34 protein-coding genes and 5 pseudogenes are annotated in these 41,196 nt (G+C 61.8%); 13 read left to right on the top strand and 26 right to left on the bottom strand.

The features are described 5' to 3' along the window. The 8 genes and pseudogenes from OCW50_RS27400 to OCW50_RS27365 all read right to left on the bottom strand — a co-directional run. Window positions 1-152: pseudogene (locus tag OCW50_RS27400) on the bottom strand (aquaporin Z); the annotation flags it as partial. Between the two features lie 755 nt (window positions 153-907). After that, window positions 908-1,963, bottom strand: coding sequence for an IS110 family RNA-guided transposase (locus OCW50_RS27395; RefSeq protein WP_262299771.1), 1,056 nt, complete (start codon window positions 1,961-1,963; stop codon window positions 908-910). A gap of 192 nt (window positions 1,964-2,155) precedes the next feature. Continuing rightward, a pseudogene (locus tag OCW50_RS27390) lies at window positions 2,156-2,913 on the bottom strand (IS6 family transposase). A gap of 176 nt (window positions 2,914-3,089) precedes the next feature. Continuing rightward, window positions 3,090-4,547 (bottom strand): YncE family protein, encoded by a 1,458-nt coding sequence (locus OCW50_RS27385; protein ID WP_262299770.1) that lies wholly within the window; start codon window positions 4,545-4,547, stop codon window positions 3,090-3,092. Window positions 4,548-4,594: 47 nt separating this feature from the next. Beyond that, complete coding sequence (locus OCW50_RS27380; protein WP_262299769.1) at window positions 4,595-5,053, bottom strand: DUF305 domain-containing protein; 459 nt, start codon at window positions 5,051-5,053, stop codon at window positions 4,595-4,597. A gap of 254 nt (window positions 5,054-5,307) precedes the next feature. Beyond that, window positions 5,308-6,201, bottom strand: a complete 894-nt coding sequence (locus OCW50_RS27375) for a helix-turn-helix domain-containing protein (protein WP_262299768.1) — start codon at window positions 6,199-6,201, stop codon at window positions 5,308-5,310. A gap of 305 nt (window positions 6,202-6,506) precedes the next feature. Further along, the gene (locus OCW50_RS27370; RefSeq protein WP_262299767.1) at window positions 6,507-7,142 is read right to left on the bottom strand and encodes a response regulator; all 636 of its coding nucleotides are present in this window, start codon (window positions 7,140-7,142) and stop codon (window positions 6,507-6,509) included. Window positions 7,143-7,177: 35 nt separating this feature from the next. Then, window positions 7,178-9,106, bottom strand: coding sequence for a PAS domain-containing protein (locus tag OCW50_RS27365; RefSeq protein WP_262299766.1), 1,929 nt, complete (start codon window positions 9,104-9,106; stop codon window positions 7,178-7,180). 632 nt (window positions 9,107-9,738) lie between these two features. Between OCW50_RS27365 and OCW50_RS27360 the strand changes: the two genes are divergently transcribed. From OCW50_RS27360 to OCW50_RS27320, 9 genes are all read left to right on the top strand, one after another. Further along, the gene (locus OCW50_RS27360; RefSeq protein WP_262299765.1) at window positions 9,739-12,609 is read left to right on the top strand and encodes an ATP-binding protein; all 2,871 of its coding nucleotides are present in this window, start codon (window positions 9,739-9,741) and stop codon (window positions 12,607-12,609) included. Between the two features lie 198 nt (window positions 12,610-12,807). Next, the gene (locus OCW50_RS27355; RefSeq protein WP_262299764.1) at window positions 12,808-13,938 is read left to right on the top strand and encodes a helix-turn-helix domain-containing protein; all 1,131 of its coding nucleotides are present in this window, start codon (window positions 12,808-12,810) and stop codon (window positions 13,936-13,938) included. Continuing rightward, entirely contained in the window at window positions 13,938-14,927 is a 990-nt protein-coding gene (locus OCW50_RS27350; RefSeq protein WP_262299763.1) for an alpha/beta fold hydrolase, read from the top strand. Before OCW50_RS27355 ends, OCW50_RS27350 begins: the two co-directional genes overlap by 1 nt. Before the next feature lie 49 nt (window positions 14,928-14,976). Continuing rightward, window positions 14,977-15,948, top strand: a complete 972-nt coding sequence (locus tag OCW50_RS27345) for an MBL fold metallo-hydrolase (protein WP_262299762.1) — start codon at window positions 14,977-14,979, stop codon at window positions 15,946-15,948. Between the two features lie 45 nt (window positions 15,949-15,993). Beyond that, the gene (locus OCW50_RS27340) at window positions 15,994-16,440 is read left to right on the top strand and encodes a DUF6130 family protein (protein ID WP_373371525.1); all 447 of its coding nucleotides are present in this window, start codon (window positions 15,994-15,996) and stop codon (window positions 16,438-16,440) included. 26 nt (window positions 16,441-16,466) lie between these two features. Next, the gene (locus OCW50_RS27335) at window positions 16,467-16,934 is read left to right on the top strand and encodes a nuclear transport factor 2 family protein (RefSeq protein ID WP_262299760.1); all 468 of its coding nucleotides are present in this window, start codon (window positions 16,467-16,469) and stop codon (window positions 16,932-16,934) included. Window positions 16,935-17,141: 207 nt separating this feature from the next. Next, window positions 17,142-18,035, top strand: a complete 894-nt coding sequence (locus OCW50_RS27330) for an MBL fold metallo-hydrolase (RefSeq protein ID WP_262299759.1) — start codon at window positions 17,142-17,144, stop codon at window positions 18,033-18,035. Window positions 18,036-18,086: 51 nt separating this feature from the next. After that, window positions 18,087-18,314 carry a hypothetical protein gene (locus OCW50_RS27325; protein WP_262299775.1) on the top strand — a complete coding sequence of 76 codons (228 nt, stop codon included), beginning with the start codon at window positions 18,087-18,089 and terminating at the stop codon, window positions 18,312-18,314. Window positions 18,315-18,366: 52 nt separating this feature from the next. After that, the gene (locus tag OCW50_RS27320; protein WP_262299758.1) at window positions 18,367-18,630 is read left to right on the top strand and encodes a DUF2171 domain-containing protein; all 264 of its coding nucleotides are present in this window, start codon (window positions 18,367-18,369) and stop codon (window positions 18,628-18,630) included. A gap of 16 nt (window positions 18,631-18,646) precedes the next feature. On the opposite strand, the gene OCW50_RS27315 is transcribed toward OCW50_RS27320, so the two are convergent. The 8 genes and pseudogenes from OCW50_RS27315 to OCW50_RS27280 all read right to left on the bottom strand — a co-directional run bounded on the left by OCW50_RS27315 (window position 18,647) and on the right by OCW50_RS27280 (window position 23,922). Continuing rightward, entirely contained in the window at window positions 18,647-18,898 is a 252-nt protein-coding gene (locus OCW50_RS27315; RefSeq protein ID WP_373371524.1) for a DUF983 domain-containing protein, read from the bottom strand. A gap of 134 nt (window positions 18,899-19,032) precedes the next feature. Continuing rightward, window positions 19,033-19,206 (bottom strand): annotated as a pseudogene (locus tag OCW50_RS33515) (DUF983 domain-containing protein); the annotation flags it as partial. Window positions 19,207-19,342: 136 nt separating this feature from the next. Then, window positions 19,343-19,849, bottom strand: coding sequence for a c-type cytochrome (locus OCW50_RS27305; RefSeq protein WP_262299773.1), 507 nt, complete (start codon window positions 19,847-19,849; stop codon window positions 19,343-19,345). 19 nt (window positions 19,850-19,868) lie between these two features. After that, entirely contained in the window at window positions 19,869-21,140 is a 1,272-nt protein-coding gene (gene soxC, locus OCW50_RS27300) for a sulfite dehydrogenase (protein ID WP_262299757.1), read from the bottom strand. Window positions 21,141-21,551: 411 nt separating this feature from the next. Further along, window positions 21,552-21,878 carry an SDR family oxidoreductase gene (locus OCW50_RS27295; RefSeq protein WP_262299756.1) on the bottom strand — a complete coding sequence of 109 codons (327 nt, stop codon included), beginning with the start codon at window positions 21,876-21,878 and terminating at the stop codon, window positions 21,552-21,554. Between the two features lie 78 nt (window positions 21,879-21,956). Beyond that, entirely contained in the window at window positions 21,957-22,655 is a 699-nt protein-coding gene (locus OCW50_RS27290) for a pirin family protein (RefSeq protein WP_262299755.1), read from the bottom strand. Between the two features lie 69 nt (window positions 22,656-22,724). After that, a complete protein-coding gene (locus tag OCW50_RS27285; protein ID WP_262299754.1) occupies window positions 22,725-23,474 on the bottom strand; it encodes an SDR family NAD(P)-dependent oxidoreductase in 750 nt (249 codons plus the stop codon). 61 nt (window positions 23,475-23,535) lie between these two features. Beyond that, window positions 23,536-23,922 carry a DUF302 domain-containing protein gene (locus OCW50_RS27280; protein ID WP_262270432.1) on the bottom strand — a complete coding sequence of 129 codons (387 nt, stop codon included), beginning with the start codon at window positions 23,920-23,922 and terminating at the stop codon, window positions 23,536-23,538. Window positions 23,923-25,001: 1,079 nt separating this feature from the next. Here OCW50_RS27280 and OCW50_RS27275 point away from each other — a divergent pair. From OCW50_RS27275 to OCW50_RS27265, 3 genes and pseudogenes are all read left to right on the top strand, one after another. Continuing rightward, on the top strand, window positions 25,002-25,793 hold the full coding sequence (locus OCW50_RS27275; RefSeq protein ID WP_262299753.1) for an alpha/beta fold hydrolase: 792 nt from the start codon (window positions 25,002-25,004) through the stop codon (window positions 25,791-25,793). Between the two features lie 241 nt (window positions 25,794-26,034). Beyond that, a pseudogene (locus OCW50_RS27270) lies at window positions 26,035-26,664 on the top strand (MIP/aquaporin family protein). Between the two features lie 902 nt (window positions 26,665-27,566). Next, window positions 27,567-28,733: pseudogene (locus OCW50_RS27265) on the top strand (alpha/beta hydrolase); the annotation flags it as partial. A 475-nt stretch (window positions 28,734-29,208) separates the two neighbouring features. Here the strand turns inward: OCW50_RS27265 and OCW50_RS27260 are convergent. The 9 genes from OCW50_RS27260 to OCW50_RS27220 form a co-directional block, all read right to left on the bottom strand. Next, window positions 29,209-29,625, bottom strand: coding sequence for a hypothetical protein (locus OCW50_RS27260; protein WP_262299752.1), 417 nt, complete (start codon window positions 29,623-29,625; stop codon window positions 29,209-29,211). Between the two features lie 137 nt (window positions 29,626-29,762). Next, window positions 29,763-30,263, bottom strand: a complete 501-nt coding sequence (locus tag OCW50_RS27255) for a hypothetical protein (protein WP_262299751.1) — start codon at window positions 30,261-30,263, stop codon at window positions 29,763-29,765. 266 nt (window positions 30,264-30,529) lie between these two features. Continuing rightward, window positions 30,530-31,486, bottom strand: coding sequence for an adenylate/guanylate cyclase domain-containing protein (locus OCW50_RS27250; protein ID WP_262299750.1), 957 nt, complete (start codon window positions 31,484-31,486; stop codon window positions 30,530-30,532). Continuing rightward, window positions 31,458-31,985 carry a hypothetical protein gene (locus tag OCW50_RS27245; RefSeq protein ID WP_262299749.1) on the bottom strand — a complete coding sequence of 176 codons (528 nt, stop codon included), beginning with the start codon at window positions 31,983-31,985 and terminating at the stop codon, window positions 31,458-31,460. Before OCW50_RS27245 ends, OCW50_RS27250 begins: the two co-directional genes overlap by 29 nt. A gap of 111 nt (window positions 31,986-32,096) precedes the next feature. Then, window positions 32,097-32,768 (bottom strand): TetR/AcrR family transcriptional regulator, encoded by a 672-nt coding sequence (locus OCW50_RS27240; protein WP_262299748.1) that lies wholly within the window; start codon window positions 32,766-32,768, stop codon window positions 32,097-32,099. 137 nt (window positions 32,769-32,905) lie between these two features. Then, window positions 32,906-36,013, bottom strand: coding sequence for an efflux RND transporter permease subunit (locus OCW50_RS27235; protein ID WP_262299747.1), 3,108 nt, complete (start codon window positions 36,011-36,013; stop codon window positions 32,906-32,908). Next, on the bottom strand, window positions 36,010-37,089 hold the full coding sequence (locus OCW50_RS27230; protein ID WP_262299746.1) for an efflux RND transporter periplasmic adaptor subunit: 1,080 nt from the start codon (window positions 37,087-37,089) through the stop codon (window positions 36,010-36,012). Before OCW50_RS27230 ends, OCW50_RS27235 begins: the two co-directional genes overlap by 4 nt. Continuing rightward, entirely contained in the window at window positions 37,086-38,183 is a 1,098-nt protein-coding gene (locus tag OCW50_RS27225; RefSeq protein WP_262299745.1) for an efflux RND transporter periplasmic adaptor subunit, read from the bottom strand. Before OCW50_RS27225 ends, OCW50_RS27230 begins: the two co-directional genes overlap by 4 nt. Window positions 38,184-38,393: 210 nt before the next feature. After that, window positions 38,394-39,929 (bottom strand): sensor histidine kinase, encoded by a 1,536-nt coding sequence (locus OCW50_RS27220; RefSeq protein ID WP_262299744.1) that lies wholly within the window; start codon window positions 39,927-39,929, stop codon window positions 38,394-38,396. Window positions 39,930-40,026: 97 nt separating this feature from the next. Here OCW50_RS27220 and OCW50_RS27215 point away from each other — a divergent pair, with 97 nt between their 5' ends. Then, on the top strand, window positions 40,027-40,953 hold the full coding sequence (locus OCW50_RS27215; protein ID WP_262299743.1) for a LysR substrate-binding domain-containing protein: 927 nt from the start codon (window positions 40,027-40,029) through the stop codon (window positions 40,951-40,953). Window positions 40,954-41,024: 71 nt separating this feature from the next. Here the strand turns inward: OCW50_RS27215 and OCW50_RS27210 are convergent. Then, window positions 41,025-41,196, bottom strand: a 172-nt coding sequence (locus tag OCW50_RS27210) for an SDR family oxidoreductase (protein ID WP_262299772.1), incomplete at its 5' end; no start/stop codon positions are given.

The raw sequence follows: 41,196 nt of genomic DNA, 5'->3' as shown, positions 1-41,196 counted from the left end.
CCGAACGCGAGCGAGACGCCGAGCAGCCCGATGCCGACGTCGGGAAAGGCGGCGGCGATCACCGCGCTGCCGCAGCCGGCGAAGGTGAGCCAGAAGGTGCCGATGCCCTCGGCCACGCAGCGGTGGATGTTCTGAGTGTTGTGCAGATCCATGGGCTCCTCCCTGGGCTGACGCAAACCACGTGGGTGCTGGAGCGACGTCGACAAAGCTGTTGATCAAAAGCGGGCCGTCGCAGGCCCAAGTCCAACGCAGGACAGTGACTGATGTGAGCAGCATACGCCTTCACGGTTGGGCAGGGAAGCGGTGCCAGTACCATTTGAAACGTCCGTTCAGCGTGAACCTGAGCCATTGAGCTGTTGCCCATGAAGGTCAGCTCACGCCGCCGATGCGGAATTTCGGCTAACGGCGGCACCGCGCCAGAAGCTGCCTTTCCGCTGTGGCCGGCTTCTATGCCGGCAGCTCCCATCCTGTGGCCGCTGATCGCCTGTGGTACATGGGCTCTCACTTGAATCGATGATCTGCTGCGATTCCCTAAAGGTCTGCTTACCGTCCGAATGCCGAACCTCGGCGAAGGTCCGAGAAGTGCCATTTGTATGGTCCGGCCGTGCGTTGCAAGATGATGTTGGCAGACGGATGAACGTGAGAGCTGCATCAATGTATTCGGCCTCGATGTGGAGCCTCAGCCCCGGGCCATCATGGGTATCCGCGCGCATCCAGGACTCGCTAAGAGAAAGACCTCTATGGGCCATCATGGCACCCAGTCTTGTGGTTGCGTCGGGCAGACCGTTCGTCCATCTCCTTCTTCATCTCGCAGACCTCGGCGGGACAGCCGCTGATTAGATCACTGATCTCATCATCGTCTCCTCAGGGCTGATCGGTTGCAGAAGGAGCTGGCAGCTTCCTCATCTCACATCGCATGAGAGGCACTCCTCGGCTGATAAGCATGTCCACGGGCCAGCACCGCCCAGGCGATGCGGGCGAGCTTGTTGGCGAGCGCAATCACCAGCATGTTGCGATGCAGCCGCCGCCCGGCGGTCTCGATCCAGGGCCACAGGCCGAGTCTGGCTCTATGCGGTCGGCTCACCAGAACGATGTGAGCCGCTTGGACGAACAGCGTCCGCAGGTACTTGTTGCCGCGTTTGGAAATCTTGCCCAGGATCGTACGGTCGCCGGTCGACTCCTGTTTCGGCACCAGCCCGAGCCAGGCGCCAAAATCCCGCCCCTGTTTGAACCCGGCACCCGTGCCGATCGCCGCCACCATGGCCGACGAGATGATCGGTCCCACGCCTGGTACGCTCATCAGGCGCTGGCAGTGCTCGTCCTGGGCAGCGAGCGCTTCGATCTCAGTGGAGACCGCCGCGATGCGCTCATCCAGTCTGTGCCAGTCCTCCACCAGATCGACAATGAGGCGAACGATGCGCGGTGAAAGGGCGTCTGAGGACGAAGCCAAGATGCCTGACAAAGCCTGCCGCAAGGGCGTGAGCCCCTGGCGCACGGTGATGCCGCGCTCGAGCAGGAAGCCGCGGATCTGGTTGGTGACGCCCGTGCGCTGACTGACTAAGCGGGAACGCACCCGGTGCAAGGCGAGGAGATCCATCTGGTCGGGCGTCTTGATCGCCACGAACGACATGGTGGGCCGCTGCACCGCCTCGGCAATGGCTTCCGCGTCGCGATAATCATTCTTGTGCCCCTTGAGGAAAGGTTTGACGTACTGGGCCGGAATGAGGCGCACGTCATGGCCGAGGCCCTGGAGCTGGCGCCCGATGTGGTGAGCGCCCGCACAGGCCTCCATGCCGATCAGGCACGGCGGAATGTTGGCCAGGCGCTGCGTGAGCTGGGGCCGGGAGAGCTTGAGGCGCAGCACGATAGCGCCGCGCTGATCCTGACCGACAAGATGGAAGCTGTTCTTGCCCAGATCGATGCCCAGCGTGGCAATGGCAGCAGAGAAAGAAGACCGTGACATGGGACGTGCTCCTTGCGTGGCTTGAACCCCCACAGCTTACAAACAAGCGGGGCAGGAGCACGGCCGGACCATCCCATTAAGAGACGTTCCCTGTTCAGCAGTAACTTGCGGAAGATTGCGCGGGGTTGCTGTCAAGTTGATGCTTAATAGGCATAGCTGGTGCGGTCAGAGCCGACAGGTCGGTCCAAGCTGTTATACGAGGGCAGCACCGGTCGCATCGCGACAAGGGGCGAAGGCGTGATCACGCGCAGTCCGGTAATTATTGGCAGACAGGAGATGACGGCGGAGCCGGAAGTGGTTGTGGATCGAGCTATTCATTGAGAGAAACTGCTGGGCCTGCCGGGCTGACCTGAATCGCCTCATGTGGCGCTCCCGCCTTCGGGTGGGCTGGTGTGAGACCTCACAGCGGTTGTTCAAGTATCGGCTCTGCCGGTGTTCGACGCCCGGCAGGATCTCGCATTGAGACACGCCATAGGACCCGAGTTTATCCGTCACAATCACCCTGGGCGCGTAGCGCAAGGCCATCAGCAGCTTGCGAAAGAAGCGCTTAAAGCATCGGACCCAAAAGTGGACTTGCCCTTTTGGGATCGATCCGATGCTCTAGCCGCCTTGGTGTTACGGCGACTCTGGACTAAGACGTCGAGCACGTTTCCATTCCGATCGACCGCTCGCCAGAGATAATGCAGTTTGCCCCGAATGCGCACGAAAACTTCATCCAGAGGTAGCGTACCGGGCTGCGGCCGCCGCTGCTTGAGCGTCTTGGCATAAGTTAGCTCAAAGCCCAGGCTTCATTTGCGGATCGTCTCGTAGCAGACCATGATACCTCGCGCCGCGAGGATCAGTTCGACTTCCCGCAAGCTCAGATTGAAGCAGAGATACAACCAGACGGGCTGGATGATGATCTCGGCCGGAAAACGGGACCCACAAAACGGATTGGATGGCGTGCTCATGCCCAGGACCGTGCCATAGATCACCGCCTCTCGCCAACTTGACAGTACCGCTGACACGCCGGTCATTGAGGGCCGAAATTACCGCCAGAATGTCGCGAGCTCTCGTTGACAGCAGGCAGGCTCCGGCTGGGATAGATCTGCGATCATTATGGCGCAATGCCGGGCTGAATTAAACTTCAATCCGCCTGGACCTGAACCGCCCTGCCGAGGGCCTCACCATCCCGCTCGAAAATTGCGAGATAGCGGCGATCGACATGCACGTTGCCTTGAACGATCTGCCGGATTGGGCCAACGGCATTCACGACCGCCGAGCCGGCCGGGTTGGTCACGAAGCTTGCAAGGGGCTCACGTGCGCCACTCCCGTCAGGTTTGCTCACCAGCGCAAGAACATAGGCCCGCGTTGGTTTCAGTCCGGTCGCAGCAGCCTGAAGCACCTGGGTCAAGCCCTGATCAAACAGTGACACGTTGGTCATCGCTTGGCTGCCCGCAGCGGTGGCACCGACAGGCGCAAGGGTGAGGTGGGCTGCTTGGCCAGCAACGCTCAGCGGGTCAAGTCCCTGAGTGCCATCACCCTCCGGAACGGCGTCCGGCACATAAACGAGGGCCTGCGGCGCTTGCCCGATCGGGATCGTTGCCACAACCTCATTCGTCAGTGTGTCGATTGCTGCCAGAGCGTCTGCATTCTCCAACCCGACATAGACCCGCGTGCCGTCACCGGACGGCCAGACGCCATGGGGAAGCCTGCCGACCGGGATCGTCGCGACCATCTCAAAGGTGTCGGTCCGGAAGACCTTGACTTGGTTCAAGCCGCCGACCGTCACATAGGCGAAGCTCCCCTTGGCATTGCGCACGAAATTGACGTGATTGGTGATTGGGCCGGCTTCGATCGTTTTCAGTATCGCAAAGGGCGGGCGGGCGTCGAACGCCTGGACTTGACCAATATCCTTCAGTGTGAACCAGACCTGATCGCCGTCTGGAGTCGCTGCGAGGTTGGGACAGAACGGACTCGCCTGCGGCACTCGCCCAACGACCTTGTGGTCAGCGACGGTGATCACGACAGTTTCGGGAGTAAAGGATGAGCAGACATAACCATAGGTTCCATCCGGCGAGAAGATCTGCATGCCGGGCCCGTTCGACAACTCGATCCGTGTCTTCTCCTCGTACGTCGCACCATCGAGGACAGCAACATAGCCCTCGCCCCGTATCGTCACCCAGACCTCCTTGCCGTCGGGCGTGAAGAACGCCTCATGCGGCGCCCGGCCAACATAGGTGACGTGCTTCACGGCATTGGTTACAGTGTCAATGAAGCTTACGGAGTTCGTTCCGATCGACACGACCGCCAACGTTCTATGATCAGGGGAAAAACCCAGGCCGTGCACGAGAACCTGACCGCGATAAAGGGGACTTAAGTTGCCCGGCTGCGGTTCGCCGAGGCGGATCACACCCAGCAGTCGATTGCTGGCCGGATCAGCAACCGACACCGTGTTCGAAAACTGCTCGGCCGCATAAACGCGGTCACGAGAGGTGATTGCTATGTCAGGATCAGCTGCGGCTCTTGGCACCTGCCCGGCCCGCGCTAAGCCTGGTAGAAGTACCACGGTAAGCAACGCCAGCCTGAGAATATTGCATGTCATGATGAGCAACTCCTGCTTCCAATCGGCTGTCCTGCAGGGTGACCATGTCACTCCCTGGTTTGGTGACCCTGACGGGTATGGGCTCGCGGTATAAATGGCTGGACCGGAGAGCTCCCGGTTGCAGGGGAGTCTTCGATCGCCAACCGCATGACGGCGATTTCCTGCTGCTGTGTGACGATGATTTCCTGTGCGATCCGCCTCAGCTGCTCGTTCTGACCATACCGGAGATAGGCCATTGCCATATTGATCGCACCCTGATGATGCGGCACCATCATCGCTGCAAAATCTCGGTCGACGTTGCCAGAGGGCTTCACCAACATGGCTCGCATCATGGCGCTCATGGCGGCGGAATTCTCCTGAAGGAAAGCTGTATGGCCGTCACGCTCCAGCCGCGCACCCTCGCAACAAGGCTCACTTGAGTCCCCCGGATCGTAAGCCCAGGTGCCGGGTGCAGCCGTCATCGTGAAACCTATCAAACCAAGGACGATAAAGCGACCTGCAACCATGCCCCTGATCTCCTGATTGCTAACCGATGAATACCTGCAGCCGCGCGTTCTCATCCGGAGCAAGAACGGGACATACCCGCTTCCGGCGAGCTTCCATGACAGGTCGTGCCATGCCAAACATCCTTCGATCTTACCCTTGCAACGAGTGGTATCGCGGGCGGTCTGTGAGGTACTGTGAAATCCCGAGAGGGACTGTGGGATTTTGTGAGCTCCAACCAGGCAGACCGCTCTCTCGCTAACCCCTGAATAGCGGGCTAGATCATCTTCTTCCGGTAATCGCGGGGTGAGTGGCCGGTGACCTGCCGGAACAGGGTCGTGAACCGGCTCGGACTGCTGTAGCCCACCGCCATGGCAATGTGCGTGATAGACAAGGTCGGATCGGTCAGCAGTGCCTTGGCCCGCTCGACACGACGACCCATCTGATAGCGGTGCGGCGGCTCGCCGACTGCTTCCTTGAACGCCCGACAGAAGTGGTATGGGCTGAGCCGGGCGATCGCCGCCAGCTCGGCCAAGGAGAGGTCCTGAGGCAAGTTCTCCTCAATGTAGTCGCGCACGGCCCGGTGCTGCCAACTTGCCAGCCCACCCTTGAACTTTGGGCGCTCGACAGGGCGACCCAGCGATCGGTCAATCGCCTGACAGTTCATGATCTCCGAGAGCAGGAGAACCGCGAGCGACTCGACATACACGCGCGAGTACATGTCCGGCTGTGCCAGGACGCGATTGAGCTGGAGCAACAGTTGGGTCAGCAGGGGATGCTCGACATGCAGCATCGGGGAGAGCTGGGGCCGGTCCGTGCTGAGGTGTGAGCAGAGATTTGGGTCCAGATAGGCGGCCGTGAAGGCGATTGGCGTTGTTTCCGGTTGGGACCAGCCCTGCAGACGGCACCCGGCCGGGATGAAGACAAGCTTGCCTCGGACGTCTCGTAAGGTGGAGCATGGGAGTTCGTCTGCAAACGTTTCGCCGTCCCCGCGGTAGAAATTCAGCAAGGCGAGATAATGCCGGCTGCTATGGAGGTTGAACTCGATCCGCCTCGGGCGTCGCATGGCCACATGCTCGGCCTCGAGAATGCCCCAGCCATGGCTCGACCTCAAAGTCTCGGCGGGTAAGCGGTTGCGAACCTGCAGGTTCACCGCATCATCTGGGTTCATGGTCGCCTCCACGAGAGAACTTGGTCTGCCATGACGTGAGCTTTGATACGCTAAAGCATCGGGCCCAAAAGTGGACTTGCCCTTTTGGGATCCATCCGATGCTTTCTTCTTGAATGAGAGCATCGGTCAGAACGGACCGAGCGGGCCGCGCCAGCGAAAACCGGATCCACTTTTCACTGGCGTGGCCCTTCGGGTCGCTGACGCGGCCCGCTGGGTCCGTCCGATGCTCTATGGTGAACCTAAGACAGCCAGAGGACCATCGGGCTCACCCTGATCCGATCTCAGGGAAACCCTGAAGCGCCAGCTCAGATCTCAACCATGTGGTGGCGAATGGCATAGCGGACGATGTCGGCCGTGCTCGTGGCGCCGATCTTGCGCATGGCCGCCGCGCGGTGGCTCTCCACCGTCTTGATCCCGACCTTCAGGATCGGGCCGATCTCCCGACTCGTCCGCCCCTCCCCGATGAGCTGGACCACGGTGCGTTCCCGCGGCGTCAGCGGGACGCCGTCCCGCAGCTTGCCGGGCTTGAGAACCGCCTCGAGCAGGGTGCCGGAGACTTGGCCCGAGATGTAGGCTTCGTGCCGGGCCAGTGTCGCGATCGCCTCGAGAAGGTGGCCCTGGGCGTCCGACTTGAGCAGATAGCCCCGCACGCCCGCCAGCACAGCCTCCCGCAGGATGGCATCGTCATCGTGCATGGTGAAGATCAGGATCTCGGGCCGCGGCGGCTGGGCCCGGAGCCGTTGGGCCACCTCGACCCCGGTCATGACCGGCATGGCATAGTCGAGCACCACGATATCGGGCTTCGTCGTCTCGGCGGCCCTGAGCGCCTCCAGGCCATCCCGCGCTTCCGCGATCACCTCCCAGCCAGACCTTGTCTCGATCAGGGCCCGCAGTCCGGTTCTGAGCACATCATGGTCATCGGCAATGAGGATGCGAGTCATAGTGGACCTCGCGGAAACCAGGCATGGTGCGCATACTAGCGTGACGGTGTCAGGGCGTCTTCGGCGAAAATCCTGAGATTGTCCTCAGGAGAGTGTATCGCCCCATCCTCCCCAGTCGCTGGGTGCAGTGGGATCGAGGCCAGCACGGTGGTGCCCTGTCGACTGCCCGTCAGCGACACGTCTCCCCCCAATTGCCGGACTCGGCTCCGCATGCTGCGAATGCCAACCCCGAGTTCTGGGACGGCATCATCTGTCGTCGCCAGGAGACCAATGCCGTTGTCGGTAATCCTGAGCATCAGGTTCGGTCCATCCACTTGGATTGTCATGGCGACCCGGGTCGCCCGGGCATGGCGATGGACATTGGTGAGGGCCTCCTGAACGACCCTGAGAATGGCCCTCTGCGCGGGCGGTGCGGCACCGTCCGCCGCATCGTCGACCTTGCAGACAAGATTCAGGCCTGCACGTCGCGCGAAGCCCTGAATAAAGTGGCGCAAGGTCGAGGCCAGCCCGTCCCGGTCCAGGCTGGGCGGAAAGAGCAGGTACGAAAAGGCCCGGATCTCGCGCTGAGCCTCGGTCAACGAGGCCATGCCGCGCTCGACTGCCGCCGCAAGGGCCGGATCATCGGGCATCAACTGCTGAACCTGAGCGAGGGCGAGCCCCGCCGCCGCCAGATGTTGGGTTGTGGAGTCATGCAGCTCCGCCCCGATCCGGCGCCGCTCCTCTTCCTGGGATCTAAGGAGTCGTTCTGCCGTAGCGTCAAGCTCCCGGCGCACGCTGGCGAGTTCCGTGACGTCCTCATGCGCCACCACCGCATGTACGGCCCCCTCGTGCTCAAAGCGGTTCGCTCGCAGCAGGAACCTCCGGCCGCCCCAAAGGTACGGCACTTGGAAGTCCGACCGGCTGCCCGCCAGCAGGGCCTGGATTCCTTCGGCCACGGCAGCCGCGTTGGCTTCGCCGTCGGCACCGGCGTGGAAGAACTCGACGTAGTCGGCTCCGACAGGATTGCCTGGCCAAATCAAGGAGGAACGTTCTGCGAACTGGCGCCAGGCCTGATTGACGGCGAGGATCCGCCCGGAGGCATCCAGGATCGCAATCTGGGCCGTGAGGGAGTCCAGGGTCGCCTGCAACAGGCCGGTCGCGGAGCTCAACTTGGCTTCGGCGTCCTTGTAGGGCTGGATGCCGATCGCGGACCCGAACACCCGGGTTACCAGCCCGTCGGTGCCGCGCCGGAACACCTTCTCCCGGCTGTGCAGCCAGACATAGCGGCCGTCGGGGCGCCGCATCCGGTACTCTACCTCAGCGATGGCCTCGTCGGCTAGGAACTTCAGCCGAGCGAGGTGGTCCACCACGGCGGCGAGATCCTCCGGATGGATGAGCCGGCCCAGAACCTCGCCGTCCATGGCCGCGATCTCGTCACGGGACCAGCCGAGGATGTCCCGCACCCGCCCGGTGATAAAGACGTTGCGGTGCTCGATCAGATCATAGACGTAAAGGATGTCAGGCGAAGCCTCGATCATCTGCTGCATAAGGCTGCGGGTGTCTTCCTCCCGTCTCAGGGCCTCATATTCGAGGGTGACGTCGCGGGCGCTTCCGAGGATCCGGTAGATCCGCCCGGTGTCGTCCCGGACCGGAGTGAGAAGCGTCTGATAGTGGATGACGCCGGCAGGCAGGTCCAGGTCCTCCTCATACCTGATGGGGTGTCCCGCTTCCACGCAGGAGCGGTAATGCTCCGTCACGGAATCGGCCACAGCGGGCGGCAGGCATTCATGCGGTGTCCGGCCGGACACGTCAGCGTTCCTGAGGCCGGTGCGTCTCTCATGTGCCGGGTTGAGGAACTCAATGACGAACCGGTCCGGCTCGACCGCGATGATGAAGAGGCTATCGGAGGAGTTCTCGAACCAGACCTCACCGGTCTGCTCGAGCAAGGTGTCGGGGAGCTGCAAGCGCCGCAATAAAGCTCTCATTCGGGTCTCCCGGCCATCCCCTGAAGATGATTGAACTTGGAGCTCGTCTCAGGCCTCCTGCGCCGACCGCGAGACATGGTCGTGCAACTCTGTCCTAAACGAAGTGGCGTCGCCGTTCCGGAGCTTTCGAGCCACTCCGAGGCAGTAACGTCAGGCTTCTCTCGCCGGAGTCTGTTCTCAGGCTGGTCGACCCCTTCCCCAAACGCTCCCCGTCGACCGACAGAGACTAGACGAGGGGCATGACTAAACTGCGTCGTAATTTTGTTCTTCAACGGGGTTGCGCTACGGAACAGGTGACCGGTTCATTCCGCAGGATTCCGCAATCAGCAGCAAGTTTTGACAATCCAGGGCCTCACGGTAGGATTCCGACACGCTTAACCTCCCAATCTCAAGCAGAAGAGACGGCCCAGCTGCCGAGATCCTCGCACGCCACGGTCGCTTATCGGCTTTGGTGCGTGAAAATCAGGTTTGACCCCGGTTCATGACATTCAGGGAGTCAGCCGGTGCATGAGGTTCGTGCATCTCTTCGGCAGTTGAAACGGATCGAATCCCCGCAAGACGCGGCTCGGACGGGCAGCTCGCGTTCATTCGGTCGCCCGCCTCTCCTGCAGCAAAGGAAACAGTCGCTGCCCATGCCTGAACCGCACAATCACGGGCCCGCAGAGCTAGTTTCCTTTGGCCCATTCACCCTCGATCGCACGGCAAGGCTCCTCCACAAGGACGGGATACCCATCGATCTGGGATCACGCGCCTTCGACATCTTGTGCGTGCTGGTCGACCGCGCCGGCCAGGTGGTCACCAAGGGCGAGCTTCTCGCAACCGTGTGGGAGGACGTTTCCGTCGACGAAAGCAGCCTCCGGTTTCAGGTCTCCGCCCTGCGTAAGGCACTCGGGGATGGCGGACCGGACGCTCGTTACCTGCAGACTCTTGCTGGCCGGGGCTATTGCTTCGTCGCGCCGGTGTCCCGCGCCACCCCGCCCCTCCCGTCAGCTCAGGTGACGGGACGATGCAACCCTAAGATACCCAACGGCATCCCCGCCCAGCTTGCCCGGATGGTGGGGAGGGACAATGCCGTTAGACGCATTTCCCGGCTGCTGCTGGACAGCCGCTTCGTTACCGTGACCGGTTCGGGCGGCATCGGCAAGACAAGCGTGGCCGTCGCGGTCCTCCACAAGGTCGCTGGCGAGCTTGGAGGGGCCGCCTGCTTTCTTGACCTTGGATCGTTGACCAACCCAGGTCTGGTGCCGACCGCGCTGTCGGCGGCGCTCGGGCTTGCAGTCCAGTCTGAAAATCCCACCGCAGAAGTCATCACGTTTCTGCAAGACAAGCAGATGCTCCTGCTTCTCGACTGCTGCGAGCCCGTCATCGAGACCGCAGCGGCTTTGACCGAATGCCTCTTCCAGGAGGCGCCCGGGGTGCACCTGCTTGCAACCAGCCGGGAGGCGTTGCGTGTGGAGGGCGAGAACGTGATTGCCCTGTCGCCGCTCGACAGCCCACCACAAGAGGCTGATCTTTCCCTTGGCGAGGTGCTCAAATTTGCTGCAGCCCAGCTCTTTACCGAGCGGGCCGTTTCGAGCGGATGGCTTTCCGGCTTCGGTGAGGAGGACGCGCCCGTTGTGGCTGAGATCTGCCGCAAGCTCGACGGCATCCCGCTTGCCATCGAACTCGCCGCGGGTGTCGTCAAGGTCTATGGGCTCAACGGCATTGCAGCGCTGCTCAAGGACCGGTTCGAGATCCTCAGTCAAGGCCGGCGTACAGCCCTTCCACGACACCAGACCCTGGCGGCAACCCTCGACTGGAGCTATGAGCTCTTGTCTCCCGTCGAACGTTCCGTCTTCCGTCAACTTTCCGTGTTCGTCGGCACCTTTACCCTGGACGCGGTTCGGTCCATCGTCATGACCGAAGACGGCAACCTGCCCGAGGTCATTCTGGCGCGGCTCGTCGCCAAGTCGCTTGTCGCCGTCAAGGCCGGGCGGCAGATCTCGCAATATCGGCTGCTGGACACCACACGCGCGTACGCTGCCCGGAAGCTGGCCGACAGCGGGGCGGCTCAGGCTGTGACGCGGCGTCATGCCGAATTCTTTGCCGGGTTTCTGCAACAGCTGAGTTTTGATCTCGAGCGGTCCTCCCATGCCTTCGCGGCCCACGGCGGTCATCTGGGCAACGTGCGGGCGGCATTGGACTGGGCGTTCTCCTCCGCAGGGGACCGCCAGCTTGGAACCGCCCTCGCCGCTGCGGCAGCGCCCTTCTACCTTGAACTGTCGCTGCTGACCGAATGCCGCCACTGGTGCCGTCAGGCTATCCCATACCTCGATGCCGGCGCACAAGGCGGCATCGTGGAGATCGATCTCCAGGCCGCGCTGGGGCTGACGGTGATGTTCACCGAAAGCAACAGCGATGAGGCCCGGATTGCCCTGGAGCGAGGCCTCGCCCTGGCCGAGGAGCTTGGGGACCTGCCCCGTCAATTCCGGCTGGTAGGTCGGCTCCACCTCTTCCACTACCGCACCGGCGACTTCCGGACCGCTCTCGGCTTTGCCCAGCGCAGCGAGGTCATCGCCGAGCAGATGGCGGATCCGGTTGCGATTGCAGCCGCCCATTCGCTGCTCGGCATCTCGCATCACTTTATGGAGGACCTGAAGACGGCTCACAAGCACCTCAATGCGGCCCTGGTGTTGCTTCCTCCTTCTCGAAACATCAACGGGTTGTATTTCGGGGTGGATTACCGCAATCGGGCCGGCATCTGCATGGCGCGAACCCTCTGGGTTCTCGGATTTCCTGATCAGGCAGCCCATGCGGCAAGGCAGATGGTTGAGGAAGCGGAAAGCCTGGACCACCCCTTGAGCCTATGCATCGCTCTTATTATGGCAGTAACCGTCTTTCTGTGGATCGGGAACTGGCAGGCTGCTGAGGGTTACATCACGAGGCTTGTGGAGCACGCGAGAAGCCGCTCCATCATCCCCTATCCGTCCGCGGGGATCGGCGTACAGGGCTACTTGATGATCATGCGTGGAAACGCCGAAGAGGGTATTCCTCTGATCCGAAGTGCCCTGCAGGATATGTATCGTCACCGGTACCACCTGATCACCACGGCCCTGTACAGCGCCATGGCCGAAGGCCTCCTGACGCTTGGCGCACGAGACCAGGCGCTGGAGGCCATTGAGACAGCATTCTCTGTGGTTCAGCAGCACGGCGATCTGTTCAACCTGCCGGAGCTTCTACGGATCAAGGGAGACATTCTTGCGTCCGGCGCACAGCCTGATTACCCCCAGGCCGAAGGTTGCTATCGTCATTCGCTCGAACTGGCATCACGCCATTCCGCACTGAGTTGGGAGCTTCGGACAGCAATCAGCTTGGCTCGCCTCTGGGCAGGGCAGGGACGCGTGAGTGAAGCAGTCCAGGTGATAAAACCGATCCTCGCGCAGTTCACGGAAGGAATCGCCACTCCCGACTATCAGCGGGCGGAACGCCTGATCAGCGAGTTGACTGGATCCGAAACAAACTGAGTGCGCAGACCGCTCATAAAACCTCATGATCCGCTGAGCGGAACAAGCCGGTTAAGCGACTGTTTCTCTGCTGCCCCCTCAAGTGAATGCATGCGCCAGCAGACCCTTCGCGTCCCAATCTCACAAGATCCCACAGCAGCCCACAACATCTAACACCGCGAGACAGGCAGGCGGGTGTACCCCTGTTGAGGACGCCTGGTGGAAGAGAACCTCATCGAGTGGCTCACCATGGGAACTTTCGTACACGCACTGGCTGTCGATTGTCGCGGGACACCAGATTCCTGGCTGCTCGCCGAGAAGCCGACACATCGCCTGGATCCGGGCTGGAAGACGCCCGTCCTGCCGTTCTATCGGGGCGCCCAGATCGTAGGCTGGAATCACCTGGCGTGGAGCTCCATGACGGCCGTTGTGGTCGATCTCCGATCCGCGGGTCAAATTCTTACAGAGTTGAACGCTGGCTTCACCCGGATCTGCATCGCCCTGGAGGAGGTTGGCGGAATCTTCCAGATCGGCGGGGAGCGATCTCCGAGAGAAGCGGCCCAGATGGCCCGAGGCACGATCAGCGTCATCCCCCCAGGATCGCGAGCTTACGGCAAGGGGGATGACGTGACGTTCATGCGCCAGCTGATCCTCCAGGTCGATCAGCAAACGCTCTGCGAAACGTTTGGCCCACAGATCGATGCCGCTTGCGCCCTCGCGCCACGCCTCATGGTGTCGAACATACGCCTGCGGCGGCTTGGCCAGATCATTGCCGAGGAGTGCACCGCCGGCACAGCCATGAGTCGAGCCTATGGCGACAGCATGACGATGGCCGTGCTGTCTGCGCTCGCCGACTCCGCGGATGCCGAAGGCGAACAGGTGGAAGCCCGGGGTGGACTAGCGCCATGGCGGCTTACCCAGGTGACCCAATACCTCTTCGAGAACCTGTCGGAACGCCTGGAACTTAACACCCAGGCGGCGATTGCCGGGTTGTCGAAGTCGCACTATTGCCGCGCCTTCAAGGCATCTCTGGGGCTCTCGCCGCATCAGTGGCTCCTGGCGGCCCGCGTTGAGAAGGCCAAGCAGTATCTACTGGAAGAAGAAACGCCGCTGGCCGAGATCGCACTCGCCGTCGGGTTCACGGATCAAGCCCACTTTACCCATACATTCAGCAGACTCGTAGGCGCCAGTCCACGCGCATGGCAGCGGGCCCGCTGCACGCCGCCGGAGCCGCCACCAAACCAAAGATCGGCCTTCGAGGTGATCCCGGGGTCTCTCCACACCGGTTCGACGGCCCGCGGAGCAAGCAATCACCACCCCTTCCAACCTGCCTCTGAGAGGACGCGATAATGACCCAGACGAACAGCGGCTCCAACTCAATCACATCACGCCGGACTATCCTGATGGGGGCGTCTGGCGCTGCGGCCTCTACAGTCTTCGGCGTCCCGGTGCTGCTGGCAGCGAGCCACGATCTGGCGGCGCAGACTTCCTCCTCCACCCTCCAGAAAGGACAGACCATGGCAACGATCACCACCAAGGACGGCGCGCAGATCTACTACAAGGACTGGGGCAAAGGGCAGCCGGTCGTCCTTAGCCATGGCTGGCCGCTCACCGCGGACGCATGGGAAAACCAGATGTTCTTCCTAGCTAACAATGGTTATCGCGTGATCGCCCATGATCGCCGCGGCCATGGCCGGTCGAGCCAGACTTGGGATGGCAACGATTTGGACACCTACGCCGATGACCTCGCCCAGCTCGTGCAGGAACTCGACCTGCGGGACGTCATTCATATTGGTCACTCCACGGGTGGCGGCGAAGTCACCCGCTACATCGGCAAACACGGCACGAGCCGAGTGAAGAAGGCGGTGCTGGTCAGCGCCATACCGCCCTTCATGCTCAAGACAGAGTCCAATCCGACAGGCCAGCCGAGAGAGGAGTTCGACAAGGTGCGAGCGGGCGTTCTCGCTGATCGCACCCAGTTCTGGAAGGACCTGAGCCTTGCCTTCTACGGCTATAATCGACCGGGGGCCAAGATCTCCGAGGGCGTACGGGAACAATTCGTCTATCAGTCCATGATGGCAGGCTTCCCGGCATCGTATTTCGGCATCAAGGCCTGGTCGGAGACCGATCTCACGGAAGATCTCAAGAAGATCACTGTTCCGGCGCTCGTCGTGCATGGCAACGACGATCAAATCGTTCCGTTCGCCAACTCGGCGGAGCGGTCATCCAAGATCATCCCCAAGGCAACGCTGAAGGTCTACGAGGGTGCGCCGCATGGTCTTCCCACTACCCACAAAGACCAGCTGAACCAGGATTTGCTTGCCTTCCTTAGAACGTAACTGGCTCCGCACTAATCCATTTGCCGCCGGAAGAACCCAGGAAGCTTTCATGTCAAACCCTCATGACTTTCGTCTCTCGCGACGGGGCTTCTGCCTGTGCTGTCTGGGTGCCACGACCTTCGCAGCTTCCGGCGGCTGGTTGACGCCGAGCGAGGTCTTCGCCCAGTCCAAGAGCATCGTTGACAACATCAGGGCCGCAGCGGCGGAAGCGCCAATTCAGGTTCATAAGCTACGCAACGGCATCAGCGTGCTTGAAGGCTCGGGCGGCAACGTCGCCGTGCTCACCGGGCCGGATGGCAAGGTTCTGGTCGACGCCGGGATCACAGCCTCGCGTCCGCGTATTCTTGAGGCTTTGTCTGGTCTTGGCAAGGATCCAATCCGACATCTGATCAACACTCACTGGCATTTTGACCATACCGACGGCAATGAGTGGCTGCACCAGGAAGGTGCGTCCATCCTTGCCCACGAGAATACCCGCAAGCATCTTGCGATGGCCACGCGGGTTGAGGACTGGAACTTCAACTTCCCGCAGTCGCCGTCGGGCGCCCTTCCGTCCGAGGTGTTCTCCCAGGACAAGACCCTTAAGATGAACGGCACGACGTTGGCGCTTAAGCACTACGAACCGGCCCACACCGACAGCGATATTTCTGTCTACTTTCATGAACCTGACATCCTGCATACCGGTGACACTTATTGGAATGGGTTCTACCCATTTATCGATTATTCGACCGGCGGCAGCATCGACGGGACGATCCGGGCGACCGAGGCTAATCTGGCGGCGATCACCAACAATACGATCGTGATCCCGGGGCATGGTCCCCCCGTCAGCAACAAAGCACAACTCACTGAGTATCGCGACATGCTCGTGATCCTTCGTGACAAGGTGGCGGCTATGAAGAAGCAGGGGCGGTCGCTGGACGAAATCGTAGCGGCAAACCCCACGGCTGATTATGACGCCAAGTGGGGTCAGTTTGCCGCGAACCCCGCCCTCTTCACCAAGCTCCTCTATGAGGGCGTGTGATGTGTCAAAGCCGACCCAAACTCCTAAGGACAAGTCATGCAATGCATGCTCAAAGGGATACTTGCCATGGCAGCCAGTACCATCGTTGCCGGCGCAGCCTCCGGCCAGAGCGCCAAGGACATCCGCGGACCATCACCCCTGGTTGCTGTCGAAAACGAGGCGCCGCCCCGATTGGTCGTCGATTCCCCTCTCCCGGAACAGCTCGCCATGGGTTGGGTGTTCATCCAGTACCGGACGGAGAATATGCGCATCGTACCGGTGTTCGGCCCGGGCGCCCTCGATGTGTCGCCGCGGATCGGGCATATCCACGTCACTGTGGATGATGCCCCGTGGCATTGGGCCGATGCCAGCGGCGAAACCCTGGTCTTGGTGGGCCTTCCGCCAGGGCCGCACAAGGTGCTGATTGCGTTGGCCGATCCCACCCACAAGGTCATCACCAGCCAGGCTGTCAGCTTCGTGGTGCCCGACCCGCAATCCCGGGACAGACAGTAGGTCTGGATCTTTCCTGGAGAACGTTAATGGCCGACCGCCCTCCCCTGCCGCCCTTCACCCGCGAGTCTGCGGTCGAGAAAGCCCGCTTGGCCGAGGATGGTTGGAACAGCCGGAATCCTGAAAAGGTCGCACTCGCCTACACGGAAGACACCTCCTGGCGCAACCGGGCCGAATTCCTGCGCGGCCGGCACCAGGTGATCGAATTCCTGCGCCGCAAGTGGGAGCGCGAGCTTGATTACCGGCTGATCAAGGAGCTGTGGGCCTTCTACGAGAACCGGATTGCGGTGCGGTATGCCTACGAGTGGCATGATGACGATGGTCACTGGTACCGCTCCTATGGCAACGAGAACTGGGAGTTCGACGAGCACGGCCTGATGCAGCGGCGCTTTGCCTGCATCAACGACATGCCGATCAAGGAAGCCGACCGAAAGTTCCACTGGCCCCTCGGCCGGCGGCCGGACGGCCACCCGGGGCTGAGCGAACTTGGAATGTGAGACAGGGGGAGGCTATGATCACTCTCTCGGGTCATGCGTTCACAGTTTCCATTCCGGTAGCCGCCGGCGACCACGTCTGGACAAGGCGCTTGCGGCGAGCAATCAGCTCACGTCAAACCGCTGCTCCCCACGGCTCAATTCCATATCGGTCGTTTCACAACCATTGCCTTGGCGAACAGCTATTCAACCCGGAAGAGGAGATCCATCATGGGCCAAGTCACGGACAGGAGTGCGCAAGCACCCGTGCCAAGGGAGGCCTATGCGGCTGACCTCTCCCGCTTCAGCCATGGCGATTTCGACATCACGGTTTTCAGTGACGGGTTCATCACGCTTACGGCTGAGATCATTCTCCCAGACGCACCGCCGGACGAAAGACCTGCCATTCTCAGACGTCTGGGCGGCGATGCCGAAAGCGCCCCTTATCAGGTCAACATCCCCTTGATCCGTGCCGGCAACGATCTGATCCTGGTCGACAACGGCTCCGGGGATAAGTTCCAGGCCAGTGCCGGCAAGCTTGCCGCCAACTTGAAAGCGGCGGGTGTCGACCCGGCCTCAATCACGAAAGTCGTGTTCACCCATATCCATCCCGATCATGCAGGCGGCACAATCCTTCCTGATGGAACGCTGCTGTGCCCCAATGCTCACTACTACGTCAATGATGCAGAATGGCGGTTCTGGACTGACCCGAATTACGAAACGACCATGCCCGCCACCCTGCATGATTTCGCTCGTGGGTCACAGCGGGACATGGCGGCCGTCCAAGACCGTCTGACCCGGTTCAAGCCCGGGGATGAGATCGTCAGCGGCATGCGGGTGCTCGAGACGCGTGGCCACACGCCGGGCCATGTCTCGTTTGAGCTCGCTGGTGGTGACGGCCTGATCATCAATGGCGATGTCTCAACGAGCAATATTTTGTTCTTCGAGCACCCGAACTGGCACTTCGGCTTCGATACCGAGCCTGAGATCGCACTCAAGACCCGCCAGGCGTTCCTTGATCGTGTCGCGAATGAGAAGACCAAGATGCTGGGATACCACTGGGTCTATCCCGGCGTCGGCTATGCCGAACGCAAGGGCACGGCATACCAGTTCGTTGCCGCATGAGGGAGATCGTCATGATCCGCAATCCTCCTTTGCTCTAAGATCTTGGGGTATATGACGGTCACGGACGCAAAGGACAATCCGGATCTCGCGACGCAATTCGCGGTGCCGGGCTATGGTGCCACCATCGTGGCCGGTGACGGCTCACGCCAGCCGAGCCAGAACGAGCTGGACGGCGCCCGCTTCCAGAGCTGGCATGTGGCCGAGATTGCGAGTAGGCTGAGGTGCGGGGCCATTCCAAGACCAATGGATCTACAGATGGTATTGCCGAGACGAGCCTAGCATTCAGGCCCGCCACCGGCCCCGGCTTTGGCTCTCTAAAAGGAGAAGGCACATGGCAGACACGAACGCAATCCGTGAGCACATGGAAGTGATCGGAGCCGATGGTGTCCATATCGGCACCGTTGACGGCGTCGAAGGCAATCGCATCAAGCTGATCAAGGCAGACAGCGGCATGGGAGCCCATGCCGGCCACCATCACTACGTTCCGATGTCTCTGGTCGCAGAGGTCGAGGGCGACAAGGTTAGGTTGTCCGCCACCGCGGATGTCGCGGTAACCTTCGAGGAGGAGGCCGACGGCAGCGCCCAAAGGCTGTGACGGGTCCGGCTCGAGATTATGGCCATGACCGCTTCGCGGAGCCAGCAGCGGGGCTTTTCGTTGCCGCCGGCCGTCCCTCCTCCGCATGATATACATACTGGTTCGCAATCAACCATCCTTTGAGCGGGCGCAACGGAAGGAGACTGCTCAGGAGAAGGAATGGGAGCGTCGTGAACAGGTGTACCCAGAGGGGAGCCTCAAACTCGGCCTCGATCCAGATGCCTAAAGCATCGGACGTGAAAAGTGGACTTGCCCTTTTGGGATCCATCCGATGCTTTCCTCTTGAATGAGAGCATCGGTCAGAACGGACCCAGCGGGCCGCGCCAGCGAAAACCGGATCCACTTTTCACTGCCGTGGCCCTTCGGGTCGCTGACGCGGCCCTCTGGGTCCGTCCGATGCTCTAAGGCGGTGCTTGGCACGCCTCCGATGCTAATGGCGAGGAAAGCCGGCCCATCTGCCGGATCGGCGAAGGCGTAATCCAGCCCACACACCTCACACCTGGGTCGGAGCTGCGGGAAGCCCTGAAACAGACGTCCACGTCCACACCGGGGGCAGCGCCCTCGGAGGCCAGTCATCACTGGCGACAATGGAGGTCATTCCCGGTCCGTTATCGGACAAGCCTTCAGCATGGATCCGACCAAGGGATCCGGCTGCCTTTCATCAGGGAATCCGGCTCATCAGCGGACATCACCGGGGGCATAATGTGTCCTGCTACCTCGAGTTTCGGATGACCTGGAACTCTGGTTCGGGGATGAACCCGTCACGATTGGGCATTTGGATCTTCGGTAGATTGTTCCTGTCGAGCTTCGCGTCCGCAGGCACGATGCCGTTGAGGTTGAGGATATAGGCGACAAGCGCATAGGTCTCATCATCGCTGAGCGACCCCGGTGTCGGGTAAGGCATGGCTCTCCGGATGTAATCGAACAAGGTCGTCGTATAGGGCCAGTAGCTCCCCACCGTCTTGACGGGGCTACTCGAACTGAGAGTGCCCTGTCCGCCGACAAGCCGATCCTTGATCCCCCCTTGGCCATTCGGCCCATGGCAAGCCACGCAATTGTTCTCGTAGACCGTTGCTCCCGCAGCAACCGTACCACTGCCTGCCGGCAGACCGGAGCCGTCTCGCCGGACATCGATATCCCAAAGCCTGATCTCCTCAGGCGTGGCAGGTCGGCCGAAGTCGCGGCTATGGGCTGTCGAAAACAGACAGAGACAGATCATTCCGCTTGCGATGAGGGCTCTAATCGAGAACATTACGAACTCTCCCGGCGGCGTCTATCGCCCAGGTCTGCTGTGCGCTATAATGGAACAGCGCATTGGTTCCGACTTTGGCGATGAACGATTTGCGATCGGGCTGGACATTGCCCTTCTCATCGGTCGAGCGACTCACGATCTTCGTCGGCTCTCCATTCCATTCCCAATCCATCTGAAAGCGCGTCTGCGCTTTCGGAAGGATCGGATTGTTCAGGCTTGCGTCCTTCCAGGTCCACGCGCCGTCTGTGCTGATCTCGACCCTGGTAATCTTGCCGTATCCGCTCCATGCCAAGCCGGTGACGCGGTTATAGCCGGGCTTTATCTCCATCATGCCGGACGGCGAGGTGATCACTGAGTTCACGTCCTGCCGCAACTGAAACTGTATGGCTTTACCGTCGGCCTGCAGCTGCGTATAGCGCGCCGTCTCCCAGCGCGTCAGGAACGGACGGTCGCCGAACTTGAGGCGTCGCAGCCATTTGATGTTGAGGTTGCCTTCAAGTCCCGGCAGGAACAGCCGGAGTGGGAAGCCATGAGCGGGCCGTAGCGGCTCACCATTCTGCCCGTAAGCGAGGATGGCCTCGCTGATCACTTCATCAGTCAGCGGAATGCTCCGCGCGACCCCTGCCCCGTCGGCACCCTCTGCCAACATCCATGTGGAGGCACGATCCACTCCCGCCAGGTCGATCAGAAAAGAGAGCGGGACTCCCGTCCACTCATGCATGCTGATGAGGCCATGGGTGTTCTGCACCGTGACATTGTCAGGCGCGCTCTTCCAGTTCTCCCACCCATTCCCGGTACATTCGAGGAAGGCAATCCGAGACATGGACGGCATGGCCCTGATGTCGTCCATCGTCAGGACGATCTCTCTTCTGACCATACCATGCACCAGAAGCCGGTGCTTTGTAGGATCGAGGTCGGGCACCCCGGAGTGACTACGCTCGTAGTGGAGGTCCGATGGCGTGATTGTCCCGACAAGCTTATCCAGCGGCGTCTTGGAGTTGATGGCGTCGATCGGATCGACATTGCGTTTGCCAGGGCCGGCCTCTGGGATGCGCTCGATGTGCACATATTGTGAGCGCTCGCTATGGCCCGATAGGACATCCCCAGGCTCCCGTGGTGGAACATCGGCCAACGTATCCGCTGCTGCCTTGCCCGTGACAGCCGCACCAGCTGCCCCTGCGGACACCTTGAGGAACCGCCTCCGGGAAACCCGGTGATCGTCCGCCGATTGTTGCGGCGTTTTGTCTTTGCTCAACATAGGTCTCTCACCAAGCCGACGCCTATGCTGCCCGATGATAGCTTCTGCAACCACGCGCGGCGCGGGCAATGACTGCATTCAAATATGAACAATTAACCTCTTCAGAGCATCCGTCTTGGAGAGAATTGCTCCGCACTGTCAAAGCTTGCTACTGCCGCTGCACCTAACGTCCAAAAACGGTATCCTGACAGGTCCATCAAGGCAGCTTTCAGCCGTGGCATGTCCAACTGCGGGAAGCTAGCTCAAATCATCTCCACGCCACTGGCGCAGTTGCCCGCCCGTAGGAGCCAAGGTCCTTGTGTGCTGCCCTCGAGTGTCATCACGTCGAAGGACAGGCTATCCTTCTTCGTTTTGGTCGTTTGCAAGCAAAACGTCATCGCAGACCTGAGCCAGCTTTGCAGTGGACCAGTGTCAGTCCTTCCTCGAGGCGAGCGCGGTCCACGCGAGATAGCCGCCGCTGATGTCAAGGACAAACCCTGTGATGAAACCTGCGTTGGGACCAGATAAATAGACCACGCCGGCAGCTACCTCCTCGACTGTGGCTAGGCGGCGAGTTGCGAAAAGGTCCAAATGGCCCGGCGGTAGCTTTCCTTCTGAATTCGCAACCATGTCGGTCACCATGACGCCCGCCTGAATGACGATAACAGTGATGTTGGCGGCCTTATTCAGGATTGCAGATAGATTTGCCAATCCCTGCAGGAACACGGGCACTGAAGCTTGGTACATCGACAATGTCATTGGCGCTCTCCCGCCTGCCAAACTGTGTTAGACCCAGGATGCGACTAGCGGTACGTCAATCAAGATGAGCTCGCGTGGCTAGCCAACTTCGACAACGACGATCTCGGTCTCGCTGAGGGAAGTGACCGAAAACCGGGGCTCACCTGTCACCGCCGCACCATCGCGAGGTGCAATGGGAAAACCATCGAGTTCGATCGAACCCACAGTCGTCACGAGATAGGCGCTTCGGCCTTTGCCAAGGTAGTGGACAATTGTTTCTCCTGGCTGCATCGACGCTATGAGCACTCGAGCGTCAGCGTTAATGAAGAGGGCACTAAGCTCGGAGGGATCACCGCTTGCTAACGCCATAAGACGTCCGTTCCGGTCAGCGCGGGGAAAGGCACGGCTGCTCCAGCGGGAGGCACCACCGCGGTGACGAGGCTCAATCCAGATTTGGAACAATCGGGCCGGGACGGGTTCAGCGTTAAACTCGGAATGGTGGATTTCTGCCCCAGCGCTCATTACCTGCACACTACCGGCTTCGAGGCGCGCCTTGTTGCCAAGGTTATCTTGATGCGTAATTGCGCCCTCAAGAACATTGGTGACAATTTCGACGTTCTCGTGGGAGTGGCTCGGGAAGCCGGAGCGTGGGGCGAACTCGTCGTCGTTCCAGACCCGCAAAGCACCCAGAGGGCGATGTTCAGGCCGCCCCATATTGGCGAAGGCGAAGTGAAGCTTGGCCGTCAACCAGTCGCGGTGCATGACGCCGAGATCTTCGTAAGGACGATGGTCGATCATGATCCCACTCGCTGCGATGTGCGGCTCGGCGCAACGGCCCCCTGTTCGACAGGGCGCTGTTAGGAGCTGTCAGATTTGAGCCTCGCCGCCATCGACGAAGAGCTCGATCCCAGTTACGAAGCTTGAGGCATCTGACGCCAAGAACACTGCTGCCTTACCGATTTCATCGGGATCGCCGACCCGGCCGATCGGCAGTTTGGCGGCGAAGCTGGACAGAAGATCCTGCTCTTGATCAGGAGGCACCAATCCGAGCAGGCCTGGGGTTCTGGTGGGGCCCGGGCTCAGGACGTTAACCCGTATGCCAGTGCCCTTCAGATCTAGAATCCAGGTGCGCGCGAAGTTGCGCACCGCTGCCTTGGAGGCGCTATAGATGCTAAAAGCCGGATTGGCGACCCGACTGGTGGTCGACCCAGTCAGTATAATCGACCCACCGTCCCGCATTAAAGGCAGGGCTTTCTGTACTGTAAACAGAGTGCCTTTGACATTGGTATTGAAGGTCTTGTCGAAATGCTCTTCGGTGATTTCGCCGAGAGGCGCAAATTCGCCGCCACCGGCATTCGCCACGAGAACGTCGAGCCGACCATACTGAACTTTTACCTGATCGAACAGCGCGTCCAGATCTGATAACTGCGAGACATCGGCCCGGATGGCAGATGCGCTCGGGCCGATCGCGCTGACTGCAGCGTCTAATTCTGCTTGGCGACGTCCCGTGATGATGACGGAAGCGCCCTCGGAAGCGAACCGCTTGGCGATGCCAAGACCAATGCCAGTACCGCCGCCGGTTATGAGGGCGAGTTTACCCTTAAGTGATTGAGACATTTCACTTACTCCTCGATTTACGGGATAGGACATAGTCCACGGCCTGGATGTCGCATCCCGACTAATTCTCCTTGGATGTGCGTGCGATGGTATTGACAATCAGTTCTTCAGCAGGGGCGAGTTTCGCAGCCATGCCGGCGGGCAGCCCATGCTTCCCTTCCAGAGACGTCGACGGGTTGAAGGTCACGTACGTCTTTCCATCGTCCGCCACGCGAACCAGGACCCGAAGTGGAAGCTCGAGCGCAAAGTCTGGTGCCTCGGTCATCAGCGGGGTTCCGCCCCTGGGATTTCCGTAGATGAGAACTATGGTTGGCGGCATGTCGAGGCCGACCGACTGGGCAGCCGCACGATGGTCAATCGTTGCAAATATCTTGAAATCCTTGCTCTCAAGAGTCGATTTCAGGCGAGCAAGCGTTTCGGCAAATGAATAGGCGCTCTCGAGTCTCATGGCTTCCTCCGCCGAAGCTCCACTTGCCATGCAGCCGATGAAAGTCGCCGCGATGCCAAGGACCCTGCTGCTGGTGAGTGCCAAAGCAACCGAGATGAGTGACCTGCTGCTCATACCCTCAGACCGAAAGCAACGAATAGGATGCATGTGCAGAGCTAATTATAGCTACAACGAAAGGTATCCCGCCCGATGAACTCTCCTTTGACGGCGCAAAGGACCAAAGACTTGTGCGTGGAATCTAGCTTACGATTAGCAGGTTCCGAGCGACCATCTTGCAAAGGATCTCCTCAAATTGTAGATTATTGCTCTTGGTGCAGCTTATTTTTGGCGGAGAAACTCTGGATAGAGTCTGACCGCGCTTGCACACAGAACACTCTGAGTATTCCGAATGGGTGATGCTGTGTCGTGAGATCATGTGAAAAACTTGCGCACCGTTACGGACTAGGACGAACATGGCCAGCCGAACCGGGTGCTCACCCGCCACATAACGCGGTTTAGAGCGACTTTCTGCTATAAAGTGTCCAATAGGACTCCCGCCGACGAGATCGGACGAAAACTGTTCTCCACGACCAACGCGCTGACACGCCTCTTTCAGCGAATGGCAGCAGCCGCCTTGGTTGTGAGTGCTCGCGATAGCTAAAGTAAGACAACAGTGAGGCGCCTTCCAGGAAGAGTCGAGTTTGTCATGGCCTTCGAAGTGCTGCAAACGCACCATCGCACCCGTTCGTGGTTTGTTTGACCACAATCCAAAATATGAGCGATTTCTTGCAATCCGATCGGTGCGAGTTTTTGCATGCTCGATCAGACGAGGATGACAGTTTCGGACCAAGCCAAAGCCCCGGTCTGGCCACACGCCCTGTGTCGTTTCGCCGGCCACAATGGGGGCCCCAGTTTTGGTGTTAGCAGGATGGCGAGAGAGGATGACAGCCTGATTGGGAACGGAGAGGGAGTGCTGTGCCTGCCCGGCTGTCGGTACGCCCGCATCAAGGCGATACAGATCAAGCAGGAGGGGCTACAATCACACGGTTTTCGTGCACGTGGCGCGCTACCGAAGAACCTGAACACCCGATGGTAAGACTATGAGCGAGCCTATCCTTCATGATGAAGAGCAGGGCGACGGATCGCCTGCCCTCGTGTTTCTCCACTATTTCGCCGGCTCCCTGCGGTCTTGGGCCCATGTGGCCGGAGATCTGTCGCACATCTACAGGTGTCTGCGGATCGATCTTCCAGGCTTCGGCCGCTCGCCGCCCTTACGGGCCTTCAGCGTCGATGCGGTTGCCCAGGTGCTTTCGCGGCGCATTGCGGGCCTTCGCCTCAAGTCTTTCGTCCTTATCGGCCACTCCATGGGCGGCAAGCTGGCGCTCGCCTGCGCCGCCGCTCATCCTCCAAGCCTTGCTGGCGTGGTCTTGGTGGCTCCGCCACCCCCTTCGCCTGAGCCAATGGACGAGAAGGAGCGAGCGCGCCTGCTGACAACCCACCGCGACCGCGCCTCGGCGGAGCATACACTGCGCATGATCACTCAGCGACCGATCCTAGCAGAGGACGCCGAAATCTGTATCGCCGACAACCTCATGACCTCAGCCGATGCCTGGAACTGGTGGCTGGCGCAGGGTAGCCGCGAGAACATCACGGCTCAGGCCGAGCGGATTGTCTGCCCGGTCTTGGTCCTGGGCGGCAGCGCTGACCCGGTCATCCCGCCGCCCGTGATTACGACCGAGGTTATGCCCCGGCTCGCCGACGCCTCTCGCGTCGAGATTGCACGTGCCGGACACCTCCTTCCGTTCGAGGCCTCAAAGGAGGTTGCAGATAGTATCCTGAGATTCGTCCGTGAGAGATGCCGTGACACAGCGCCGAGAGCCGATCGGTCGTGACCGGTGGGGAGACGCGCGGTACCCCTTCGGGTAGCCGGCAGCCTCTTATCCATCTTTTCGGCTGCCTCGAACCTATGATCTCTCGGAAGACCAGTAGATACGCATAGGCCGGGTGCATCGGTCCGGCCGCCTTGTTCAAGGGCACCTCTCTTCACGCAAAGCTGTATCGCAATCAACCTGATCCGTCAGTGGGTACCATGTGAAGTCGATACGTACTGCGCCGATCTCGATCGTCATACTCATGTTCCGGCAAGAGAGCCCCGGTTCAAGGCTCATTCCCGGCGAAGGAATGCGCCTGTTTCTGACGGGAGGATTGTTCGGATCGGTGGGAGCCCTGATTGCGATTTCGCCGATCGGGCGCATCAGCGGCGCACACCTCAATCCTGCAGTAACTCTTGCCTTTTGGTTGGAGAAGAAACTGGCATGGCGCGATGCAAGTCTTTAGGTCATGGCTCAGTTCACTGGCAGCGCCGCTGGCGCCCTGCCTCTCCTGGGCTGGGGACGCATGGGCGAAAGCGTTGCGTTCGGTGCAACGCAGCCGGGATCCGGAGTCCCCATCTGGGTTGCCATGTTGGGTGAGACGGGAGTGACGTTTCTGCTCATCCTTGCGATTTTGGCAACAGCCGCCCATCCCAGCACGCGGCGTTTGACGCCGCTCGTGTTGCCTGCTGTCCTCTCAGTGCGGGTATGGCTGGAGGCACCCATTTCCGGTGCCAGTGCAAACCCGGCTCGTGCGTTCGGACCTGCGCTTGTGGCAAGTATCTCTATGAACCCATGGATCTACATTGGAGGGCCTTGTCTCGGAGCTATCCTGTATGCTGGCTTCCTGCGCCTTGAGGCCGTCCACCTGCCACGTGTGACGGTTGCCTGATTGTTTCATTTCAACGTCAAACTTTGACAGCCTGCCGGCACGAAAGGTCCGCTCCGGGTCAGCAGGTAATGTTGAGCAGGTCAAATGAGAGTCCGCTCACGCCGATAAAGCGGAAATCCGGCTAAGGTCAGCCCCGTGCCATTAGAGCATCGGACGGACCCAGCGGGCCGCGTCAGCGGCCCGCTGGGTCCGTTCTGACCGATGCTCTCATCCAAGAAGAATGCATCGGATGGATCCCAAAAGGGCAAGTCCACTTTTCACGTCCGATGCTTTAGCGGTCATCCGGTCATCGCCGGACGGTTGCTACGCCACCGACGCCTCTGTTGTGCTCTCTCACCGCGGGCCATTGATGATTTAAGAGCAGCGGCCAACTGCCTGTTCGGACGTCCAGCCGTATCCTGACGACCGAAATATACGAAATGTTCTCTCAGATCACCTTTCTCTATGGCATGGCCTTCATGCTGGCGATCAGCAAGGTCTGAATCAGTGATATCGGTCCCCAATCGTAAGATGAAAAACAATATATTGGACCCGAAAAGCGTTTGAGGCGAAGTTTGCCCGACATCCGAATGCGGCCGATGCCCAGTGGTTCCCGCACCTCATAATGTCAGTCTATCTCACTGAAAGGACAAGAAATGAGACGGGGACTCAACGTTCACCTCGCCGCCCTGGCTGTTGCGGGCACCCTCGGAACGGCGGCTCACGCATCCGACCTGCCGGAAGGACGATCCAGCGCTGGAGCATGACATGATCGGCTGGAGCCTGCTTGTCGCGGACAGCGCCGGAAAGTCCCTCCTCTCACTTCCTCTCGCTGGATCGGTGCAGGCGAATGCGCCTCGGAGACTAACCGCGTGCTTGAATTGAGAACGCCTGCACCCCCTGATCCGTCGAAACCCCAAGTCATGAAACTGATTGCCAAAGCATCAGAGTCGCCCAGAAAGCCCTGCGCCCTGCACCAAGCGACCCGCCTTGTTGTCGTTCTTTCCCTTTGCATCGGTGCGACGGGATGTGCGGGCTTGCCTAAAGGGGTTTTGGCGCCGGTTCAGGCAACCGTTCCAGGCGCCTCTCAGGTGAACCTTCTCGTCGCCACCACACGGGCTCCCGTATCGGACCCGGCCGTCCTGTTCTCGGGAGAGCGCGGCCAGGGGCTACGCTCGACTGAGATCACGGTCTCCATCCCCCCGGCGGAGAACCGGCAGGTCGGACAGGTGCAGTGGCCGAAGAGCCTGCCGCCGGATCCTGCGACAGAGTTCGCAACGACAAACGTCAGGGACTTGTCCGACCTCGGCGAGGTGCGTGGATGGTTGAAGCAGCATCTCCCACGCAGCCGTCGCGTCCTTGTCTTCGTGCACGGATTCAACAACCGCTATGAAGACGCGGTGTACCGCTTTGCTCAGATCGTGCACGATTCCCACGCGGACGTCGCGCCGATCCTGTTCACCTGGCCTTCTCGGGCCAGTGTCCTCGACTATGCCTATGACAGGGAAAGCACCAACTACTCCCGGACGCAGCTCGAGGAGGTTCTGCGGCGAGCTGCCCAGGACCCGTCGGTCGGCGATGTCACGATCATGGCTCACTCGATGGGAAGCTGGCTTGTGACGGAGGCCCTGCGTCAGATGGCGATCCGCGATGGTCGTGTCGCGCCGAAGATCAGGAACGTCATTCTGGCATCGCCGGATCTCGACATCGATGTCTTTCGCCGGCAGTCGCAGGAACTGGGCCTGTCCCGTCCGAAGCTTACGCTTTTCGTCTCGCAGGACGATCAGGCCTTGAGCGTGTCACGCCATATCGGCGGCGACGTCGATCGGCTCGGCCAGATCAATCCGGCGGCCGAGCCCTACCGGTCCGAACTGGAGAAGGCCGGGGTGACGGTTCTCGACCTGACGGCGCTCAAGAGCGGCGATCCGCTCAATCATGGCAAGTTCGCGGAAAGCCCTGAGGTGGTCAAGCTGCTCGGCGAGCGGCTCGTGGCCGGGCAGACGATCACCGATGGCAAGATCGGCGTCGGTGAACAATTGGGGATCGTGACGGCGGGAGCGTCACAAACGGTAAGAAGTGCCGCTAGCCTTTTCAGTCTCCGCTGACGGATCGCTCATACTGAGTATTGCGCGATAGATTCACGGAGCGTCTTGACCCCTAATCACGACAGTCCTGTCGTCCCCGAACCAAGAGGTCCCTCATGGATCGGTGGAAGCAGTCCCGCGTAGTCCGCGCGACAACAAAATCGAGCTTCTGCGAGAGCTTGCCTGCGGTCCCCGGGCCGTCACCAGAGGACCCTTTGGCTTATGTCTCAAGATGGGCTGGTGTGCGCGAACTCCGAGTCATGACCCAGGTTCATCCGACCTGAGCGGACCTGCTCATTATGCCATCACTCCGGAAGGACTGGATGCTCTCGGGCGGGAAACGGAGCAGGTCGAGCCGTCGTGCGGTGCTGGAGGTCCGCGTCAGCGGAACGTGGATTACACTTTATGCCCGATTCTCTCATTCAAGAAGAAAGCATCGGATGGATCCCAAAAGTGCAAGTCCACTTTTGGGTCCGATGCTTTAGTGGCGTGTCCGCAGTTCCGTGATGGCAGCATTCAGACCCGATTGGTACTTCTCGAGCAACAGTGCCATCACGTTGCCTGCGCCTGTCTTCCCTACTCGTGCAACCAGGAAACTGCTCAGCCCATCCTCGCGTGCTTTGCATCGCTCGAAAGCTTTCTTTGCGAGGATCTCCGGATCCTGCCGCGAATGGATCCTGTCTCTTACGAATGAGGCGGCACAAGCCTGCCATTGGTCGTTCAGAGTCCTAGCCTCCTCATAGACGACAAGGGGATCGAACTCGTCGGCAAAGACAGGAGGTCCGGCAACCAGTGAGGCGATCATAGGGCAGAAGAGAAACGCAACGCGCCAGCCTGTCTTGGGGGAGCGGATGTATCGGGTAGCATCATCGCGATGTCGCCTCATGAACAATTGCATTCCGAATACCTGTCCTTGCTCCACCCAGAATTTTGGGGATCGAGCAAAAATGAAAATCCAACGCCGCGTCGCTGGCATGCTTCATGCTTCCATGCCGCTGACCAGATGCGCGGTGGAAGCAATCCGTGATCTTACGACTACTCGCCGCGCTTCACGCGAATCCATTCGTGCTTGAGGATTCCTTGCAGGACTTGCGTGATATCGCGGCTGATGGCCTCGATGCGGTCCTCGACGCCCTCGTCCAGCAATGGAGAGCGGAGCTGGTCGATCGCTTCCTTCATCAGGACATTGAGCTGCAGGTGGTCCTGCTCGAGCGGGTTGAGCATGAGCTCGATCTTGGAGACGGTCCGCAGCAAGTTCTCCACGCGCCTGGAGAGCTCGGGATCCCGTGCGATGATGAGCCCCGTCGGCTCCTCGAGGGTCTGGCGGAACGCCGCTGCGATCAGAAGCTGCGAGTTGAGGCTCGCCACAAGGTCGCGCATCGTGTCGATCCACTTCTGGCGATTGACCGAAAGCACGTTGGCCCTGAATTCGAACCTGGCGATCCGTGTGTTGACGAACGGTCCGGCGATCGAGGCGATCATCGCCGTCGAGGCCGAAATGAGGGTGATCCACTGCGGGTTAAGATCCATGGCCACCTGCCTCTCCGGTGGTGACGGCCTCGCCCGGATCCAATGTGACGGTGCTGGAGGTCATGGGCATCAATCCGTCCCTGTGAAAAGGTATGGAGAGAGGAATAGACGCGGGCAAATCTCCGGTCCAATATATTGTTTTTTACGCTTTGATTTGAAAAGTATATCAGTAGCTGACTTCATCTATCGCGGCCCAGACATCAAAGCCCGGACGCAGGGCGGGCCGATCCAGTCCTCAGTCGTCTGCGGGTCAGGACGGGCCAAAGGGATGCTCATGTAAGCCGGTAGATCCCCATCGTGCCATCTCTCTCCCGCACCTCCCACCGGGCCCAGAACACGGCCTGTCCGGGCTCAGGCAGGCCGGTATCGACTCCCTCGGTGGTCAACGTGATCACGTCGCTGTCGTCCTGGACGTCCTTCCCGACCTGTTCCAGGCGCTGCGCGATGTTAGCCGCATCTCCGGCAAGCGTGTAGTTCATCCGGCTGGGAGCCCCGATGTTGCCCACGAGTTCAGGGCCTGTGCTGATGCCAATCCTCACCTGGACAGGGGCGAGGCCGCTTCTCGACCGGACTCTGTTGTCCGCGTGAATCCTGGAGGCGATCGCCTGTGCGGCCCGGCAGGCCCGTTCCACATGATCGGGCTGCTCCTCCGGTGCACCCCAGAACGCCATGAGGCTGTCGCCGATGGACTTGTCGATCGTGCCTCCCTCGGCCTCGACACAGGCGCCGACCAGAGCAAAGTGCGAGTTCAGGAACCTTGCCGTTTCGGAGGGGGACAGCCGCGATGCGATCCGTGTGAAGCCGCTCAGATCCGTGAACATGACGGTGACAGCACGCTCATAGGCGTTGGCGAGATCGTCCTGCCCGTGCGCGATCAGGCGATGAACAAGGCGTTTGGGCAGATACAGCTCAAACCAGCGAAGGGCAGCAACCATGGCGTTCAGGGCCTGGCCAGCCGTGTCGAGTTCCCGGACCCGGCTGCGCGAGAGAACGGGGGCCTTGTCGAAGTCGAGCGTCCGGACGGCTTCCGTGACGCGAACGAAGTCATGGATCGGACGCGCGACCCGCCGGCCGACCGCGATCGCGCCGAGCACGGAGACGAGCAGGAGCCCTGATCCGGCCAACACCATGGTCTGCAGTCGCTCCGCCTCCTGCCCGGCGTCCGAACCGGGCAAGGCCGCGCCAATGATCCAGGGCTTCTCACCGAACCCTGCGATCCGTCGGTACATGTAGATGAAGCAGTCGGCCGAAGATGGGGTCCCGCCATCCGGCAGCCTTGCCGGCGCGCACATCCTCGAAGAGCTTGATGATCTCGGGCTGGCCGGACCAATCCTCAATGATGAGGCGGCCATCCCGTCGCTCCACCCGCTCGACCTCCAGGTCGGAGCGGATGAAGCCGATGCCGGTTACCTGCGGTGTTGCGGCAAGGGCAGACCTGAGGGCTGTTTCGAGCGCTCCGGCATCCTTGATGTCGAGCTGTCCCCGATCGATCGAGATCCTCGGATACTCGGCCTGGGCCACGACGAGGCCAAGATGTTGCCGGACGCGCTGCTCGATGGATGACAGGATCAGGTCGGCCTTGTCGGCCAGAAGCTCGCCCGTGTTCCGCCCCGCGCCCGCGAGGCTTACCACGAGAACGGAGTCGACAGCGAGGAGCATCAAGCCCCCGAAACTGATCGCCAGAAGCGTGCTGAGAGAGAAATAGCGTGGAGAGATACGCTGTCGCATGCGGATCTCGGGTTTCCGACCGAGGATTGTTGCTCCAACGGAGCCGACCGGGCAAGGGCTTCGCTGATGAGCGGAAACCGCGTGGACATCATGCTTCCCAGCCATAGCGGCTCATGAGACCTGCTCTCCCGCCGTGCGGCCGGCATCCCGCCGTCGGATGCCCGAGTTTCGGAGAATGTCCTCGACCACCGCCGTGCATTCCGCTTCCGTCAGGCAAGGCTGGTGGGGCACCAGGACACGCTCCATCACATGCGCCATGCACTGCCTTGCGAACTCCTCTGCCGCGGCACGGCTGCTGCCGATCCGAAGGTTGCCGGGAGCCGCTCGGAGATCGAGATAAGCTGCGATCTGCTCCACGGTCTGGCCCAGGCTGTTCCGGAGGAACTCTTCTCCGAGCCCGGGAAACCGGCCAAGCGCTCCGATGATCAGGCGCAGGGTGGCGATGGTGGCCGGATTGTTCAGGGTTTCGAGAACGGCCAGCCCGATCTGACGCAGGGCGGAGCACGGGTCAGGGTCGTCCTGGTCGACGGACGGCAGCGCCCGCGCGATCCTCTCCGCTTCCGTGGCGATCAGCGCTCTGAACAGGGCATCCTTGCTGTCGAAGTGGTGATAGACCGATCCTTTCGAGACGCCGGACTGATTGATGATCTGGTCGATGCTGGTGCCCGCATAGCCGCTCAGAAGAAAGACCTGACGCGCGCCGTCCAGGATCTGGCGCTTCGTGAGGGTGCTCCTGAGATCATGCTGGCGTTTGTCGCTGCGAGGCGGATTGTCGTTGGGCACGGGGCTTCGCTCCTTTTTGCATGCAGGGAAGGTGTGCCCCGGCGACACAAGCCGCCGGGGCTGGAAGGCGTTCACACGAACCGGGTACGGGGGACAGGGCCGCGGTCCGGAACGCCCGCCAATCGGGTCAGCGCGCTCTATGCCGGCGCATGCGTCTTCTCTGGTTTATGCCCCGCCTCGGGGGCCGGCAGCTTCGTATGAGGTTCAGATGGCGCCTTGATGCGGAACCAGGCGACGTACAGCGCCGGCAGGAACAGGAGCGTCAGCAGCGTGCCCACGATGATGCCCCCCATCATGGCGAAGGCCATCGGCCCCCAGAACACTTCGGATGCGATCGGGATCAGCGCCAGGCTCGCCGCCGCCGCCGTCAGCAGGATGGGGCGCGTCCGATGCATGGTGGCGTCGACCACGGCTTCCCATGGATCCCAGCCCTCCCGCAGATGGTCGTCGATCTGCACGACCAGGATCACCGAATTGCGGATCAGGATGCCGACCAGCGCCAGCACTCCCAGGATGGCCACGAAGCCCATGGGAGCCCCGCTCGGCAGCATCGCCGCCACCACGCCGATCAGCCCGAGCGGCGCCACCGCCACCACCAGGAACAGCCGCGAGAAGCTCTGCAGCTGAACCATCAGGATGGTCGCCATGATGAACAGCATGAGCGGGACCACCGCCGCGATCGGCCCCTGGGACTTCGCGCTCTCCTCAACGGGGCCGGCCACCACCACCCCGTACCCGGCCGGGAGCGTGCGGATGAACTCCTGCACCTTGGGCTCGAGCTGCTGGGCGATCGTTGCCGGCTGCGTCGCATCGACGATGCTGCCCCGGATCGTGATCGTTGGCAGGCGGCTGCGGCGCCAGATCACCGGCTGCTCGAGCTCGTAATGGAAGGTCGCGACCGCCGCCAGCGGCACCGACTGGCCGTTCTTGCCCGGCAGCTGCAGGTTCTGGAGCGTCTCGATGGAGCGCCGCTCGGCGGCGCGGGCCCGGGCCACCACGTCGACCAGATAGATCGAATCGCGCACCTGGGTGATGCTCGTGCCGCCCACGACACTGTTAAGGGCGCCTGCGATGTCCTGCGAGGTCACGCCGAGCTGGCGGGCCTTGTCCTGGAGCACATCGACCTTCACCACCCGGGCGGGCTCGTTCCAGTTGAAGCCGATGTTGGTGACCCGAGGGTGCTCGCCGATGACAGCCGCGAGCTGCTGCGCCAGCCTCCGCACCGTCTGGACGTCCGGCCCGCTGAGCCGGTACTGCACCGGGCGCCCGGCCGGCGGCCCCATCGCCAGCAGGTCCACGTACACGTCGAGGCCGGCAAACTCCTCCCGAGCCCAGGTCTTGATCTTGGCCCTGAGACGTTCACGAGCCTCGATGCTCTTGGTCACGATGACCATCTGGCCGTAGAACGGATTCGACGGCTGCGGGTCGAAGGAGAGGATGAAGCGCACCGCGCCCTGGCCGACATAGGACGACCAGTGATCGATGTCGGGATCACCTGCGAGCTTGGCCTCGAAGCGGTCCATCTGCGCCTTCGTGTCGGTGATCGCGGCGTTCTGCGGCAGGGTGAAGTCGACGAGGAGTTCGTTGCGGTCCGAGGACGGGAAGAACTGCTGCTCGACGAGCCTCATGCCGTAAAGCGAGAGGCCGAACATCGCCACCGTCACCCCGATGGTCAGCCAACGCCAGCGCATGGCACCGTCGAGGAGGTGCGAGAACGCCGTCAACAGGCGGCCCGGCTTGTCGTGATGCTTCTTCATCGTCTTCGGCAGCAGCGTCACGCCGAGCAGGGGCGTGAACACCACCGCGACGATCCACGACAGCAACAGCGAGGCGGCGATCACCACGAACAGCGTGAAGGTATACTCGCCCGCGTTGCTGCTGTTGAGACCGACCGGGATAAAGCTCGCGACGGTGACGAGCGTCCCGGTGAGCATCGGGAACGCGGTGGAGGTGTAGACGGCGGTGGCGGCCTTGCGCAGCGTGTCGCCGGCCTCCAGCCGCGCCACCATCATCTCGACGGCGATCATCGCATCGTCGACCAGAAGACCGAGCGCGATGATGAGGGCGCCGAGCGAAATGCGCTGCAGGGAGATGCCGGCAAGTTCCATGATCATGAAGGTCATGGCGAGCACGAGCGGGATCGACAGCGCGACCACCAACCCGGCCCGCATGCCGAGGCTCAGGAAGCTGACCACCAGCACGATCACCACGGCCTCGAACAAGGCCTTGGTGAAGCCGCCGACTGCCTCCTCAACCACGACGGGTTGATCGGCCACGAGATGTACGCCGACGCCGATGGGCAGTTCGTCGGTGATCTTGGCCATCTGTTCGTGCAGCGCCTCGCCGAAGTGCAGCAGGTTGGCGCCGGTCTTCATGCCGATGGCCAGGCCGATGGCAGGCTCGCCCTTGAACCGGAACAGCGCCTGCGGCGGGTCGATGGTGCCGCGGCTGATGGCGGCGATGTCGCTGAGGCGGAAGAAGCGGTCGTTGATGCGCAGGTTGAGATTGCGCAGGCTCTCCTCCGAGCTGAACTGTCCCGTCACCCGGACGCTGATGCGCTCAGCACCGGCCTCGATGACGCCGGAGGGCGTGATCGCGTTCTGGGCCTGGAGTGTCTGCACGACGTCCTGCTGGCTGATGCCGAGGGCGGCCATCTCGCGCGTGGAGAACTCCAGGAAGATGACCTCGTCCTGGGCGCCGATCAGGTTGACCTTGCCGACGTTCGGCACTGTGAGAACCTTGGTCCGCACGTCCTCGACATAGTCGCGCAGCTGCCGCTGCGTCAGGCCGTCCGCGGTGAACGCATAGACGTTGCCGTAGACGTCACCAAAATCGTCGTTGAAGACAGGACCCACGACACCTTGGGGAAGCTCGCGTTTGATGTCGTTGACCATGTTCCGGACCCGTACCCAGACGTCCGGCACGTCGCGGCTTTTGACCGTGTCCTTCAAGTTGACATAGATCACACTCTGGCCCGGCGTGGTCTGGCTGCGGGTGTAGTCGAGGGTGTCGAGCTCCTCGAGCTTCTTCTCGATCCGTTCAGTGACTTGGCGGGCGGTATCCTCAACCGTGGCGCCGGGCCACTGGGCCGCGATCACCATGGTTTTGATGGTGAACGACGGGTCCTCCTCGCGCCCCAAGTTGACGTAGGCAAGGAAGCCAGCAACGGCGGAAATGATCATGAAGTACCAGACGAGGGAGCGGTGCTCGAGCGCCCAGTCGGACAGGTTGAAGCGGCTTGTCATTGGGAGGCCTCATCGGCGATCTTGACTGTTTGGTCGGGGGTCAGGCTGTTCACGCCGGCGGTGACCACACGCATGCCGGCGGCGAGCCCGTTCAGAACCCGGACGGAGGATCCGTCCCTGGCGGCGATCGTCACGTCCCGGGTCGACACTGTCCGGGTGTCCGGATCGACGACCCAGACCGTCGTCCTACCGTCCCGCTCCAGCAGCGCCGAGACGGGCAGCTCGATCCCCGGCACCGCCTGCGTCGTGACCGTGGCGGTGATCGTCGTTCCGAGACGGAAGCTCTCGGGTGGGTCCTCGAGGGTGATCCGCACCCGCCGCGTTCGGGTGGCGGGATCCGCCTGTGGCGCGATCTCCCGCACCGACCCGGCCGCCCGCACCGAGGGATCCAGCTGCAGAGCGATGTCGAAGCGGGCCTCCGGCCTGAGATCCCGCCCGATGCTCTCGGGCAGATCGACGACCGCCTCCCGGATGTCAGGGCGAGCCACCGAGACGACCGTTTGTCCCGGCTGGACCACCTGCCCGAGTTCCGCCGCGGTGGCCGTGACTACGCCGGCGAAGTCGGCGCGAAGCTCGGTGTAGCCGAGTTGCTCCTCGGCCTTGTCGAGGTTTGCCCTGGCGCTCGTGACGCCGGCCTCCGCGGACTCGCGGGCTTGCTTGGCGGCGTCGAACTGTGCCTGGGTGGTGATCTTCTGCTCGAGCAGTGTGCGCTGACGGGTCTCGGTCGAGGCGGCATTCTCGAGGCGGGCGGTCGCGCTGGAGAGGTCAGCCTGCGCCGATCTCACCGCCAGCTGGTAGGCGAGGGAGTCGAGCGTGGCCAGGCGCTGCCCCTTCTTGACCACGTCGCCCACATTGACATCTCGGCTGATGATGCGTCCGAGCACCCGAAAGCCCAGGTCGGACTTGTACCGGGGCTCGACGGTTCCGGCGAAGCCCACGGTCCGCACGGCCTGCGGGGCAACAACGACGGTGAGAACGGGTCGAGGTGCCGGCGCCTCGGCACGGTGCTCCTCCTGGCAGGCGGCGAGCAGGCCGACCACACTCAGGGCTGCCACGGATGTCAGAACAGGGTTCATGAAGCCGCTCCTTCGGGGAATGCAACGACCTGATCGGGCCGCAGGAACTGCGCTCCACCGGTCACGATGATCTCTCCGGGTTGCAGCCCCCCACGCACGACCACCTTTCCGGTCTCGTAGCCGTCAACGGTGATCGACCTCAGCGACACTGCCTTGGTCTGAGGGTCGACGGTCCACACGGCCGGTCGACCGTTCCCGCTGGAAAGGGCGCTCCACGGGATCACCACGAGCTTGCGGGTCTGGAACCGGCCCTCGCCGACGACGGCGGCGCCGAGGGTCATCGCTGCCGGCGGATGCTTGATGGCGACCTTAGCCCTGACAGTTCCGGTGGCCCTGTCCACGGTCGGGGAGATCTCACGCACGCTGCCCGTTGCCGTCACGGCCGGATCGGACACCAGCGTCAGGGCGATGGCGGGATCAGCGAGTTCGCAGGTGAAGATCGATTCGTAGACATTGAAGACCGCATCGCGCGGTCCGTCCTGCGCGATCGAGAAGATGGTCTGGGCCGCCTGCACGACCTGCCCGGTCTCGGCCTTGCGGGCCGTGATGACCCCGGAAACGCCGGCCCGCAGCACCGTGTCGGACAGGTGGTCGCGGGCGGTGCCGAGTTGGGCCCGTGCGGTGTCGAGGGTAGCCTGCGCCGTACGGAACGCTTCCTGGGCCTGATCGTGCTCCCGCTTGGTCGTGTAGCCCTGGACGAGAAGAGCTTTCTGGCGCTCGTAAGTCGAGGTCGCCTCGCGAAGCACGGCCTGGGCGGACTGGACGGCGGCCTCGGCGGCGGTCAGCGTCGCCTGCTGCTGCTGCGGATCGAGCCGGGCCACCACCTGGTCGGCGGTCACGTGGTCGCCGACATTGACCAGGCGCTCCGTGATGCGACCGCCCACCCGGAACGACAGGTCGCTTTCGACCTGTGCACGGACTTCCCCGGTCAGCCGCACCACTGGGGCATAGTCGGTCAACCTGGCCGTCTCGACCTGAACCACGACCGGAGAATTCTCCGGTCGGCTGGTCTGTTGCTGACAGGCCGTCAGACTCGTCACCGCGAGCATCGCCGTGTAACCGACCAATCTGTGCCATTGACGACTGCATGCCATGGCGTGCTCTTTCCCTGATGTCCTCGGAAACCATTGCCCTTGACGATGGGATAGGCTTGTTACATGGGCTGGTCCAATATATTGTTTTCGTCTTTACGATTGGCAAAACATATCGATATGCCGAGATTGGAGCCGGTATTCGCGTGGCCGCTGGATTGGCCGTTCAAAGGCGACAGCACTCGGGAGTCGGGGCTGACCCTGTGCAGGCAGTCATCTCCCCGCCACACCCGCTAGGGCAGCCTCCACCCGCACGCGCAATCCTTCCGGTGCGAAGGCCACATCAACCTCGCCGCCGAGTTGACGGCTGAGCACGCGCTCCAGCAGCGTTGTTCCGAAGCCCTTGCGGTCCGGCACGGCCACGGGGGGGCCGCCTTGCTCCACCCATTCGAAGCGGATCCTGCTTTCCTCGACGACCTCGGCAGGCAGGCTCCATGTGACCTGAACGCGTCCCTGTGGACTGGACAGTGCTCCATACTTGGCCGCGTTTGTCGTCAGCTCATGCACCGCCATTCCGACAGCCAGGGTCAGATGGGAAGGCAGGTCCAGGTCCGGTCCGTTCAGGAGGATGCGTGTGCCGGTCTGATCGTCATACGGCTCGAGCTCGCTGCGCAGGATGTCCCGCAGCTGCACGCCCGCCATCTCGTTGTCGAACAGGAGCGTGTGGGTCTTTGCGAGGGACATGATCCGCTGGGTCAGGGAGTCCCTGAAGTTCTTGACCGAGGGCGCGTTGCGGGCCGTGGAGTTCACCAGGGCCTGCACCGTGCTCAGGGTGTTCTTCACCCGGTGATGGAGCTCGCGCATGAGCAGGGCCTGCTGCTCCTCCAGATGCTTCTTCTCGCTCATGTCGGAGAACATGCCCAACGCACCCGAGACCTGCCCTGCCTCGTCACGCAGGGGGCTGGTGGCGGCCAGGACGGGGATGGCCGCACCGTCCTTGCGCCGGAAGCGGATCTCGAACTGCTCGGTCTCGCCGGCAAGATTGCGGCCGACCCGCTCGCGGTGGTCCGGCTCGTCCTCGGGGAAGATGAACTCCACCGCCGGACGCCCGGTCATCTCGTCCGGGGTGCAGCCCAGCATGGCTGCCATGCGGGCATTCACGAACTGCGTCCGGGCATCGGCGCCGATCAGCCAGATCCCCTCGTTGGCGGTCTCGACGATGGCGCGGAAACGCGCCTCGCTGGCACGCAGCGCCTCTTCGGTGAGCCTGCGGTCATGGATGTCGGTGGTCGTCCCGGACCAGGCGGTGACGGCGCCTTTGGAATTCCGTACCGGGATGGCCCGGGTCAGGAACCAGCGGTACTCGCCGTCATGGCGACGGATGCGGGTCTCGATCTCAAAGTTCCGTCCGCTCTGCCGCGCGGCGGTCCACGCCTCCCAGCAGCGGGCCTGATCATCGGGATGGAGCACCGACAGCGGCCAGCGGCGGGCATTCTGTGCGGGCGCGATGCCGCAGAAGCGGTACCACTGGTCGTTGACGAAGGTCGTCGTGCCGTCCGGAGCCGCAGTCCAGACGATCGATGGGATCACGTTGGCAAGGGCACGGAAACGAGCCTCGCTTTTGTCAAGGAAGTCGCCCTGCTCCGAGAGCAGGTCGATCGGGTCGCTGCGAGAGAGCAGGATCCCCTTGTCACCATCAATATGAGCGAGCTTTGAGGTGTCGATGACGCTCTGGCCGGTCAAGCTTTCTGCAGCTGGCAGCTCAACAGGCTTGTTGTCGACGGCGAGTGGGCGGGAGATCATAGGCATCCATCTATCCTGTGCGAAGGCAGGAATAGGGATTAGTTGCCCACATAGCCCGGATCTAATATATTGTTTTTGGCCCTACGATTAGAGAAACCTATCAATGGATCTGCGCCAGCTCCGGTACTTCGTCGCAACCGCCGAGGAACTGCATTTTGGCCGGGCAGCCGAGCGGGTTCACATCGCGCAGCCGGCCCTGAGCATCCAGATCAAGGCCTTGGAGGACACGCTGGGTGTCCAGCTCCTCAACCGGACCAACCGGGTGGTGACCCTGACAGAGGCAGGCCGCCTGTTCCTCAAGGAGGCCCGCCGCACCCTTGATCAGGCGCAGCATGCCGCCGTCGTGGCCCGCCGGGCCGGACGCGGCGAGATCGGCCGCATCGAGATCGGCTACTCCGTAGACACGTCCTACTCCGGGGTCCTGTCAGAGGTCCTGCGGCAGTACAAGCGACGGGTTCCCGATGTCGAACTCGGGCTGCACGAGCTGCATCCGAGCACGCAGATCGCACAGCTCCTGGAAGGCCGGATCCATGTCGGATTCATCGCCAGCTTTGCCGCCGGTCCTGCCGGGAAGCTGCCGCCGGAGCTGGATGCGATCCGCCTGGCGGAATGGCCGTTGAGGGTGGCGCTTCCAGCGGACCATCCCCTCGCCAGGCGGAGCCGGATTCCGCGGGAGTCGCTCGCGGACGAGCCGTTCATCGTCTACGTCGGATCGGACATCGAACAGGACCGCTCTTTGATCCAGTCAGTGGTTGGGTTCGTGCCACGTGTCGCATACGAGGTGCGCAACGGGTTTTCTCTCGTGAGCCTTGTCGGTGCCGGACTGGGTGTGGCCATCGTTCCTTCGTCGGTCAGCTCCGTCAGCATCGGCGAGCACGTCGTCTACAGGCCCATCTCCGGCAGCACGATGCAGGTCGGAACCGACGTCGTTTTCCGCAGGGACGCTGACGATCCGGCCGTGGTCAACTTCCTGGAGATCGTCCGGCCAGATCAGCATGATGCCAAGGGAAAGCGACACCGAGGCACGTGATTCATCCGGGAAACCGAAGAGACCTCAAGGTCCGCCGGCGGAGCGCTCCCATCCGGGTTCCGGGCCGGCCCTCACACCGACGTCCAGCCGCCGTCCATCGACAGGTTGGCGCCGGTGATCTGGCTCGCCGCGTCCGAGCACAGGAAGACGGCGAGCGCCGCCACCTGATCCACGGTGACGAACTGCTTGGTGGGCTGGGCCTCCAGGAGCACGTCGTTGATCACCTGCTCCTTGGTCAGGTTG

This window comes from Microvirga sesbaniae (assembly GCF_025460805.1).
In the GTDB taxonomy this organism is placed as follows: Bacteria; Pseudomonadota; Alphaproteobacteria; order Rhizobiales; family Beijerinckiaceae; genus Microvirga; species Microvirga sesbaniae.
This window is presented reverse-complemented; position numbering and strand designations above follow the sequence as displayed.

Bases quoted from the DNA above. Each gene is read 5' to 3' on its own strand.
- OCW50_RS27395 (WP_262299771.1), bottom strand. From the start codon at position 1,963: ATGTCACGGTCTTCTTTCTCTGCTGCCATTGCCACGCTGGGCATCGAT.
- OCW50_RS27385 (WP_262299770.1), bottom strand. From the start codon at position 4,547: ATGACATGCAATATTCTCAGGCTGGCGTTGCTTACCGTGGTACTTCTA.
- OCW50_RS27380 (WP_262299769.1), bottom strand. From the start codon at position 5,053: ATGGTTGCAGGTCGCTTTATCGTCCTTGGTTTGATAGGTTTCACGATG.
- OCW50_RS27375 (WP_262299768.1), bottom strand. From the start codon at position 6,201: ATGAACCCAGATGATGCGGTGAACCTGCAGGTTCGCAACCGCTTACCC.
- OCW50_RS27370 (WP_262299767.1), bottom strand. From the start codon at position 7,142: ATGACTCGCATCCTCATTGCCGATGACCATGATGTGCTCAGAACCGGA.
- OCW50_RS27365 (WP_262299766.1), bottom strand. From the start codon at position 9,106: ATGAGAGCTTTATTGCGGCGCTTGCAGCTCCCCGACACCTTGCTCGAG.
- OCW50_RS27360 (WP_262299765.1), top strand. From the start codon at position 9,739: ATGCCTGAACCGCACAATCACGGGCCCGCAGAGCTAGTTTCCTTTGGC.
- OCW50_RS27350 (WP_262299763.1), top strand. From the start codon at position 13,938: ATGACCCAGACGAACAGCGGCTCCAACTCAATCACATCACGCCGGACT.
- OCW50_RS27345 (WP_262299762.1), top strand. From the start codon at position 14,977: ATGTCAAACCCTCATGACTTTCGTCTCTCGCGACGGGGCTTCTGCCTG.
- OCW50_RS27340 (WP_373371525.1), top strand. From the start codon at position 15,994: ATGCTCAAAGGGATACTTGCCATGGCAGCCAGTACCATCGTTGCCGGC.
- OCW50_RS27335 (WP_262299760.1), top strand. From the start codon at position 16,467: ATGGCCGACCGCCCTCCCCTGCCGCCCTTCACCCGCGAGTCTGCGGTC.
- OCW50_RS27330 (WP_262299759.1), top strand. From the start codon at position 17,142: ATGGGCCAAGTCACGGACAGGAGTGCGCAAGCACCCGTGCCAAGGGAG.
- OCW50_RS27325 (WP_262299775.1), top strand. From the start codon at position 18,087: ATGACGGTCACGGACGCAAAGGACAATCCGGATCTCGCGACGCAATTC.
- OCW50_RS27320 (WP_262299758.1), top strand. From the start codon at position 18,367: ATGGCAGACACGAACGCAATCCGTGAGCACATGGAAGTGATCGGAGCC.
- OCW50_RS27315 (WP_373371524.1), bottom strand. From the start codon at position 18,898: ATGGATCCCAAAAGGGCAAGTCCACTTTTCACGTCCGATGCTTTAGGC.
- OCW50_RS27305 (WP_262299773.1), bottom strand. From the start codon at position 19,849: ATGATCTGTCTCTGTCTGTTTTCGACAGCCCATAGCCGCGACTTCGGC.
- soxC (WP_262299757.1), bottom strand. From the start codon at position 21,140: ATGTTGAGCAAAGACAAAACGCCGCAACAATCGGCGGACGATCACCGG.
- OCW50_RS27295 (WP_262299756.1), bottom strand. From the start codon at position 21,878: ATGACATTGTCGATGTACCAAGCTTCAGTGCCCGTGTTCCTGCAGGGA.
- OCW50_RS27290 (WP_262299755.1), bottom strand. From the start codon at position 22,655: ATGATCGACCATCGTCCTTACGAAGATCTCGGCGTCATGCACCGCGAC.
- OCW50_RS27285 (WP_262299754.1), bottom strand. From the start codon at position 23,474: ATGTCTCAATCACTTAAGGGTAAACTCGCCCTCATAACCGGCGGCGGT.
- OCW50_RS27280 (WP_262270432.1), bottom strand. From the start codon at position 23,922: ATGAGACTCGAGAGCGCCTATTCATTTGCCGAAACGCTTGCTCGCCTG.
- OCW50_RS27275 (WP_262299753.1), top strand. From the start codon at position 25,002: ATGAGCGAGCCTATCCTTCATGATGAAGAGCAGGGCGACGGATCGCCT.
- OCW50_RS27260 (WP_262299752.1), bottom strand. From the start codon at position 29,625: ATGCAATTGTTCATGAGGCGACATCGCGATGATGCTACCCGATACATC.
- OCW50_RS27250 (WP_262299750.1), bottom strand. From the start codon at position 31,486: ATGTACCGACGGATCGCAGGGTTCGGTGAGAAGCCCTGGATCATTGGC.
- OCW50_RS27245 (WP_262299749.1), bottom strand. From the start codon at position 31,985: ATGCGACAGCGTATCTCTCCACGCTATTTCTCTCTCAGCACGCTTCTG.
- OCW50_RS27235 (WP_262299747.1), bottom strand. From the start codon at position 36,013: ATGACAAGCCGCTTCAACCTGTCCGACTGGGCGCTCGAGCACCGCTCC.
- OCW50_RS27230 (WP_262299746.1), bottom strand. From the start codon at position 37,089: ATGAACCCTGTTCTGACATCCGTGGCAGCCCTGAGTGTGGTCGGCCTG.
- OCW50_RS27225 (WP_262299745.1), bottom strand. From the start codon at position 38,183: ATGGCATGCAGTCGTCAATGGCACAGATTGGTCGGTTACACGGCGATG.
- OCW50_RS27220 (WP_262299744.1), bottom strand. From the start codon at position 39,929: ATGCCTATGATCTCCCGCCCACTCGCCGTCGACAACAAGCCTGTTGAG.
- OCW50_RS27215 (WP_262299743.1), top strand. From the start codon at position 40,027: ATGGATCTGCGCCAGCTCCGGTACTTCGTCGCAACCGCCGAGGAACTG.